The sequence below is a fragment of the Pseudomonas sp. B8(2017) genome, from assembly GCF_002113575.1.
Lineage (GTDB): Bacteria > Pseudomonadota > Gammaproteobacteria > Pseudomonadales > Pseudomonadaceae > Aquipseudomonas > Aquipseudomonas putida_Z.
This window is the reverse complement of record NZ_NEIO01000001.1, coordinates 226,066-281,840: the sequence shown is the minus strand read 5'-3', so window position 1 is coordinate 281,840 and position 55,775 is coordinate 226,066. Positions and strand designations below refer to the sequence as shown.

The window sequence follows — 55,775 nt, the reverse complement described above, 5'->3', positions numbered from 1 at the left end:
CGTGGGTGGCCGGTGGTTTCGCTCAGGGCTTGAGATTGCTGGGGCCGCTTTGCGGCCCATCGCCGGCAAGCCAGCTCCCACAGGTACAGTGCAAGCCCGCTTTTGTGGGAGCTGGCTTGCCGGCGATGGGCTGCAGAGCAGCCCCAAACTCCATCAGACCGGCTTGGCACCCATCAGCCCGGCGATGGACAGGAAGCAAACCCCACTGAACACCGCCAGTGCCAGGGTAAAGCGCAACCCCACCACCTCGGCCTTGCGCAGCCGGTTCAACCGCACCAGCAGCCACCACACGGCAAACGCGCCCAGCGTATAGATGACGCTGGACGCCAGCACCCAGGTCTGCCCCAGCGGCCAGCCCACCAGGTGCACCAGCCACCAGCCGGTGAACGGCATGCTCACCAGGCACAGGCCCATCACCAGCCAGACGAACACCAGCGGCCGACGCAGCAGCTTGGCGTAGGCCTCGGCATCGCCCTGGCGGCGGGCGCGCACGGTCCAGAGCGCCAGGCCCAGAGCACCCAGCAGCAGGAGCGCGGTGGCGAGGATGTGCAGGGTTTTGAGGGTGGTCAGGTGTTCCATGTCTCGGTTGTCCTTAAGCAGGCCATTTTGTGCAGGCTTCTTCGCGGGCTTGCCCGCTCCCACAGGGATATCACAGGCCCTGAAGCCTGCGCAGTACCTGTGGGAGCGGGCAAGCCCGCGAAAGGGCCATCAGCCCCAGCTTAGCCGCTCAGCCCAGGAACAGCTTGTAAGCCGGGTTGTCAGTCTCGTCCCAGTACGGGTAGCCGATCTTCGCCAGCGCCGCCGGCACCAGGTGGCGCTCGTCCTCCGGCACCTGCAACCCCGCCACCACGCGCCCGTCAGCGGCACCATGGTTGCGGTAATGGAACATCGAGATGTTCCAGCGCCCGCCCAGCTTGTTGAGGAAGTTGAACAGCGCCCCCGGCCGCTCGGGGAACTCGAAGCGCAGCACCATCTCGTCACTGGCACCGGCCGAATGGCCACCGACCATGTGGCGAATATGCAGCTTGGCCAGCTCGTTGTCGGTCAGGTCGGTAACCGGGAAGCCCTGCTCGGTCAGTTGCTGTACCAGCGCCGCACGCGGGTCGTTTTCCGGGTGGGTCTGCACGCCGACGAAGATATGCGCCTCGTCGGAGGTGTGCTTGCGGTAGTTGAACTCGGTGATCTGGCGCTTGCCGATAGCCTCGCAGAAGGCCTTGAAGCTGCCCGGGCGCTCAGGGATGGTCACGGCGATGATCGCTTCGCGCTTTTCACCCAGCTCGGCACGCTCGGCCACATGGCGCAGGCGGTCGAAGTTGACGTTGGCACCGGAGTCGATGGCCACCAGGGTCTGCCCGGTCACGCCGTACAGCTCGACGTACTTCTTGATGCCCGCCACGCCCAGGGCACCGGCAGGTTCGGTGATCGAGCGGGTATCATCGTAGATATCCTTGATAGCCGCGCAGATCTCGTCGGTACTGACGGTGACCACTTCATCCACATGATGGCGGCAGATATCGAAGGTGTGCTGGCCGATCTGCGCCACCGCCACACCGTCGGCGAACAGCCCGACCTGCGGCAGCACCACGCGCTCGCCGGCCGCCATGGCCGCCTGCAGGCAGTTGGAGTCGTCCGGCTCGACGCCAATCACCTTGATTTCCGGGCGCAGGTACTTCACGTAGGCAGCAATGCCGGCGATCAGGCCACCGCCACCCACCGGCACGAAGATCGCGTCCAGCTGGCCTGGGTGCTGGCGCAGGATCTCCATGGCCACGGTGCCCTGCCCGGCGATGGTGTGCGGGTCGTCGTAGGGGTGCACGTAGACGAAGCCCTTTTCATCGACCAGTTTCAGCGAATAGGCCAGCGCCTCGGGGAACGAGTCGCCATGCAGCACCACCTTGCCGCCCCGCGAACGCACGCCTTCGACCTTGATTTCCGGGGTGGTCTTGGGCATCACGATAGTGGCCTTGATGCCCATCTCGCGCGCAGCCAGGGCCAGGCCCTGGGCGTGGTTGCCGGCCGAGGCGGTGACCACGCCACGGGCCAGTTCTTCCGGGGTCAGTTGGGCCAGCTTGTTGTAGGCCCCGCGGATCTTGAACGAGAACACCGGCTGCAGGTCTTCGCGCTTGAGCAGAATCTGGTTGCCCAGGCGCTTGCTCAGCTGCCCGGCGCTCTGCAGCGGGGTTTCGACCGCAACGTCGTAGACGCGCGAGGTGAGGATCTTCTTGACGTACTGTTCGAGCATCGGGAATGCATCACTGGGCCGCGGGACAAGGGCTGGGAGTCTACCCCAGCGCTACGTCGGGCGACCACAGCAAAGCCGCCCGAGCCGTTATACTAGGCTCTTTTCAAAACCGCCCTGCCCCTCTCGGAGCCCGCATGACCCAGGACCAACTCAAACAGGCCGTCGCCCAGGCCGCTGTCGACTTCATTCTGCCCAAGCTGGATGAAAAGAGCGTCGTCGGCGTCGGCACCGGTTCGACCGCCAACTTCTTCATCGACGCCCTGGCTCAGCACAAGACCGCCTTCGACGGCGCGGTCGCCAGCTCCGAAGCCACTGCCCAGCGTCTGAAGGGCCATGGCATCCCGGTCTACGAGCTGAACAGCGTCAGCGAGCTGGAGTTCTACGTGGACGGCGCCGACGAGAGCGACGCGCACCTGAACCTGATCAAGGGCGGCGGCGCAGCCCTGACCCGCGAGAAGATCGTCGCCGCCGTGGCCAAGACCTTCATCTGCATCGCCGACGCCAGCAAGCTGGTACCGGTGCTGGGCGCCTTCCCGCTGCCGGTCGAAGTGATCCCGATGGCCCGCAGCCACGTGGCGCGCCAGCTGGTCAAGCTGGGTGGTGACCCGGTGTACCGTGAGGGCGTGGTTACCGACAACGGCAACGTGATCCTCGATGTGCACAATCTGCAGATCACCAACCCGGTGGAGCTGGAAGCACAGATCAACGCCATTGTTGGTGTGGTGACCAACGGCCTGTTCGCGGCGCGTCCGGCGGATTTGCTGCTGCTGGGTACCTCTGAGGGCGTGAAGAGCCTCAAGGCCGAGTAACCTTCTTCGCGGGCGCGCCCGCTCCCACAGGTATTGCACAGGGTCCGAAACCTGTGGCGTACCTGTGGGAGCGGGCATGCCCGCGAATAGGTCCTCACAGGCACTCACTCCGCTGGCTGTTTGAACACATAGAACAGGTTCGGCTCACTGACCAGATAGATGGTCCCTGCCTCATCCATCGCAATCCCCTCCGCCTGCGGCACCGTCGCCTGCAACCCCTGGAACCCCTTGCGCAACGACAAGGTACTCAGCGGCCGGCCCTCCACATCCAGCTCCAGCACCAGCCGCGACTCGTCCGACAGCGCCAGCAGGTGCCCGCTGCGCTCATCGAACTGCAAGCTCGACAGGTCCCGCACGAACAGCCGCGAATCGCGCTTGCGGTCCTGCACCACATGCACCGCATAGGGCTGCTCAGGATTGTCGTGCGGGAAGCCATGCACCTCGTAGATCAGCATCGGGTCACGCTCCTTGGCCACGAACAGGCGCTTGCCCGCCGAATCGTAAGCCAGCCCCTCGAAACCCTTGTTGCCGTTCAGGCCAATGCCCAGGGTCAGCTGCTCGGCATCGCCGGCATCGAGGAACATCGTGTCGTCCTCCAGGCGCACGCGAATCAGCCGCTGCTGACGCTCGTCGGTGATCACATAGCTGTTGGGCCCGACGTACTCCACGGCTTCCGGGTCGCCGAAGCCGGTCAGCGGCACCCGGCGCAGGATGCGGCCGTCCAGCGACAGCTCGATCAGCTCCGAGCGGGCATTGGTGACGGTAAACAGGGTCTTGCGGTCGGGGTCGTAGGTCAGCGCCGATATGTCGTCATCCAGCCCTTCGACCGGCTGCGCCTCCACCACCACCCGGTAGCGGTCCAGGCCGATGCTCTGCTCGGCGGGCTGCCACCAGGCCTTGAGGTTGAACCAGCCACGCTCGAACAGGCGGAACTCCTGCCCGGCCAAGCCGAGCAGGAGCAGGCCGATGGCGGCCAATACAAGGAACAGGCGAACAAAACGGCGCATGAGGGCAGACTCGACATAGGGGTGGCGAATCTAACCATGAACAACTGAAGTAAAGCTTAATGCCAGCATCCGAAAAGTCGGATGTTGGGCTCAGTTCTTTCTGAAGCGATAGAACAGGGCCGGCTCGCTGACCATGTACAGGTTGCCCTTGTCGTCCATGGCCACCCCTTCGGCACGCGGAATGGTGTCCTGCAGGCCGTTGAAACCGCCGAGCAAGGTCATGAAGCTGACCTGCTGACCCTGCTCGTCCAGTTCCAGCAGCATGTTGGAATCAGCCGACAGCGCCAGCAGGTGGCCAGTACGCGGGTCGACGCCCAGTGCCGAGAGGTTGCGCAGGTCCAGTTCATCGTTGGGCAACGGCTGCTTTTCGCCCGTGAGCGGGCTGCGGCCATCGGTGTTCCAGGTGTACAGCCTTGGCGGGCGCTCCTCGCCGATGACCAGGCGCTGGCGCAGCGGGTCCCAGGCCACCGCCTCGAAGCCCTTGTTGCTCTTCACCGACTGGCCCAGGTCGTGGCTCTGGAAATCATCATGGTTCAACGAGGTGGTCTGCGCATCCACCTTGACCACGGTCAGGTCGTGCAGGCGCTCATCGGTGATTGCCAGGAAGCCGTCTTCCAACACGGCGACGCCTTCCGGGTTGTTCCAGCCGTTGAGGGGGATCTTGCGCAGTACATCGCCATCCAGGCTCAGTTCGACCAGGATCGGGTTCTTGCCCATGACTGCGAACAGGGTGCGGGTACGCGGGTTGAAGGCCACATCCGAAGCTTCATCGTCGTCCATGCCCGGCAGCGGCTTGGCATCGATGTCGACCTGGTAGTCCGGCAGCCATACGCTTTCGCTGCGCTCGGCGGTGCTTTCGAAGCTTTCCTTGACCCACAGCGCGCCGCGGTCATCCCAGTGCATGGCCACAGCCACGCCATAGCCGATTACCGCCGCCGCGGCCAGGCCGAAGGGCCAGCGCAGGAAGAAACGACGCTTGGGGGTTGCCGGGGCGCTGGAGGGAGATGGCATGCGGGGGTCCTGGGGAAATGGGCGTAGGTTCGCGCATTATCCGGATCAGGTGTGAAAAATCGGTAAACAGGACCGGCCTCTTCGCGGGTGAACCCGCTCCCACAGGGTTCTCCACAGGTTTGAAGCTTGTGATACTCCTGTGGGAGCGGGTTTACCCGCGAAGTAGGCGACGCTGTTTCGAGTCAGAGCACCCGGCTTTCGAAGCGGCTCACACCCGGCAGCTCCAGCACCAGTTCGTCACCGACATTGAACGGCCCCACGCCCGCCGGGGTGCCGGTGAGGATCACATCCCCCGCCTGCAGCGAGAAATGTGCCGCCATGTACTGAATCATCGGCACGATCGGGTTGAGCATCATCGCGCTGTTACCGTCCTGGCGAACTTCGCCGTTGACGGTCAGGCGCACCGGGATGTCGGTCACATCCTCGAAGCTGGCGGCTGACACGAACGGCGGCAGTACGCAGGCGCCGTCGAAGCACTTGGCCAACTCCCATGGCAGGCCCTTCTCTTTCAGCTTGGCCTGCACATCGCGCAGGGTCAGGTCCAGCGCCGGAGCGTAACCGGAAATGGCGTCCAGCACCTCTTCCTCGCTCGGATGAGTCGACAGCGGCTTGCCCAGCAGCACGGCAATTTCCGCCTCATAGTGCACCGAGCCACGCTCGACCGGAATCTTGAAGCCGCCCTCGGCCGGCACCACGCAGCTGCCCGGCTTGATGAACAGCAGCGGTTCGGTGGGGATCGGGTTGTCCAGCTCCTTGGCATGCTCGGCATAGTTACGGCCGATGCACACCACCTTGCCCAGCGGGAAGTGAATGCGTGTGCCGTCTACGTACTGGTGCTGGTAACTCATGGCCGACTCCTCTGGATACTGCTTTCTATTCAGGTGCGAAGATCTTACCCGGATTCATGATGCCGTTAGGGTCGAACACGGCCTTTATTGCCTTCATGCAGGCGATTTCTTCGGGCGAGCGGCTGTAGCCCAGGTAGTCTCGCTTGGTCATGCCCACGCCGTGCTCGGCCGAGATCGAGCCGTTGTAGCGCTTGACGATATCGAACACCCACTTGTTGACCTTGGTGCACGAAGCGAAGAAGTCATCCTTGCTCATGTGCTCGGGCTTGAGGATGTTCAGGTGCAGGTTGCCGTCGCCGATGTGGCCGTACCACACCACTTCGTAATCCGGGTAATGTTCGGCCACGATGGCGTCGATATCGCGCAGGAACGCTGGCACTTTCGACACAGTGACGGAAATGTCGTTCTTGTATGGGGTCCAGTGCGAGATGGTTTCCGACAGGTACTCGCGCAGTTTCCACAGGTTTTTCAGCTGGGTCTCGCTCTGGCTCATCACCCCGTCCAGCACCCAGCCTTGCTCGACGCAGTGCTCGAAGGTGGCCAGGGCTTCGTTGGCCACCTCCTCGGTGCTGGCCTCGAATTCCAGCAGCGCATAGAACGGGCAGTCGGTCTCGAACGGCGCCGGCACATCGCCACGCGCCAGGATCTTGGCCAGGCCCTTGTCGGAAAAGAACTCGAAGGCGGTCAGGTCCAGCTTGCCCTGGAAGGCATGCAGCACCGGCATGATCGAGTCGAAATCCGGGGTCCCCAGCACCATCGCGGTGAGGTTGCGCGGCGCACGGTCCAGACGCATGGTGGCCTCGACCACGAAGCCCAGGGTACCTTCGGCACCGATGAACAGCTGGCGCAGGTCGTAGCCGGTGGCGTTCTTGATCAGGTCCTTGTTCAGCTCCAGCAGCTCACCCTTGCCGGTGACCACTTTCAAGCCGGCCACCCAGTTGCGGGTCATGCCGTAGCGAATCACCTTGATTCCGCCGGCATTGGTGCCGATATTGCCGCCAATCTGGCTGGAGCCGCTGGAGGCGAAGTCCACCGGGTAATACAGGCCCTGTTCTTCGGCGCAGGCCTGCAACTGGCGGGTAATCACCCCTGGCTGGCAGACCACGGTGCGGTCGAAGGCATTGAAGCCGAGAATCTGGTTCATGTAGTCGAAGGCGACCACCACTTCGCCATTGGCCGCCACGGCGCCTGCGGAAAGCCCGGTACGCCCGCCCGACGGCACCAGCGCCACCTTGTGCGTATTGGCCCAGCGCACGATCGCCTGCACCTGCTCCACCGTCTTGGGGAAGACGATCGCGCTGGGCGCCGGTGGGTAATGCTTGGTCCAGTCCTTGCCATAGGCCTCCAGGGAAGCTGCGTCGGTCAGGACCTTGCCAGGGTCGACAAGGGTCATCAGTTCATCAATAGCAGCGGGGTGGGTCATCGCTGGAACTCTCGACTTATTCATAGTCACCCTGAGCACTCTTCACCTGTCGGGATAAGCTCAGATTGTGTCGCGTATGCTAGCATAGCCCTCCCGCTGTTCATGCTAAGGCTGCCTTTGCGCCTGGCATCACCCTCGCCATTTTTTCTCCGGGATACAGGTTTACGCAGATGAGCAAGACTTCTCTCGACAAGAGCAAGATCCGGTTCCTTCTTCTTGAAGGTGTGCACCAGAACGCGGTCGATACCCTCAAGGCCGCCGGCTACACCAACATCGAATACCTCACTGGTTCGCTGCCGGAAGCCGAGCTGAAGGAAAAGATCGCCGATGCCCACTTCATCGGCATCCGTTCGCGCACCCAGCTGACCGAAGAGATCTTCGACTGCGCCAAGAAACTGGTCGCCGTTGGCTGCTTCTGCATCGGCACCAACCAGGTCGACCTGGAAGCTGCCCGCGAGCGCGGTATCGCCGTGTTCAACGCGCCATACTCCAACACCCGTTCGGTAGCCGAACTGGTACTGGCCGAAGCCATCCTGCTGCTGCGCGGCATCCCCGAGAAGAACGCTTCCTGCCACCGTGGCGGCTGGATCAAGAGCGCGGCCAACTCCTTCGAAATCCGCGGCAAGAAGCTGGGTATCGTCGGTTACGGCTCGATCGGCACCCAGCTGTCGGTCCTGGCCGAGAACATGGGCATGCAGGTGTATTTCTACGACCCGCTGACCAAGCTGCCACTGGGCAACGCCGTGCAGGTCACCAGCCTGCACGAGCTGCTGGGCCTGGCCGACATCGTTTCGCTGCACGTGCCTGAGCTGCCATCCACCCAGTGGATGATCGGCGAAAAGGAAATCCGCGCGATGAAGAAGGGCGCGATCCTGATCAACGCCGCACGCGGCACAGTGGTCGAGCTCGACCACCTGGCCGCCGCCATCAAGGACCAGCACCTGATCGGCGCCGCCATCGACGTGTTCCCGGTGGAGCCGCGCTCCAACGACGAGCAGTTCGAAAGCCCGCTGCGTGGCCTGGACAACGTGATCCTGACCCCGCACATCGGTGGTTCCACTGCCGAAGCCCAGGCCAACATCGGCCTGGAAGTGGCCGAGAAACTGGTCAAGTACAGCGACAACGGTACCTCGGTATCCTCGGTCAACTTCCCGGAAGTTGCCCTGCCGGCGCACCCAGGCAAGCACCGCCTGCTGCACATCCACGAAAACATCCCTGGCGTGCTCAGCGAGATCAACAAGGTCTTCGCCGAGAACGGCATCAACATCTCCGGTCAGTTCCTGCAGACCAACGAGAAAGTCGGTTACGTGGTGATCGACGTTGACGCCGAGTACTCCGACCTGGCGCAAGAGAAGCTGCAACAGGTCAAGGGCACCATCCGTTCCCGCGTCCTGTTCTAAGTTCGCTGGCGGCATGAAAAAGGGAGGCCCCGGTGGCCTCCCTTTTTTTTTGCCTGTGACATTGGTGTCGCTTGCTTCGCGGGCTTGCCCGCTCCCACAGGGTCCACACCAGCCTTGAAGCCAGTGGTGATCATGTGGGAGCGGGCGAGCCCGCGAAGAACCCGACACCTATTTCACGTCGACAGTAATCTTCTGCGACACGACGCTCGGCTTGAACGGCACGTGATACTGGTCACCCAGCACCAGCTGCAGGGTGTGCTTGCCCGGGGTCAGGGTAATGCTGGTTTCGGTCTGCGCCTTGCCGAAGTGCAGCACTTGCGGGCCATCCGGCAATGCGGTGCCGGCCTGTGGCATCAGGCTGGATGGCAGCGCCATGTCGGCCACCGGCTCTTTATCCACGTCCACCAGCAGGTGGTGGTGCCCGGTGTGCGGGGTGCTGTCGCCCGCAGGCTTGAGCGCCATGCCCTCGATGCCGAACTTGACGGTGAAGGTCTTGTCGACCGTCGCGCCATCGGCGGGGGAAACGATGAAGACCTTGGCATCCTTGGGCGGCTCCTGGCTCTTCAGGGCATCTGCAGCACTGGCGAACATTGACGCTCCCATCAACAGACCAGCAACGGCAGCACGCGAAAATAGGCTGTTCATTCACTTCTCCTGTGATTCACTTATTGACCGCCGCCAGTATTCCAGTGGCGGCGGTGGTTCACCTTAGTTGATATGTTTGCCCAGATGTTCACATCGTCAGGCAGAAATATTTCAATCCGGGTTAAACAATGCCGAGGCTTCAAGGTCATAGGCTGCGCTCGACCACGGCGAGGAAGAAAGCCGTGGCGAAGGTTATTCATCTGCCAAAGAGAAAGGGGCTTTAATGCGTTCGATCATCGGAGTAATGCTGGCGGTACTGATCACGCCATTGGCTCAGGCCGAGCTGATAGACGAAATTGCCGACCGGGGCGAACTGCGCATTGCCGTACAGGCCGACAACTCGCCGTACGCATTCAAGGAAAATGACCACCTGACCGGTTTCGAGATCGAGTTTGGCCAGGACCTGGCCAAGGAACTGGACCTGCGCGCCGAGTTCATCGAAGCCCCTGCGGCAGAGGTACTGCCCGGTGTCGAGAGTGGCAAGTACGACATCGCACTGACCCCGTCGAGCGAATCGCCCAAAGGTGACGGCCAGCTCGATGTGAGCCTGCCGTTTGGCGAGAAGCAGCTGGTGATCCCGTTCCAGAAGGACAACCCGGCGTTCGAGAGCGCGGTTAACAATGCACTGCAGCGGCTCAAGGAAAGCGGGCGGACTGCCGAGCTTGAGCAGAAGTGGTTCAAGGGTGTGCCTGAGACTGCGTCCGGGCAGTAAGCGCTTTATTGCCTGTACTGGCCTCTTCGCGGGCACGCCCGCTCCCACAGGTTAATCACAGGCCCGGGAGCAGGTGCTATCCCTGTGGGAGCGGGCGAGCCCGCGAAGAGGCCAGTACAGGTTCAAGCAGAAAACTCAATCAGAGCCTGCTGTGCCTCGGCCAGCTCCAGCTCGCTGAACACCAGCACCCCCGCCCGCCGCAGCAATGCCGTAGTCACTCCTTCCCCGGCCACCTTCACACCACTGAACGTGCCGTCATAGGTCAACCGGTTGCCACACGAAGGGCTTCCAGCCTTCAGCACGGCCACACGAATGCCATGCCGGTGCACCAGCTCCAGCGCCCGCTGCGCCCCGGCCAGGAACTCGGCGCTGACATCCTCGCCCGCCACCGTCAGCACCTGCGCGCCACCGTCGAGCACCTCCCCGCCCTGCCCGCCCGGTATCTCTGCAGGCGGCCGTGGGGTCGGCAAGCCACCCGCCACTTCCGGGCACAACGGCACCACGCGCCCTTCGGCCTGCCAGCGCTGCAACAGGTCGGGGTGGCCACTGGCGCGGCCGTCATAGCGCACCGGCTGCCCCAGCAGGCAGGCGCTGACCAGCACCTTGGGCAGGTCAGAAGGGGTCATTGCCACGGCGCCGGAACCAGCCGGTCAACGAAAGCCGCTCACGCCCTGCCGGCAGCACCTCATGGGGCACCTCGCCCGACAGGAACACCACCAGGCAGCCCGCCACCGGCTCGACATCATGCTCGACACCGTCCGCCAGGAACATGCGCAACTGGCCACCGTCCTGCGGCTGCCAGCCTTCATTCAGGTACAGGACTGCCGACACCATGCGCCGGTCATCATCGCGGAAGCGGTCCAGGTGCCGGCGATAAAACGCCCCTGGCGGGTACAAGGCAAAATGGCATTCGAAGTCTTCCAGGCCGAGGAACAGGCCCTGGTTGATGGCCTGGCGCAGCTGGTCCATGGCGCTCAGGTACTGGTCGCAGGCCTCGGCCTGGCCAGGGTCGATCCACTGGATCTGGTCGCCGCGAATGGCCTCGCGCACCTCCTGGGCAGCACCGCGCCCAACCCCTGCAGGGTTGAGTTCGCCTTCGGCATCACGGCGCCGGCACTCGGCCGCGAGCGCGCGCACCAGGTCGGCAGGCAGAAAAAGCGCCTGCTGGGACCAGCCATGGGTGACCAGATCGTCGACGACGGCCGCAAGCATCGGGTGTTCAGGGGAGATGTGCATGGCGCGCATCATATCCATTAGCCATGCCGGCGCACAGCGCCACTTGGCCGAGAAGCACGCGGATATCTCGACAAACCGGCGCCCGGCCACGGACAATAGCCACCTGCCGACAGGAGTCCTGAATGCGCCGTCTGTTTTCCCTGATTCTGCTGATGATCTGCACCGTGCCTGTCTGGGCAGACAACCTGGATCAACTGTACAAGGCCGCCGGCTGGCCCGACCAGCGCGCCCATTTCAATGATGCCCTGACCGCCGCCCAGGAACGCTACCGCAACAGTTTGCCACCCGCCGTGTACCAGGCGCTGGTAAACAACAGCAACCAGCGCTTCCAGGCCCAGGCGGTGGACCGTCGCGCCCAGGCGCAGCTGCGCGCAACCTTGGCCAACCCGGCACCGGCGCTGGCCTTCTTCCGGTCGCCGCTGGGGCGCAAGGTGGTGGCTGCGGAGCTCAAGGCCACCCGCAAGGACGAACTGGCCAGGAATGCCAAGGGCTTGCCGAAGATCCAGGCCAGCGATGACCGCCTGCTAATAATCGGCCACCTGGCCCAGGCCCTGCCGGCGCGCGAAGCCGGCGCCGAAGTGAGCCTGGCCATCGCCGGCGTGGCGGCCGACAGCCTCAGCTCGATGATCCCCGGCCTGTTCGGCGGCGGTCAGGCCCAGAACCTGCTCGACGGCCAGCGCCAGCGCCTGATGGGCCAGATCGGCGAAGACCTCAACAACACCCTGCTGTATGTCTATCGCGACCTGTCCGATGCCGAGCTGGAAGAGTTCGCCACCTTTGCCGAGTCGCCAGACGGCAAGGCTTACTACCAGGCCGCCCTGGCCGCAGTTCGCGCAGGCCTGGCGGTTGGCCAGAGCAGCAGCGACCTGAAGTGATCAGCCCAGGCGCTGATCGATGAAGTCGAAGTAGCGCTGGCGAATGCCCGGCAGCTCGTTGGCCAGGTGGTGACGGGCCTCGGGCAGCATCAGAATCTGCGGCTCGGCAAACTTGGCCTTGAGCACTTCGAGGTTGTAGGGCCAGTCCACTGTGCCATCCGCCTCTCCTTGCACGATCAACGGCCGCCGCGTGCTGCGCGGCGCGGCCTCGATGCGTTTGACCCAGGCAATCAAGGCACCCACCCAGGCCGTTGGCAGACGGCGCGGTTGCAGCGGGTCGGCTTCGAGGAACGGCAGGAAGGTCGGGTCATTGGTGTTCTCGCTGAAGCGCCGCTCGATGCCATTCACGAAGTGACGCAACACGCGATAGCTCAGCTTCGACCAGCGCCAGGCACAGGGCCGCACCAGCGGCGCCAACAGGATGACCTGGCCATCGATGGGGCTGCGCGCGCCCTGGTACAACAGGTGGTCCACAGCGATGGCGCCACCGGTGCTTTGCCCGCACAGGTGCCAGGGGCGCGGCAGTTGCAGCGTGCGCGCCTGTTCGAACAAAGCCTCCAGCACTTGCTGGTAAACCGCGAAATCACTGATGCTGGCCCGCTCGCCGCTGGACAGGCCATGGCCGGGCAGGTCGCAACTGATCACGGCGAAACCCTGTTTGAGCGCCCAATCGATCACATGCCGGTAGAGGCCCATATGGTCGTAATAGCCGTGCAGCAGGAACAGCGTCGCGCTCGGCTGCTCGGGTAGCCAGGCCTGCCCGACCAGCTCGAAGCCTGCGGCCTGGAAGCCGCCCAGCCAGCTGCGGGCCGACAGGTTCAGGCCATAGAAGCGCTGGTAGTCCTGCGCCTGCGCCGACAACGGCTGGCGAGCGGTCAACGGCGCCAGGCTGGTGCGCAGGAGGTCGGGGTGAAAGGCAGCGGGCATCGGGTACATCCACAGTGAAGCAAGTATTGATCTGGGATATTCAGCTCTGGCCCGCGCCATGGCAAGCTTGCTCACCATCGAACATCAACCACCGATCCCCTGTAGGAGCGGCCTTGTGTCGCGATAGGGCCGCACAGCGGCCCCGGCAATCTCAGCGTGGGGCACAAATCCTGGGGGCGCTTCGCACCCCATCGCGACGCAAGGCCGCTCCTACAGGGGGCCGCGGAAACTTCATGAAGACTCGGATCATCAAACCGCTGTGCACGGCAATCGCCCTTCTGGTCGGCGTGGCCATCCTCTGGCAGGCCTACACCACCTTCCAGGCCCGCTACCTGCGCCCGTTCGACAACCAGGCCACGCTGTTCGACGGCAGCCAGCTGCAGTTGCCCCCCGAGCTGGCCGGCCCCGGCCCGATCCGGGTAGTGCATTTCTGGGACCCTGCCTGCCCGTGCAACGTCGGCAACCAGCAGCATCTGGGCGACCTGGTCAACCAGTTCGCCAGCCAGGGCGTGACCTTCCACGTGCTGCAAAAGCCCGACAGCCACGGCCAGCTGCCCGCCAACCTCACCGCCCTCAAGCCACTCGCCAGCGTGCCCGGCAGCGAACACCTGCCCGCCTCCCCGGCCGTGGCCATCTGGGACCGGCAAGGCCACCTGGCCTACTTCGGCCCCTACAGCGAAGGCGCCGTGTGCAATGCCAGCAACAGCTTTGTGGAACCCATCATCGAGGCCTTGCTTGAAGACCGGCCGGTGCAGGCCAGCAATACCTTGGCCATAGGGTGTTACTGCCCCTGGTAGTTAGTGGCTACCCGATAGATATCTACAGCTTCAGCCTGAGGGAGTATTTTTATCGTAGCGACATACAGATCAATGGAGAAACTGTATGTCACAAGGTTCCACCGAGCTTCCCAACAGCTATGTAGACAGCACCCGTCTTCCCGTCGGCCCTCAACTTTGGGGCACCCATCCCGGTGCATCGTTTCAACTGGTATCCGTTTTCGAGCCTGGGCGCCTGGATATCGACCTGATCGTACAGACCGAAAACGGCAAGTTAGCCGTTCACAAGGCGCATGAGCAGCGCCTCGCCACGCTACAGCAAGACCTCGACCAGGCCTTACGTGATCAAGCGGGCTCGCTGAGTGGTCTTGGCGAAATCCAGGCGACAGAACGCACCATCGCTGCCATCAATGAGCTTCAGGCATTGTTCGCTACACGCCTGCAAGCAACGCGTGATCAGGCTTACAGCTTCTTCGGCGGTGACCCGGTAAATCGCAACCTTCATGAATTCCTGGCCGTAGCCCGAAAACCAAACGCTCCAGCAGACCCTCAGCAAGCGTGGCTCGACTCTTACCGAGCGGCGTTCGACGTGAAGTACCTGGAGCAGGTAAGCGGCGAGTTGGCCCAACGCCAACAACAGCTGCAGAGCACCTTGTCCACTCTCAGGATGAGGGAAAGTCATGATCAGGATATTGACCGGACGCTCCAACAGTACCATCAGGCCCTTGCTCAACTGGGCACAGCCAGCCAGGCGTTCCTGCAAGCCAGCAGCGCGTTGAAAGCGATGCTGACGGCCTTCGAGCGCCATCAGCAAGAAAGCGTTGCCCCGCAAGCAGCACTCGAACATAGCCGCGAGCTAGAACGGGAAACGTCCGACCTGCTCAAGGCGCGCGAGCAGCTTGCCTCGACCTACTCCAGCATGAACCTGAGTCAAGGCCACTTGGCGTCGCAAGCTACCTGGATCGATTCCGCGCTCCAGTACCACGCGCCAGAAGGTTCCGCAGACCGCAAAGCGGCATTGCTAAACGTGCAGGCACAGCTACAAGCCCAAATTGCCGCCCATACCCGGACATCGCCCGCTGAAAGTACGGAGGTGATGCGGTTACTGGCACAAACAGACAACACCGTCGCCACCGTTTTCGACGAGCAGACTTCGCTGGCCGTCTTGTCTGGCCGTACTCCTGGCAATACACCTGTAACGTTCAACGCCTGGGTAGCCAGTATCCACCACCCGCTGATCCTGGCGACCTCACGCGGTGGCATAGCCCATTTCGAACCGATCTGGCTCGACTTTGGCGAAGCACTCGGCAAAGCCGCCCAACGTCTGCTCACCGGTGGGCTCCTGGCGGTCGCCAGGTATGTTCCTCTGATGCTGTATTCAGCTCGTCTGGGCGATGGTGAGCGCATGGGGGTGACCGTCCCGCTCGCCCTGATGAGTCCCGGCGCGGACCTTACCCTCGAAGCAAACCGCAAAGCTGGTCAGACGCTTGAGCTGCCCTTGCGGATGGACGCTGTCCCTCAGGGCATGCAGACCGAAGTGTACTTGGCGGCCACGGATGGCAGCGCCCTTCTGCGCGACGTGCGCGTACGCCAGGCACAGTGGGACGCAGCCCAAGGCGCGTACAGATTTACCGCCGAAGGCCCAGGTGGCGCAACGCTGCTTTGGCACCCGGCGACGCCGCCCTCGACGCTGTCCGCCACCGGCGAGAACGGTACCGTCACCCCTGGTTCCCCTATCGTCGAGGATCTGCAGAAGCACCTTCCGGGCGCTATCATCGTCCCGCCGGAACCGGATATCCGTACGCTCCCTGAACTGCCCGAACTGCAGATCGACGACTACGTCATCATCTTCCCGGCAGACTCGGGGCTGGCGCCGATTTATGTGATGTTGCGCAACCCGCGGAACCTTCCGGGGGTTGCCAGTGGCAATGGCGTTGTTACACCTGACAGGGTTCTGGATGCAGCCACTACTGCGGCGGGCGCGCCGATTCCAGCAAAGATTGCGGAAAGGCTCAGGGGGCGGAGGTTTGCCAGATTCGATAGGCTAAAGGAGGCAATCTGGATGGAGATTGCGACAGATGAGGTATTCAGTCGCCACATCATGCCCGCAATCCTCGACGACATGCGTAGAGGGCTAGCGCCATTCGCCAAGCGCGACCAGCGAGTAGGAAAGCGAGTCAAGTTAGAGATTCACCACAAGCACGAAATTGCAAAGGGTGGCGCAGTGTACGACTTCGATAATCTCGTGTTCATGACTCCCCAAGTCCACATAAACCATCACAGAGGCAACAATCAATGATGTTGAAACAGAGTTTGACGGAGTACACAGAGCCTGAGTTTCTCGCATTGGTGTCGGATCTATATGCGGATCGGACGGGCCTCAAGGGTGCTGAGCTGGAAAAGCACCGGATTGATATTGTTCTTCTTTTCGAGAAGTTGACCGAGCACCCTGACGGGTCAGACGTGATCTATTACCCCCCAGATGGCGCAGATGTCAGCCCGCAAGGCGTCGTCAACCGCATTAAAGAATGGCGCGCCGCCAACGGCAAACCTGGCTTCAAACCTGCCTGACCCAACGCCCTGCGGCCAACACCGCAGGGCTTTTTCATATCAACCACGCACCCGCGCAGGGTTGCCCACCACCACCGCCCCAGCCGGCACATCCCGAGTCACCACACTACCGGCACCCACCACGGCGTTATCGCCAATGGTCACCCCCGGCAGGATGATCGCCGCGCCGCCAATCCACACGTTGTTGCCGATGCTCACCGGCCGGCCACTCTCCAGCCCAGTGCGACGCACCTCGGGGTCGAGCGGGTGGTCGGCGGTATAGATCTGCACGTTGGGGCCGATCTGGCAGTCATCACCGATACGCACCGGCAGCACATCGAGGATCACGCAGTTGAAATTCATGAAGGTATTGCGGCCGACGCTGATGTTGTAGCCATAGTCGCAATAGAACGGCGGGCGGATCACCGCGCCTTCGCCGGCCTGGCCAAAGTGCTCTACCAGGAGCCCATGACGTGCGTCGTTGAGCAATTCGACACTGCTGTTGTAGCGGTGCATCCAGTGCTTGTTGGCGATCTGCTCGGCCTGCAGCTCGGGGCAGCCAGCGTGATAGAGCTGGCCTGTAAGCATTTTCTGTTTTTCGCTGAGGGACATGGAAACTCCTTCCTGGGGCTATGCTCTGTTCGCGAATCCGCCGATCATCGGACCACATTTTTCGCTTGAACGCACAAGGAGCCTGCATGAAGCGCAGCCTGACCCTGTTGGCCGTGGTGGTTGCCGTGGCCGCCGGCGCCGGATACTGGTACGTGCAGGGCAAGCTGCCGCAACGCGAGGGCGAGGTGGCCATCGCCGGCCTGCAGGCGCCGGTCAGCGTGCGCTACGATGCCCGCGGCGTGCCGCACCTGCAGGCGCAGAGCGAGCCAGACCTGTACCGTGCCCTCGGTTACGTGCATGCCCAGGACCGGCTGTTCCAGATGGAGATCCTGCGCCGCCTGGCCCGGGGTGAGCTGGCCGAGGTGCTGGGCGACAAGCTGCTGCCCACCGACACCCTGTTCCGCAGCCTGCGCATTCGCGAACAGGCAGCACTGATGGCCAAGCGTCAGGACCGGCAATCGCCCGCCTGGCAAGCCCTGCAAGCCTACCTCGACGGGGTGAACAGCTGGCAGGCCAGCCACCCCAAGCCCATGGAATTCGACCTGCTCGGCATTACCCCACGCCCGTTCAGTGCCGAAGACACCCTGAGCATCGCTGGCTACCTCGCCTACAGCTTTGCCGCCGCGTTTCGCACCGAGCCCGCGCTGACCTACATCCGCGACCAGCTGGGCCCTGAGTACCTGAACATCTTCGATCTCGCCTGGCAGCCCGAGGGCGCCTTGGGTACACCGCTGGCCGCTGCCGACTGGCAAAGCCTGGACGCCCTCGCCCGCCTCAGCCATGACGCGCTGGGCGATGCGGGCATCCCGCAATTCGAGGGCAGCAACGCCTGGGCCGTGGCCGGCAGCCGCACCCGCAGCGGCAGGCCGCTGCTGGCCGGCGACCCGCACATCGGTTTTGCGGTGCCGGCGGTGTGGTACGAGGCCGAGCTGTCGGCGCCGGGCTTCAACCTGTATGGCTACTTCCAGGCGCTCAACCCGTTCGCCCTGCTCGGCCACAACCGCGACTTCGGCTGGAGCCTGACCATGTTCCAGAACGATGACGTCGACCTGATCGCCGAGCGCACCAACCCGGCCGACCCCAACCAGGTGATGGTCGATGGCAAATGGCAGGCGCTGGAAAAGACCGAGCAACAGATTGCCGTCAAAGGCGAAGCACCGGTTACCCTCAGCCTGCGCCGCTCGCCCCATGGCCCGATCGTCAACGACGTGCTGGGCGCTACTGCCGGGCCCACGCCAATCGCCATGTGGTGGGCGTTCCTGGAGACCGAAAACCCGATCCTCGACGGTTTCTACCAGCTCAACCGCGCTGACACCCTGGGCAAGATGCGCGAGGCCGCGGCCAAGGTGCATGCGCCGGGGCTGAACCTGGTGTGGGCCAATGCCCGTGGCGATATCGGCTGGTGGGCGGCGGCGCAGTTGCCGATCCGCCCCGACGGCGTCGACCCCGCGTTCATCCTTGACGGTGCCAGTGCGCAGGCCGACAAGCTCGGCTTCTATCCCTTCAGCGTCAACCCGCAGCAGGAGAACCCGGCGCGCGGCTACATTGTCTCGGCCAACTACCAGCCTCCGGCGGCGGTGCCGATACCCGGTTACTACAACCTGCCGGACCGAGGCCGCCAGCTCGACCGCCACCTGGCCAACCCCGAGGTGAAGTGGGATATCCAAAACAGCCAGGCGCTGCAGCTGGACACTGCCAGCGACCATGGCCCGCGCACCCTTGCACCACTGCTGGCAACGCTGCGCGCAGTGGCCGAAGGTGACGAAGAGAAGGAACTGGTCGAGCAACTGGCAGCCTGGAGCGGCGACTACCCGCTCGACTCGACCAGTGCCACGCTGTTCAACCAGTTCCTCTACGAGCTGGCATTCGCGGCCCTGCACGACGAGCTGGGCGACACCTGGTTCCCGGTACTTATCAGCACCCGCGCCATCGACGCAGCCCTGCCGCGCCTGGCGGCGGATGCCGATTCGCCGTGGTGGAACACCCGCGGAGCCAACCAGCGCACCGACCGTACCGCCGTGGTGCGCACGGCGTGGCAGAACAGCTTGAAGCACCTGCGGGAGACCCTGGGCAGTGACCCGGCCAGCTGGCAGTGGGGCAAGGCCCATACCCTGACCCACAACCACCCGCTGGGGGTTAAAAAGCCGCTGAACCTGCTGTTCAACGTCGGCCCGTTCGCCGCACCGGGCACCCATGAAGTGCCGAACAACCTCTCGGCGAAGATCGGCCCGGCGCCATGGCCGGTGACCTATGGGCCGTCGACACGGCGGCTGGTCGACTTTGCCGATGCCGGGCAGGCGCTGACCACCAACCCGGTCGGGCAGAGTGGCGTGCCGTTCGACAGGCATTTTGCGGATCAGGCCGAAGGGTATGTGCAGGGGCAGTACCAGAAGGCGCAGATGGGGGTGATTCCGGCGCAGAGTACCTTGCGTCTGGTGCCAGCACCGTAGGGGCTGCCTTGCAGCCCATCGCGACACAAGGCCGCTCCTACAGGCGGCCGCGCAACTCAAGGCGCATCCCTGTAGGAGCGGCCTTGTGTCGCGATGGGCCGCTAAGCGGCCCCCGACATTTTCGAATTCCCTACAACACTTCCAGCCGAGACCCACTGCATGCAAAGACACTTCATCGAAATCGACGGCGCCCGCATGAGCTACATCGACCAGGGCCAGGGTTTTCCGGTCCTGCTCGGCCACAGCTACCTGTGGTCCGCCGAGATGTGGCAGCCACAAATCGAAGCCTTGTCAGCACACTTCCGCGTCATCGTCCCCGAGCTGTGGGGCCACGGCGGCTCCGATGCTCCGCCTGCCACGACCATCGACATGAACAGCCTGGTCCGCCAGCACCTGACGTTGCTGGACAAACTGGAAATTACCAAGTGCCACCTGGTCGGGCTGTCGGTAGGCGGTATGTGGGGGGCACCGCTGGCTGCTACCCACCCTGAACGAATTGATCGCCTGGTGCTCATGGACACTTACCTGGGCGCCGAGCCGGAGGAGACTCGGCTCAAGTACTTCGCCTTGCTAGATGCCGCCAGCGAAGCCGGCGAATTCAGCGACCTGCTGCTCGACATCATCGTGCCTATTTTTTTCCACGCAGGCGGCCAGACCGTGCCTGAAATCCGTGAGCGGTTTCGTGCTCAGCTGAAGGCAAGCAGTGCACAAACCATTCGCGAGAGCCTCGATCCCATGGGGCGGATAATCTTTGGACGACACGACCTGCTGGAGCAACTCGAGCAGCTGCCGAGCGAGAGAACCATCCTGATGTGCGGCGACCAGGACATTCCGCGGCCGCCGGAAGAGTCCAATGAAATGGCGCGGATCATTGGCTGCCTGGCGGCGCAGATTCCGGTTGCGGGGCATATCTCCAGCCTGGAGAACCCGCGGGTGGTGAATGAATTCTTGCTGAACTGGCTACCGCGTAACCGTTGAAGTCATTGGGGCCACCTGACGGCCCTTCGCGGGCTCGCCCGCTCCCACAGGGCCCTGCATACGCCGATCAATGTGGGAGCGGGCAAGCCCGCGAAGGGCTGCAAAGCAGCCCCAATGGCACAGTCACCCCTGCCACTTGCCCCCTTCCACAATCACGCTTTCCGGCTTGGTGTCATCGCTCAGTTCCTTGCGCACATACTGGTCATACAGCTTCAGCAGAAACTTCTCCTCCCCCAGCTTGGCCAGCTCGGCATTCACCCAGTCACGCAGCTCGGTGTTGCCCTTTTTCACCGCCGGTGCAATCGGTGCCTCGTCACCCAGCAGCTCAGGCAGCACGCGGTACCCCGGGTTCTGCTTGGCCCAGCTGAACAGAATCAGGTTGTCCTGCGCATAGGCATCGCCACGCCCGGTGGCCAGCGCCTGCAGCGACTCGCTGTTCTTCTCGAACTTGAGCAGTTTCCAGTCCGGGTGGTTCTTGGTCAGCCAGATATCAGCGGTAGTGCCGGTGGTGACGATGATGGTCTTGTCGGCCAGGTCGTCGAGCTTCTGCACCGGGCTGCCATCCGCGACGATGGCCTGCACGGCAACGCGCAGGTTGGGGTTGGTGAAGTCCACCGCTTCCTTGCGCTCCGGGGTCACGGTCATGTTGGCGAGGATCAGGTCGACCTTGTCGCTCTGCAGGAACGGGATACGGCTGGCCGGCTCCACGGCAACGAACTCGACCTTGTTTTCATCACCCAGCAGGTCCTTGGCCAGGCGCCGGCCGATATCGGTATCAAAGCCCACGTAGCGGCCCTGCTCATCGACGAAACCGAACGGTGGCTTGTCGGTGAACACCCCGACAATCAGCTTGTCGCGGGCCTTGATGGTTTCCAGGTAGCTGGTGGCCGGCGAGGCCGCCGCGGGCTTGGGTGGTTCTTCAGCCTTGTTGCAGCCGGCCAGCAGGGCCAGGCCGAACAACGGCGCCAGCAGTTTGGTGAGGTTGGCAGTTTTCATGACAGTTCCTTGTGCAGTGTCTTCGGCAGGCTTTCTACGAAGGAGAATTTCTCCAGGAACTGCTGCGCGCGTGCGGTCCGCGGTCGTGTGAAGAAGCTCTCGGGGTCGCCCTGTTCAAGGATCCTGCCGGCCTCCATGAACACGATGCGGTCGGCCACCGCGCGAGCGAAGGCCATTTCGTGGGTAACGATGAGCAAGGTCATGCCGTCGCGGGCCAGGCCCTGGATCACCTGCAGCACCTCCTTGACCATTTCTGGATCGAGGGCCGCGGTAACCTCGTCGAACAGCATCACCTCGGGGTTCATGCACAGCGAACGCACGATGGCGATGCGCTGTTGCTGGCCCCCGGACAATTGCCGGGGAAAGGCGTCGCGCTTGTCCAGCAGGCCGACCCGCGCCAGCAGCGCCTCGGCCTGGGCCTGGGCTTCGGCGCGCTCGCGCCTTTGCACCTTGAGCGGGCCAAGCAGCAGGTTGTCGATCACGCTCATGTGACCGAACAGGTGATAGCTCTGGAACACCATGCCGACCCGCTGGCGGATCTCGCGCCAATCGGTGCGCGGGTCGAGCAGCTCCTGCCCGGCCAGGCGCAGTTGGCCGCCGTGGGCCTGCTCCAGGCCGTTGAGGCAGCGCAGCAGCGTGCTTTTGCCACAACCACTGGGACCGAGGATGACCACCACCTCGCCGGCCACCACCTGGAGGTCGACGTCCTTGAGCACCTGGTGCTCGCCAAAGAACTTGTTGAAACCCTGAAATTCGATCAATGCACTCATGAGTGGGCCCAGCGGCGTTCCAGCACGCGTGAAGCGGCGGACAGCGGATAGCAGACGATGAAGAAGAACAGGAACAAGGCGCCGTAGATCAGCACCGACTCGTAGGTGCGCTCGATGATCTGCTGGCCGGCCTTGATTACCTCGACCACGCCGATCAGCACCGCCAGCGAGCTGGTCTTGATGATCCGCGTGTAGATGTTGATGGTCGGTGGGGTCATGCGCTTGAGCGCCTGTGGCAACAGCACGTAGCCATACAGCTGCCAGCCGGCCAGGCCGATCGACAACCCCGCCTCGCGCTGGCCGCGCGGCAGCGAGCGCAGCGCGCCACGCACCACCTCGCCCACCTCGCTGGCGCCCCACAGGCCCAGCACCAGCACCGCGCACCAGAAGCTGGGGATGCTCAAGGCCAGGAAGATCGGCAGGCCGAAGAACACCAGGTACAGCCAGACCAGCACGGGGATGGCACGGAACAGCTCCAGGTACACCTGCAAGGCAATGTTCAGGGCCCGGTTGCCCAAGGTTGCCAGCACGCCATAAAGCACACCGCCCAGCGTCGCGAAGAGGATGCCCAGCGCAGAGATGGCCAGGGTCTGCGCCGCGCCGCCAGCCAGCTGCGGCAATGCCTGCAGCAGCAGTTCAGACGCCGAACTGGCCATGTTGCAGCCTCCTTTCGACATAGCGCAGCAGCAACGACAGCGGCAGGAACAGCAGCACACAGAGCAGGGTCAGCACGGTGAGCATTTCATAGGTCTTGTAGTACAGCGCGATGTAGTTCTTGGTGGTGTAGAGAATTTCCGGCACGGCCACCGCCGACACCACGGTGGTTTCCTTGAGCAGGAAGATGAAGTTGGCGAACAGTGCCGGCAGGCTGAGGATGCCGGCCTGGGGCAACACCACATGGCGCAGCAGCTGGCCTTCGGACAGGCCGATGGAGCGCCCGGACTCCAGCTGGGCACGGGGCACGGCCTCGATGCCGGCACGCAGCACCTCGGTGAGGTAGGCACCGCCCATGAAGGTCATGGTGATAATCGCTGCGGCAAAGCCGGAAATCTTCAGGCCCAGGCTGGGCAAGGCGAAGTAGACGAAAAACAGCTGGATCAGCAGCGGCGTGTTGCGGGCCAGCTCCACGTAGGCTTTTACCAGGCGCCACAGGTACGGGGTGCGTAATACCAGCAGTGTGGCGTTGACCAGGGCGACCAGCAGCGAGGTGGCGATGGCGATCAGGCCGACCTGCAGGGTCACGCCCACGGCCTTGAGGAAGGCGGGCAGCGTGCCGAGGATGAATGCGGTGTCGAGGGTCATGGTGAAGCAGGTCTGCAGGGTGCGCGTGGGCACGATAGCTAGACTCTAATGATCTAAAAACTTTTTGATAAATACCTTTATAGAATAAACATATCACCGAGACGTCGCGCAGGGACCCTGTGGGAGCGGGCGCGCCCGCGAACACCGGCGTAGCCGGTGCCATCCACCGCGTCGCCTGCTTCGCGGGCACGCCCGCTCCCACAGGGTCCTGCGCCACAAACAAAAACGCCGACACAAGGGTGTCGGCGTTGGGTCATGCAAGGTAATGCAAGCGCATCAGAACGCCGGCAGCACCGCACCCTGGTACTTCTTGGCGATGAATTCCTTCACTTCCGGGCTGGTCAGGGCCTTGGCCAGTTTCTGGATGGCTTCGCTGTCCTTGTTGTCCGGGCGGGCGACCAGGAAGTTCACGTATGGCGAGTCGCTGCCTTCGATCACCAGCGCGTCCTTGGCCGGGTTCAGGCCGGCTTCCAGGGCGTAGTTGGTGTTGATCATGTCCAGGTCGACCTGGTCCAGCACACGCGGCAGCATGGCCGACTCAAGCTCGCGGAACTTCAGCTTCTTCGGGTTCTCGGCAATGTCCTTGGGGGTGGCCAGGGCGTTCTTCGGGTCCTTCAGGGTGATCAGGCCAGCCTTCTGCAACAGCAGCAGGGCGCGGCCACTGTTGCTGCCCTCGTTAGGGATGGCAACGGTAGCGCCTTCTTTCAGTTCGCTCAGGCTCTTGACCTTCTTCGAGTAACCACCGAAGGGTTCGACGTGCACGCCGATCACGGTATCCAGGTGGGTGCCCTTGCCTTCGTTGAAGTTCTGCAGGTACGGCAGGGTCTGGAAGTAGTTGGCGTCCAGGCGCTTCTGGTCAACCTGCACGTTCGGCTGCACGTAATCGGTGAAGACCTTGATCTGCAGGTCCACACCTTCCTTGGCCAGGGTCGGCTTGATCAGCTCGAGGATTTCGGCGTGCGGTACCGGGGTGGCGGCAACCACCAGTTTCTCGGCGGCGGCAGCCAGGCCGGCAAACGACAGGGCAGCAGCCAGGGCAGTGGTCAGCAGGGTCTTCTTCATGGTGGTCCTTGTTCTGGTTCTGGGCCATCGACGATGGCGAATCGGGTGCCCAACCGGTTCACCAGCGGGCGTGAGGCGGACAATACCCAGATTTTTTATTCCGTAACAATATCTTTTATTTAGCTTCTTATTCCAAAAACAAACTGCCATCAGCCACTTTGCTTATGAGCGGTGTCTAGCGCGCGGAGTTTGGCAGGTCTAGGTCCTCAGCCAGGATCTCTCCGCCGTCATTCACCAGCAAGGCGAAGTGGATGACGTTCTCCAGTTCACGGGTGTTGCCGGGCCAGGGGTGTGCCTCCAGCACCTGCTGCGCCGCCTCGCTCACCAGCGGCACAGGCCGTTGCAGGCGCACGCTGTAGATGCCCACGAAGTACTCGGCCAACGGCAGGATATCGCCCGGCCGCTCGCGCAGTGGCGGCAGCTCCAGCGCCCCCTCGCGCAGGTATTGGTACAGGCGCTCGTTGAAGCGCCCCGCGCGCACCACCCGCGCCAGGTCGATACTGGTAGCGGCCACCAGGCGCACATCCACCGGCTGCGGCTGCTGCGCGCCCACCCGGGTAACCTCGCGGTTTTCCAGGGCGGCCAGCAGCTTGCCCTGGATGGCCAGCGGCAAGTCGGCGATCTCGTCCAGGTACAACGTGCCGCCGTTGGCCGAGCCGAACCAGCCGGCACGGCTGCTGGCTGTGCCGCCCTGGCTGCCGGCACTGTAGCCGAACAGCTCGGCATCGGCGTAGGTGGGGCTGATGGCCGCGCAGTTGACCGACACGAACAACCCGCTGCGGTCACTGGCACGGTGGATCTGCCGGGCCAGCAGCTCCTTGCCGGTACCGGTTTCGCCACGGATCAGCACTGGCAAGGATTGTGGCGCCAGGTGCTCGAGCTCCTCGCGCAGCTGCTGCGAACGTGGGTCGATGAACACCAGCGCCTTGGCGCGGATGCTCAGCGGGCTCTTGTCCAGCTCAGGGAAGGTCAGCAACGGCTGGCCAAAAGGGTTTTGAAAAGTCATGACAAACTCTCGCCCCAGGCCTGCAATGGCCGGGCGTCAGGCAAACGGTAAACAGTAAGGGCGATCAGGCGCGGCGCAGTGCGCGCTGCTCGACCCGGCTCTGCAAGCGATACAGGTAGGCGAAACCTTGCTCCCAGCGCTCATGGCCGGACTTGACGTTGATGTGCCCGGCGTTGGTCAGCAGCCCTGCTTCGGCGCCCCAGACCTGGGCCAGGTACAACGCCCTTGGCACGCTCACGGCCGGGTCGTTGTCCGAGCTGACCACCTGGCTGGGGAATGGCAGTGCTTCGGTCGGGATCGGCGCGAAGTTGCGCAGAGCCGGCGCACAGGTTGGCCGCTCCACGTCAGCGGGCGCCACCAGCAGCGCGCCACGTACCCGCCGCAGCAGGGCCGGGCTGGCTTGCGCGGCCCAATGAGCGACGGTTATGCAGCCCAGGCTATGGGCAATCAGAATCACCGGCGAGCGCTCGGCGGCAATCGCCTGCTCCAGTGCCTGCACCCAGTCCTGACGTTGCGGGGTCAGCCAGTCGTGCTGCTCGACCCGGGCACTGTTGGGCAGGGTGCGCTGCCAGTGACTTTGCCAATGGTTGTCTGGCGATCCTTGCCAGCCCGGCACAATCAGGTAACGAATCGACTCATTGCGCATGGGGACGCCTCCAGTGAGTTTGCGTGCTTGGAGACAAGTATAGGGAGGGAGTTATATCAGTAAAGGAATAAGAAGCTATTTATTAATAACCAAAAGTCTCAGTATCTTGTGCGACCCCTGTGGGAGCGGGCATGCCCGCGAAGCAAGCACCGCGGTGGATGGCACGGGCTTCGCCCGTGTTCGCGGGCACGCCCGCTCCCACAGGGATCACGCAAAAAAAGGGGCCATCCCCTGCCAAGAGATATGGCCCCTAAGCACTTGCCTGAAGAAAGTTGACGGGTTCAGCGCGCGGTAATCACCGCCAGCTTGCTGATCCCCGCACGTTCGATAGCCGCCATGGCCCGCGCCACTTCGCCGTAGTTCACGCCGTCATCAGCCTGCAGCTGTACGCGCACGTCCACGTCCTTGTCCTTGGCGGCCTTGAGGCTGGCTTCCAGCAGGTCGGGCTGGATCTCGTCCTTGTTGATGAACAACTTGCCGTCACCATCGATGCTGACCACCAGCGGGTCCTTCTGCTCCACCGGGGCCACGGCCTCGGTCTTGGGCAGGTTGATGGGGATGGCATTGGTCAGCAGCGGCGCGGTGACGATGAACACCACCAGCAGCACCAGCATGACGTCCACCAACGGCGTGACGTTGATTTCACTGAGGACTTCGTCGCTGTCCTGGGTCGAAAAGGCCATGTCAGGACGCCTCCTTCACCGGTTGGGTGAAACCGGCCTGGGGCCTGTGCACGGCCGGGTGCACCAGCACGCGGAAGGCACTCTTCTGCGCCAGGCTGTAGAAGTCGTGGGCGAAGTCATCGAGGTCGGCCGCGGTGAGCTTGAGGCGGCGCAGGAAGTAGTTGTAGACCAGCACCGCCGGCACCGCGACGGCGATACCCACGCCGGTGGCCACCAGTGCCGCGCCGATCGGCCCGGCCACGGTTTCCAGGCTGGCGGAACCGGCCGCGCTGATGCCCTTGAGTGCTTCCATGATGCCCCAGACGGTGCCGAACAGGCCGATGAAGGGCGAGGTACTGCCAATACTGGCGACCACCGCCAGGCCGGTTTCCAGCGAACGGCGCTCACGCACGATCTGCTGGCGCAGGGCGCGCTCCAGGCGGTCCTGGTGGTTGATGGCGTGGCTCAGGTCATTGGCCTGGCTGTCACCGACGGCGATGGCGGCATAACCGGCCTGGGCAACACGGGCGGCAGGGCCAGGCAGGTCGTGGCTGGGCTCGGCAGCCGAGTCCAGGCTCGAGGCGGCCCAGAATTGCTGGTGGAAGCGTTTGTCCTGGTTCTTCAGCCGCACGAACTGCACGACCTTGACCAGGGCCAGGGCCCAGGTGGCGACAGAAAAACCGACCAGCAGCCAGATGACTGCGCTTTCAACGGATTCGAGGGGGGATGCCAGCAGGCTCATGATGATGTCTTCCTGTGTTCTGCGAAAAAGTTAGCGAAGCTTGAAATCGATCGGCACGCTGACCCAGCCGGTCTGGGCCACGTCGCCCTGCTTGGCAGGCACGAAGCTCCAGCGCTTGACCGCTGCCAGTGCGGCAGCGTCGAGGGCATCACGGCCGCTGCTCTTCTGGATCTGGATCTGCCCGGGCTTGCCGCTGGGCAGCACCTCGACGCGCAGCAGCACGGTGCCTTCCCAACCGCGGCGCTGGGCCATCTGCGGGTACTCCGGCGCCGGGTTCTTCAGGTACGCCGCGTTGGCCGATGCCGGGGTGACCGGGGCCGGTGCAGGTGGCGCTGGCGGTGCCGGGGCAGCCACAGGGGCTGGCGGCGGCGCTTCGACCGGCTTGGGCTGCGGTTTGGGCTGTTGCTTGACCACCGGCTTGGGCACGGGCTTTGGTTTGGGCTTGGGCTTGGCGGCCAGCTCGTCGACCACCGGCGGCGGTGGCGGCTGGACCACCGGCGGTGCCGGGGCTGGTGGCGGTGGCTCGACTACAGGCGGTGCTGGCGCGGCGAACTCGATGGTCATCGGCGGTACTTGCGGTGGCACCACCGGCAGCTCGGGCGTTGGTGCCTGGCTGACCCAGTACGCTGCAGCGCCATGCAGGGCCAGCACCAGCAGGCCCAACACCAGCTTGTCGCGGCGCTTGAGCCCGCTGACAGGCGTGCGTTGCAGGCGCAGCTGGCCAAGCGGGAGGCGAAGCGTGCGTCCAAGGTCGACCAGGTCGCCCGGTGCCGGGCGCCATGGCTGGTCGTAGGCCCTGACGGCCGACTGGACATTACCCATTGATCAAACTCCTGGGGTCTCGATTCAGGTGTGTGGCTGAATCATCGCGGCCAGGGGCTTATCTCTTAAAGTAATGTTTAAAATTATGGTTAGAACTATACTGAATATAGTTTTTCAGGGATTGTGGCAAAGCCGCGGAATTCGTGGGCTGTGGCCGGGCGGGTTTTCAATCATGCATTGCCGGCATGCGAAATATTCGCGTAAGGCATGAGATTGCCGCGAGGGCTGCGCCCTCGATCGCCGGCAAGCCAGCTCCCACAGATGTGGGAGCTGGCTTGCCGGCGATGGGCTGCAAAGCAGCCCCGGCAATCTCTCAGGCATAAAAAAGCCCGGGACCAACCCCGGGCTTTTCATCACCAAAGGCGACTCAGATATCCGCCACCTTCTGCCAAACCTTCGGCCGGAAGAACAATGTCTCCCCCCGCGCCAACCCGGTCAGGCTGTCATGGTCCTTGACCACCTCTGCCTCGATCAGCTCGCTCTGCCCTTCCACCTTCAAGGTCACCCGCGTGGTCGCGCCCAGCGGCCGGATATCCCGCACCTCGGCCGCATGGTGCCCTTCGGTCTCGTGTCGCGACAGCGACACTTCGTGCGGGCGGAACAGCACATGATGCCCTTCGCTCAGGGCCAGGCGGTTGGAATCACCGAGGAAGTGGTAGACGAAATCGTTGGCCGGGTGCTCGTACACCTCGCCCGGCGAGCCGATCTGCTCGATCACGCCTTTGTTCATCACTACGATGCGGTCAGCCACCTCCATGGCTTCTTCCTGGTCGTGGGTGACGAACACCGACGTCAGGTTGATGTCCTCGTGCAGGCGCGCCAGCCAGCGGCGCAGCTCCTTGCGCACCTTGGCATCCAGCGCACCGAACGGCTCGTCCAGCAACAGCACCTTGGGCTCCACCGCCAGCGCACGGGCCAGGGCGATACGCTGGCGCTGGCCACCGGACAACTGCTCGGGGTAGCGGTCGGACAGCCAGTCCAGCTGCACCATGTTCAGCAGTTCATGCACCTTCTCGGCAATCTTGCTCTCGCTCGGGCGCTCGCCCTTGGGCTTCATGCGCAGGCCGAAGGCAACGTTGTCGAACACGCTCATGTGGCGGAACAACGCGTAGTGCTGGAACACGAAACCGACGTTGCGGTCGCGCACGTCATGGCCGGACACGTCCTCGCCATGGAACACGATATTGCCCTGGTCGGGGGTTTCCAGGCCGGCGATGATGCGCAGCAACGTGGTCTTGCCGCAGCCGGACGGGCCGAGCAGGGCCACCAGCTCGCCGCTGTTGATGTCCAGGTTGATGTTGTCCAGGGCCTGGAAGCTGTTGAAGCGCTTGCTGACGTTACGAACTTCGATCGACATGAATCATTCCTCCGCGGCGCTGTGGCGCAGGCGGTTAATACGGTTCTCGCTCCACTGCTTGAGCAGCAGGATGAAGAGCGCCAGGATCAGCAACAGGCTGGCCACGCTGAAGGCCGCGACGTGGTTGTACTCGTTGTAGAGGATCTCCACGTGCAGCGGCAAGGTGTTGGTCACGCCGCGAATGTGGCCGGACACCACCGACACCGCGCCAAACTCGCCCATCGCCCGCGCGGTGCACAGCACCACGCCGTAGATCAGGCCCCATTTGATGTTCGGCAGGGTCACGTGCCAGAACATCTGCCAGCCATTGGCGCCGAGCAGGCGCGCGGCCTCCTCTTCCTGCGTGCCCTGCTCCTGCATCAGCGGGATCAGCTCACGGGCCACGAACGGTACGGTGACGAAGATGGTGGCCAGGACGATGCCCGGCAGGGCGAACACGATCTGGATATCGTGGTCCTGCAGCCACGGCCCGAACAGGCCTTGCGCACCGAACATCAGCACGTAGACCAGGCCGGCGATCACCGGCGATACCGAGAACGGCAGGTCGATCAGGGTGACCAGGATACTCTTGCCACGGAAGGTGTACTTGCTCACGCACCAGGCGGCGCTGACGCCGAACACCAGGTTCAGCGGTACCGAAATGACCACGGCGAGCAGGGTCAGCTTCAGCGCCGACAACGCGTCAGGCTCGAAGATCGCCTCGAAGAAGGTGCCAAAGCCGTTCTTCAGTGCCTGCGATACCACGATCACCAGTGGCAGCAGCAGGAACAGCGCGAACACCAGCCAGCCAAGGCCGATCAGAATACGCCGCGAAGTGGCGCTGCCCCGGCGGGCGGCGTTGGCGGCGGCGGTTGCATTCAGGGATGAACTGGACATGCCGGCCTCCTTCAAGGGGTTTCGATGCGGCGCTGCAGCAGGTTGATCAGCAGCAGCAGGATGAAGGAAACCACCAGCATCAGCACGCCGATGGCGGTCGCGCCGGTGTAGTCGTACTGGTCGAGCTTGACCATGATCAGCAGCGGCAGGATTTCGGTCTTCATCGGCATGTTGCCGGCAATGAAGATCACCGAACCATACTCGCCCACGCCGCGGGCGAAGGCCAGGGCAAAGCCTGTCAGCCAGGCAGGCAGCAGCGCTGGCGCCAGCACATGGCGGAACACCTGCAGCGGCTTGGCGCCCAGGCAGGCGGCGGCCTCCTCCACTTCACGCGGAATATCGGCCAGTACCGGCTGCACCGTACGCACCACGAACGGCAGGGTGACGAAGGTCAGCGCCAGGGTGATGCCCAGCGGGGTGTAGGCGATCTTGAAACCCAGGTCGGTGGCGAACTGACCGACCCAGCCCGAAGGCGCGTACAGGGCGGTCAGGGCGATACCGGCTACGGCCGTGGGCAGGGCGAACGGCAGGTCGATCATCGCATCGATGATCTTGCGCCCGGGGAAGGTGTAGCGCACCAGCACCCAGGCCAGCAGGGTGCCGATCACTCCGTTGATGATGGCGGCGAACAGGGCGGTGCCGAAACTCAGCTTGAGCGCGGCGATCACCCGCGGCGCACTGATGACGTTCCAGAACTGCTCCCAGGTAAGCTGCGCGGCATGCACGAACATGGCGGCCAGCGGTATCAGCACGATCAGGCTGAGGTACACCAAGGTGTAGCCCAGCGTCAGCCCGAAGCCGGGTATGACGGGGGAAATGCGGCGTGACATAAATATCCCTGGTTGAACGCACTTGGCCCGGGAACGATCCCGGGCTGGTGCTAGCTTCTGAAATCCTGGGGCTGCTTTGCAGCCCATCGCGACGCAAGGCCGCTCCTACAGGGGTGCGCGTACCTCTGTAGGAGCGGCCTTGTGTCGCGATGGGCCGCATGGCGGCCCCGCTTTTCCTTGGCCCTTACTGTGCCTGATAGATCTGGTCGAACACACCGCCATCATTGAAGAATTTCGGTTGTGCAGTCTTCCAGCCACCAAAGTCCTTGTCGATGGTCACCAGGTCCAGTTTCGGGAACTGCTTGCCGAACTCGGCAGCGACCTTCTCGTCACGCGGGCGGTAGAAGTTCTCGGCGGCGATCTTCTGCCCGGCCGGGCTGTACAGGTGCTTGAGGTATTCGCTGGCAATCTCGGTATTGCCCTTCTTCTCGGCGTTCTTGTCCACCACCGCCACCGGCGGCTCGGCGAGGATCGACAACGACGGCACGACGATGTCGAACTTGTCGGCGCCACCGTCTTCCTTCAGTGCCAGGAAGGCTTCGTTTTCCCAAGCCAGCAACACATCGCCCTGGCCGTTATTGACGAAGGTGATGGTCGAGCCACGGGCGCCGGTATCCAGCACCGGTACGTGCTTGAACAGCTCCTGCACGTACTCCTTGGCCTTTGCTTCGCTACCGCCGGCCTTCAGGCCATAGGCCCAGGCAGCCAGGAAGTTCCAACGGGCGCCGCCGGAGGTTTTCGGGTTGGGGGTGATGACCGACACGTCCTTCTTGATCAGGTCGCCCCAGTCCTTGATGCCTTTCGGGTTGCCCTTGCGCACCAGGAACACGATGGTCGAGGTGTACGGGGTGCTGGCATCCGGCAGGCGGGTCTGCCAGTTGTCTGGCAGGGTCTTGCCGAGCTTGGCGACTTCATCGATGTCGCCGGCCAGGGCCAGGGTCACCACGTCGGCACGCAGGCCATCGATCACCGCACGGGCCTGCTTGCCCGAACCGCCGTGGGATTGCTGGATCTTCACCTTGTCGCCCGGGTGGGCCTGCTGCCAGTGCTTGATGAACTCGGCGTTGTACTGCTGGTACAGCTCGCGGGTCGGGTCGTAGGACACGTTCAGCAGTTCGTAGTCCTTGGCGATGGCGGAACCGGCAAAAACAGCACTGGCCAGGGCGGCGAGCGCATAACGGCGGATGGACATGGTGAAGCTCCCGATTGGCATTTTTCTAGTTTTGAATGTGTGGTGCGATCAGCCGGTCTTGTTGCCGGGCTGCTGCAGGCGGAACTTCTCCTTGCGCTCGATCTGCACGACCTGAGCGTTGTGCACGGTAATCTCCACCGCACCGAATCGCAGGTCGCGCAGAGCGCTCTGGATTTCACGCAGAATGGTGGCTTCGTCCTGACCGTCGATGCTACGCAGAGATGCACTCATGCTCGTTCTCCTTGGAGTGAGGGTGCCGGGCTGAGGTTTGAAGGGGATTTGCGCCTGGCTTGAGGGCAATAGTAGTGAGGTGGGGTTATTCTTAAAAATACTGTTTAAGAATGTTTATATAACTGAATTATCGTTATGATGTGAGGGCCCTATCGCCGGCAAGCCAGCTCCCACAGGGGCCTCACAATACTCAAGAGCAGTGAGTTTCCTGTGGGAGCTGGCTTGCCGGCGATAGGGCCGTGAAGGTTTCAGGAATTTTTCTGTGGCTCGCGGATCTTGTACCAGGCCACATATAAGGCCGGCAGGAACAGCAGCGTCAGCAGGGTCGCCACGATGATCCCGCCAATCATGGCGTAGGCCATCGGCCCCCAGAACACTTCGCGGGCAATCGGGATCATGCCCAGGCTCGCCGCCGCCGCGGTCAGCAGAATCGGCCGGCGCCGGTGGTTGGTGGCCTCTACCACCGCATCCCACGGCGACAAGCCCTGGGCCTCGAACTCGTCGATCTGGGTCACCAGGATCACCGAGTTACGAATGATGATGCCCGCCAGCGCGAGAATGCCGAGAATCGCCACGAAGCCCATGGGCGTACCTGTGGGCACCAGCGCAATGATCACGCCAATCAGCCCCAGCGGCGCCACGCTGACCACCAGGAACAGCTTCTGCACGCTGTGCAGCTGGATCATCAGGAACGTCGCCATCAGGAACAGCATCAGCGGGATGACCTTGCGGATCGGCCCCTGCGCCTTGGCGCTCTCCTCCACCGTACCGCCGGTGGCCACTTCGAAGCCGACCGGCAACTTGCTGGCGAACTCGTCGATCTTCGGCTTCAGCTGGGCCACCAGGTCGGTGGGCTGGATGTCGCCGTTGACCGAGGCCTTGATGGTGATGGTCGGCTTGCGGTCACGGCGCCACACCAGCGGCTGCTCCAGCTCGTAGCGCACGGTGGCGAACGCAAGCAGCGGGATCGAGGTGCCGTTGGGCGTCAGTATCTGCAGGTTCTGCAGGGTATCGGGCGAGCCACGCTCGCTGTCCTCGGCACGGGCGACCACGTCGACCAGGTAGATGTTGTCGTTGACCTGGGTGATCTGCACACCGCTGACGATGCTGTTCATCACATTGGCCACGTCCTCCGACGACAGGCCCAGCTGGCGCGCCTTGTCCTGGGCGATTTCCACGCGCAGCACCTTACCCGGCTCGTTCCAGTCGTAGATCATCTCGCCGATGTGCTCGTTCTGGTCGAGCAAGGTGGCCAGCTCGATGGCGTGCTTGCGTACCTGGTCGATATTGGCGCCGCTGACCCGATACTGGATCGGCCGGCCCACTGGCGGGCCCATTTCCAGCGATTGCACGTTGGTGCCGACGCCAACGAACTCTTCATGCAGGATCTTCTGCAGGCGGTCCATCATGGCCTGGCGTTCCTCGAAGCCCTTGCTGACGATCACCAACTGCGCGTAGTACGGGTTCTGCAACTGCTGGTCGAGGGGCAGGTAGAAGCGGATCGCCCCTTGGCCGATGTAGGTACTCCAGTGCACCAGGTCCGGGTCGTCCTTGATCCGCGCCTCGAAGCGGTCGACCACCTTGCGCGTCTCTTCGATCGAGGCGTTTTGCGGCAGGTTGAGGTCGACGAGAATTTCCGGGCGGTCCGAGGACGGGAAGAACTGGTTCTGCACGAAGCGCTCGCAGAAGATCGCCAGGGCGAACAGCACCACGGTGCCGATGATGGTCAGCCAGCGGTTGCGCATGCACCACAACAAACCATGCTCGAAGACCCGGCCGACACGGCCAGGCTCGGCTTCGTGGGGCTTGAGCTTGGCGCTGCTGAGAATGTGCACGCCGAGCACCGGGGCGAAGAACACCGCTACCACCCACGACACCATCAGCGCCACGGCAATTACCGCAAACAGCGTGTAGGTGTACTCGCCCGCCGAACTGGCGTTGAGGCCGATCGGCACGAAGCCGGCCACCGTCACCAGGGTGCCGGTAAGCATGGGGAAGGCGGTGGAGGTATAGGCAAAAGTCGCCGCCTGCTCCTTGCTTTCGCCCATCTCCAGCCGTGTGACCATCACCTCCACGGTGATCATCGCATCGTCCACCAGCAGGCCCAGGGCGATGATCAGCGCCCCCAGCGAAATCCGCTGCATGGTGATGCCGCTGTATTCCATGAACACGAACACCATGGCCAGCACCAGCGGGATCGAGCAGGCCACCACCAGCCCGGCACGCACGCCGAGGCTGACGAAGCTCACCGCCAGCACGATCACCACCGCCTCGAACAGCGCACTGGTGAAGCCGCCCACCGCTTGCTTGACCACCACCGCCTGGTCGGAAACAGTGTGCACCCCGACGCCCACCGGCAGGTCTTCGATCACCTTGTCCATGCGCTTTTTCAGCGCCGCTCCGAACACCTGGATATTGCCGCCGGCCTTCATGCCGATGGCCAGGCCCAACGCCGTCTGGCCGTTGTAGCGGAACATCGGCGAAGGGGGGTCGACGTAGCCGCGCTCGATATCGGCGATGTCGGCCAGGCGGAAGAAGCGGTCGTTGATCTTCAGGTTGACGGTTTGCAGGTCCTTTTCCGAGGTGAACTGCCCGGAGGTACGCACCGAGATACGTTCCGGCCCGGCCTCGATCACACCGGCAGGGGTCACGGCGTTTTGCGATTGCAGGGCCTGCATGACCTGGCGCTGATCGATGCCCAGGGCTGCCAGCTTGCGGGTGGAGAAGTTCAGGTAAAGCACTTCGTCCTGGGTGCCGATCAGCTCGATCTTGCCGATGTTGGGCACATCGCGCACTTCGGCCCGCGCCTGTTCCACATAGTCGCGCAACTGGCGCAGGGTCAGGCCGTCGGCGGTGAAGGCATAGATCGAACCGAACACATCGCCGAATTCATCGTTGAACCCGGGCCCCTGGATGCCCGCAGGGAATTCACCGCGAATGTCCTGGATCTTCTTGCGCACCTGGTACCAGATTTCCGGGATGTCCTTGGCCTTGGTGGTATCGCGCAGGTACACGTAGACCGTGGATTCGCCGGGGCGGGTGTAGCTTTTGGTGTAGTCGAGGGAGTCGAGTTCCTCGAGCTTCTTCTCGATACGGTCGGTGACCTGGTACAGGGTTTCGTCCTGGGTCGCGCCGGGCCAGCGGGTCTGGATGACCATGGTCTTGATGGTGAACGACGGGTCTTCCTCACGGCCCAGGTTGAAGTAGGAGAAGATCCCCATCAGCAGGCCAACGAACATCAGGTACCAGACGAACGATTGATGCTTGAGTGCCCAGTCGGACAGGTTGAAGCTTCCTTTCATTGCGCATCCTCGTCGAAGGTGACCTTCTGGCCGGGCTTGAGGCTGTTCACGCCCGCAGTCACCACCCGCTCGCCGGGCTGTACGCCCGAACTCAGGACGACGCTGTCGGCGGTGCGGCCGATCAGGGCCACGTCACGAGTGGCCACGGTCTTCTGCTGCGTATCGATCACCCATACCTGGGTCTTGCCGTCGCGCTCGAGCAAGGCACTCAAGGGCAGTTCGCTGCGCGGCGACACCTCCGAACTCAGGGTCACGCTGATGGCGGTGCCCAGGTGGAAGGCCGCCGGGGTGCTGGCCAGGGTCAGGCGCGCGCGGCGGGTGCGGGTGGTGGCGTCGGCCTGGGGTTCCAGTTCCCGCAGGCTGGCGGTGGTGTTGATGGTCGGGTCCAGCTGCGAAGCAACGGTGAAGGTCAAGCCTTTGCTCAACTGCTCGGCCAGGCCGATCGGCAGGTCGATCACCGCTTCCTTCACATCCGGCCTGGCCAGGGTTACCACGGCCTGGCCGGCGGTGACGGTTTGCCCGGCTTCGGCCTGCCAGGCAGTGATTACCGCGGCGTGGTCGGTGCGCAGGGTGCTGTAGTCGAGCTGGTCACGCGCCTGGCTGAGCGCAGAGCGCGCCTGCTCCAGCGCCGCGCTGGTGGTTTTCAGGTTGGTCTGGGCGATATCCAGCTGGGCCTGGGCGCCTACGCCACGGTCGTACAGCTGTTGCTGGCGGCGGGCATCGGCCTGGGCGTTGATCCACTGCGCCTGCACCTTGGCCAGGTCGCCTTCGGCGGCGCGCAACTGGTTCTGCTGGTCGGTCGGGTCGAGGGTGGCCAGGGTGTCGCCCGGTTTCACCTGGGCGCCCACATCCAGCCAGCGCCGGGCAATACGCCCGGAAACCCGGAAGCCCAAGGTGCTTTCGAAACGTGCCTGGATACTGCCGGCGAAACGGCCAAGCTGCGACTGCACCTGGGGTTCGACCTTGACCGACAGCACTGGCCGAATCGGCTCCGGCACTTCATCCTCGCTACTGCAGCCAGCCAACAGCACGCCGGCCGACAGCATCAGCAGCAGGCGCTTCATAGCTCACCCCCGTTGCCCTTGGCATCGATCTTCAGCACCTGCATGCCGGGGTGCAGCAACTGCCCGCCATTGACCACCACGGTCTCGCCGCCTTTCAGGCCACTGGCGACCACGATCCTGCCGGTGAGGTAACGGCTGACCTCGACCTTGCGCAGCTCTACCTTGTCACCCTCGCCCACTACCCAGACGGCGGGCTCATGCAGGGCCTTGGTCAGTGCCGACCATGGCAGCTCGATACTAGGCCGGCCCTGGGCATTGGTGGTGGCCGTCACCGGTGCACCCAGTTGCATCCCTGGCGGCACATCCCTCAGCCCGACCTTGACCTGTACCGTGCCGCTTTGCGCAGACACCGTGGGGGTGATTTCGCGCACGAAGCCACGGGCCTGGACCTTGGGGTCGTCCAGCAGACTGACGATCACGCCGGCATCGCTGGGCGGGGCCACCAGCAGCGATTCGTAGACATTGAACACGGCATCACGATCACCATCGGTGGCCAGGCTGAAGATTGGCATGGTCGCTTGAACCACCTGGCCGACCTCGGCCTGGCGCTCGGTGATGACCCCATCGGCCTCAGAGACCAGCGCGGTATAGCTCAGTTGTTCGTTGGCATTGGCCAATTGCGCCTGTGCGGCCTTGAGCGCGCTCTGGTTGCTGCGCAGCGCGGCTTCGGCGGAATCGTATTCGCTCTGGCTGGTGTAGCCCTTGGGCAACAGCTTTTGCTGGCGCACGAACGCGGCACTGGTCTGGGTGACCCGCGCCTGCGCGGCGAACACCTCGGCCTTGGCCGAGTCGACATTGTTCTGCAGGTCTTTCGGGTCAAGCCGCGCCAACACCTGGTTGGCCTTTACGTGGTCGCCGACATCGACACTGCGCGAAATGATCTTGCCGCCCACACGGAACGACAGGTCGGTCTGCACCCGCGCCTGCACATCGCCAGTCAGGGTGACCCTGGCAGCGAAATCGGTGGGTGATACCTGTTGCACGCCTACGCGTGGCAGTGTCTCGGTGGTTTCTTCCTTACTACAGCCCGACAGCAGGGACACAAGCCCCAGGCAGACGACCAACAGCGGACGTATCAACGTCATGCAGGCTCCTTGCTTGCGCGCAAATGATTCGTGGGATGCGACTGTCAGCGTAGTTCAGGGTTCGATAAACGGCACTGACCGCGATCAAGCTGGCATTTTCGGCGCCTGCGCGGGCCCCTTCGCGGGCACGCCCGTTCCCACAGGATGGTCGCCAGCCTCAAGCCTGCGCTGTACCTGTGGGAGCGGGCGCGCCCGCGAAGAGGCCGGTACAGGTCAGACCTGAACTGAGGCCCTGTTCAACCCCAGCTCTATGTCATCAATCAATGCTTTGGCAAAGCCACTGAGAATTCTCGCGGCACTACCGGCCAGCCGGTCATTTTCCATCTCGGCTTCGGTCGTCAGATGATTGATGCACCCGAGCATTACGGAGAGTTCGGAGAAGGCATGGTTGAAGGGGATGTTGGCCTGGACGCGGAACAGGTCCATGCAGGTTTCGCGGCCGACGGTGCTGCTGTTTTTTGGGTGATTTGGAACGTGCGTTGTCATGGTCAGAATCCAATGTCGTTTATGGAACCGCCAGCTCATCTTTCTCACGGATAAGGGGTGGCAGCCGTACGCGGGGTGAGAAAACCGAGGACATTGAACCCGGCCAGGCCGAGGCCTGCCCACGCAAGGCCGCCATGACAGGAAGCCTGTTCAACATCGAGCGGGTTTCTCACACCCGGTCACCTTGATTGGCGACTCGACGACGTTATCCCTGGGGCATTTCCCCAGCAACAGAGCAGCTTCCACACGGCTCGTAGGATAATTCCCAAGCCGATTCAACTGAAGCCTTTGGTTTGAGTTGATGAAAAGTCGTACGCCTTGCGGGCCTCTTCGCGGGTGAACCCGCTCCCACAGGGTTATGTGCAGCCTTCAGGACCTGTGCAATACCTGTGGGAGCGGGTTTACCCGCGAAAGGGCCGGTACTGCCATCCGCAAGCCTCTGCCATATCCAGAAACCATGATCTACACAGCACCTGTATCTCAGCCACTACCTTTGAAAAGTCACCTGCTTTTCAAGGAAGAAGCCAATGTCGCGAGCCCAGTCTCACCTGCTTCGCCGTGGTCGCTATTCAGAACTTGGCCGGCTCTATCTGCTGACCACCGTCACCCACCAGCGCAAGCCGCTGTTCCATGATTTCCTCCATGCCCGGCTGGTCATTCACCAACTGCGACAATCAGACCAGGAACATGCCTGCCGGTCACTGGCCTGGGTGCTGATGCCGGACCATCTGCATTGGCTGATCGAGTTGAAAGGTACGACGTTGGGCACCTTGATGCGCAGGTTCAAGTCCAGGTCCAGTCTGGTTTTGCATCAGGCGGGGGTTGAGCAGGATCCGGTAGGCAGCCTGGGTATCAGGACCGGGCACTGCGGCGGGAGGAGAGCATGGTGCATGTTGCCAGATACATTGTCGCCAACCCCTTGCGGGCTGGCCTCGTCAGAAGTGTCAGGGACTATCCACATTGGGATGCAGTCTGGCTTTAAATTAGAGTTGAGACATTCGCGGGTAAACCCGCTCCCACAGGGATTAACACAGGCCCGAGGCAGTGATATTACTGTGGGAGCGGGTTCACCCGCGAATAGGCCAGATCAGGCCGACGCCGCAACCTGCGCCGGGCGCTTGACCTGTGGCTGCGAAGCATTCGCTGCAGCGCCCTCTTCGATCGCCTGCTGTATCGCCTTGCGACGGCGCTCTTCGGCCTGGCGGCTGAAGTACCAGACGAAGAAGGTCACCAGCGACACCGACAGCAGGATCAGGCTTGCCACGGCGTTGATCTCCGGCTTCACGCCCAGGCGCACCGCCGAGAACACTTCCATCGGCAAGGTGGTCGAACCAGGGCCGGAGACGAAGCTGGCCAGTACCAGGTCATCCAGCGACAGGGCAAACGACATCATGCCGCCCGCCGCCAGCGACGGCGCGATCATCGGGATGGTGATCAGGAAGAACACCTTCCACGGCTTGGCACCCAGGTCCATCGCCGCTTCCTCGATCGAAAGGTCCAGCTCACGCAGGCGTGCCGACACCACCACCGCCACATACGCGGCACAGAACGTGGTATGGGCGATCCAGATGGTGACGATGCCGCGCTCCTGCGGCCAGCCGATCATCTGCGCCATGGCCACGAACAGCAGCAACAGCGACAGGCCGGTGATCACCTCGGGCATTACCAGCGGCGCGGTGACCAGGCCACCGAACAGCGTGCGGCCCTTGAAGCGGGTAACCCGGGTCAGCACGAACGCCGCCAAGGTACCCAGCGCCACCGCCGCCACCGCCGTATAGCAGGCGATTTCCAGCGAACGCATCACCGACCCCATCAACTGGGTGTTGTCGAGCAGGCCGACGTACCACTTCACCGACCAGCCACCCCATACCGTCACCAGCTTGGAGGCGTTGAACGAGTAGATCACCAGGATCAGCATCGGCAGGTAGATGAACAGCAAGCCGAGCACCAGCATCAGCTTGGAGAAACTGAAGCGCTTCATGCCCTGCCCTCCATTTCTTTGGCCTGGCTGCGGTTGAACAGCAGGATCGGCACGATCAGGATCGCCAGCATGACTACCGCCAGCGCAGAGGCCACCGGCCAGTCACGGTTGTTGAAGAACTCTTGCCACAGCACCTTGCCGATCATCAGGGTTTCCGGGCCGCCAAGCAGTTCAGGGATCACGAACTCGCCCACCACCGGGATGAACACCAGCATGCAGCCGGCGATGATGCCGTTCTTCGACAGTGGCACGGTGATCTTCCAGAAGCTGTTGAAGGTGCTCGAACCCAGGTCCGAAGCGGCCTCGAGCAGGCTCGGGTCGTGCTTCACCAGGTTGGCGAACAGCGGCAGGATCATGAACGGCAGATACGAATAGACCACGCCGATGTACACCGCCAGGTTGGTGTTGAGGATCTGCAGCGGCTGGTCGATCAACCCGGTCCACAGCAGGAAGCCGTTGAGCAGGCCGTTGTTGCTGAGAATGCCCATCCAGGCATAGACGCGGATCAGGATCGCGGTCCAGGTCGGCATCATGATCAGCAACAGCAGGACCGTCTGGGTTTCCTTCTTGGCGTTGGCAATGGCATAGGCCATCGGGTAGCCGATCAGCAGGCACAGCAGGGTGCTGAAGAAGGCCATCTTCAGCGAGCCCAGGTAGGCCGAGATATACAGCTCATCCTCGGTCAACAGGCCATAGTTGGCCAGGTTGAGCACCAGCTGCAGCTTGTCTTCGACGTAGCTGTAGATCTCGGTATACGGCGGGATCGCCACGTCGGCTTCGGCGAAGCTGATCTTCAGCACGATGAAGAACGGCAGCATGAAGAACAGGAACAGCCAGATGAACGGCACGCCGATCACCAGGTGCCGCCCCTCCGGGGTAATACGCTGGAAGGCTCGCTTGAGCTTGCGCAGTTTCATGACCGCAGTACCACGCCGCTGTCGTCTTCCCACCACACGTACACTTCATCGCCCCAGGTCGGGCGCGTGCCCTGGCGCTCGGCGTTGGCGACGAACGACTGGACGACCTTGCCGCTCGGCAACTCGACGTAGAACACCGAGTGGCCACCCAGGTAGGCAATGTCGTGAACCTTGCCGCGCGACCAGTTGTGCTCGCAGGTCGGTTGCTGGGTGGTGACCAGCATCTTTTCCGGGCGCAGGGCGTAGGTGATGTGCTTGTCTTCCACCGACGTGGTGATGCCGTGGCCGACATAGATCTTGCGCTCCAGCTCCGGGCTGGCAATGATCGCGTGGCCTTCGGCGTCGTCGACCACTTCACCTTCGAACAGGTTGACGTTGCCGATGAACTCGCACACCAGGCGGCTGGTAGGCGTCTCGTAGATGTCCACCGGCGAGCCGATCTGGGCGATCCAGCCCAGGTGCATGATGGCGATGCGCTCGGCCATGGTCATGGCCTCTTCCTGGTCGTGGGTCACCATCACGCAGGTCACGCCCACGCGCTCGATGATCTCCACCAGTTCCAGCTGCATCTGCGAACGCAGTTTCTTGTCCAGTGCGCCCATCGGCTCGTCGAGCAGCAGCAACTTGGGGCGCTTGGCCAGCGAGCGGGCCAGGGCCACGCGCTGGCGCTGGCCGCCGGACAGCTGGTGCGGCTTGCGCTTGGCGTACTGGGTCATGTGCACCAGCTTGAGCATCTCGGCCACGCGGGCGTCGATCTCGGCCTTGGGCATCTTGTCCTGCTGCAGGCCGAAGGCGATGTTCTGCGCCACGGTCATGTGCGGGAACAGCGCGTAGGACTGGAACATCATGTTGATCGGCCGCTCGTAGGGCGGCATGTCGGTGATGTCGACGCCATCGAGGAGGATCCGCCCTTCGGTCGGGCGCTCGAAGCCGGCCAGCATGCGCAGCAAGGTGGACTTGCCGGAACCGGAGCCACCCAGCAGGGCGAAGATCTCGCCCTTGCGGATTTCCAGGGACACATCGTCCACGGCTACCGTTTCGTCGAACTTTTTCGTGACCCGGTCGATCTTGACCAGCACCTGCTTGGGTTGCTGGCCACCCTCGAGGGCTTTTTTATAGGCACCGGAGGCAACTGCCATGAGTGAAACTCCCAACAAGATTTTTGTGCCCGCGAGCCCTGTTCTACAGGTGCCGCCACGGGCCTGGATTTTTACTTGCCCGACTTGACCTTGGTCCAGCTACGGGTCATCAGCCGTTGCACCTTGGGTGGCAACTCTGAGTTCACGAACATCTTGTCCAGCACTTCCTGCGGTGGGTAAACCGCGGCGTCAGTCCTCACGGCCTGGTCCATCAGGTCGCCAGCCTTGGGGTTCGGGTTGGCGTAACCGACGTAATCACTGACCTGGGCGATAACCTCAGGCTTCAGCAAATAGTTGATGAAGGCATGCGCCTCTTTGACGTTTTTGGCGTCCTTGGGGATCGCCAGCACGTCGAACCAGAGGTTGCCGCCTTCCTTGGGAATGGCGTAGGCCAGGTTCACGCCCTTCTTCGCTTCTTCGGCGCGGGCCTTGGCCTGGAACACATCACCCGAGAAACCTGCCGCGACGCAGATGTCGCCGTTGGCCAGGTCGGTGATGTACTTGGACGAGTGGAAGTAGGTCACGTACGGGCGTACCGCCAGCAGTTTCTTCTCGGCGGCCTGGTAGTCCTTGGCATTGGTGCTGTTGGGGTCCAGCCCCATGTAGTTGAGCACCGCCGGCAGCATTTCGTCCGCCGAGTCGAGGAAGGCCACGCCGCACTTGGCGAGCTTCTTCATGTTCTCGGGCTCGAACAGCACTGCCCAGGAGTCGATGGTGTCCACGCCCAGCGCGGCCTTCACCTTGTCGACGTTGTAACCGATGCCGTTGGTGCCCCACAGGTAAGGCACGGCGTACTGGTTGCCCGGGTCGTTCCTTTCCAGGCGCTTCATCAGCGCCGGGTCCAGGTTGGAATAATTGGGCAGCAGGTTCTTGTCGAGCTTCTGGAACGCGCCCGCCTTGATCTGCTTGCCGAGGAAATGGTTGGATGGCACTACCACGTCATAGCCGGTGTTGCCGGCCAGCAGCTTGCCTTCCAGGGTTTCGTTGGAGTCGAACACGTCTTGCACGGGCTTGATGCCCGTGGCTTTCTCGAAGTCCGCGAGTGTGGTCGGGCCGACGTAGTCGGACCAGTTGTAGAAGTGCACCGTAGGCGCCGCTTGGACGCTGCATGCCAGCGTCAGGCCCGCTCCAGCCATCAAGGCCTTGCGGAATACAGAAATGGACAAGTGGGTGGTCCTCACAATCAGTGCCTGGGTAGCGACAATGCTGCCGCACACGCAAAACCGGCGCGCAACTTACCTTCGCAGCTTCGATGCCGCAATCATCAATTGCCTTTCACTGGCTCTGGGCCGGGATTCCCCGGCCCAGAGGTACCGCATCGGGCTTATTTGCCCGACTTGATCTTGGTCCAGCTGCGGGTGATCACACGCTGGGCAGACGCTTCAGGCGCAGCGATCGCGTACAGCTGCTTCTTCACTTCAGCTGGCGGATAGATGCTCGGATCGCTGGTGATTTCCTTGTCCACGAACTGGGTGGCGGCAGCGTTGCCGTTCGGGAAGCGCACGGCGTTGGTGATCTCGGCCATGATTTCCGGCTGCATCAGGAAGTTCATGAACTGGTAGGCAGCGTCTTTATGCTCGGCATCCTTGGGGATGGCGACCATGTCGTAGAAGGTACCGGCACCTTCCTTCGGAATGACGTAGTCCACCTTGACCTTGTCGCCGGCTTCGTGAGCACGAGCCTTGGACTGCTCCAGGTCACCCGAGTAACCGACGGCTACGCAGATGTTGCCGTTGGCCATGTCGCCGATGTACTTGGACGAGTGGAAGTAGGTGATCGAAGGACGGATCTTGAGGAACAGGTCCTCGGCGGCCTTCAGGTCTTCCTTCTTGGTGCTGTTGCTCGGCAGGCCCAGGTAGTGCAGCGCAGCCGGCAGCATTTCGGTCGGGGCATCGAGGAAGCTCACGCCGCAGCTCTTGAGCTTGGCGATGTTCTCAGGCTTGAACACCACGTCCCACGAGTCGATCTTGTCCACGCCCAGCGCGGCCTTGACCTTCTCCGGGTTGTAGCCGATGCCGATCGAGCCCCACATGTACGGGAAGGCGTGCTTGTTGTCCTTGTCGCTGGCATCGCCAACGGCCTTGAGCAGGTCAGGGTCGAGGTTCTTCCAGTTCGGCAGCTTGGAGCGGTCCAGTTCCTCGTACACGCCAGCCTTGATCTGCTTGGCCAGGAAGTTGTTCGAAGGCACCACGATGTCATAGCCCGACTTGCCTGCCAGCAGCTTGGCTTCGAGGGTTTCGTTGCTGTCGAAGACGTCGTACTTGACCTTGATGCCCGACTGCTTCTCGAACTTGGCGATGGTGTCCGGAGCGATGTAGTCCGACCAGTTGTAGACGTTCAACACCTTGTCTTCAGCCTGAACAGCGGTCGCCATGGCACCCATCAGGGCGGTGGCCAGCAACGTCTTGCCCAATTTATTCATGCGTAATGCTCCAGAATTTTTTATTTAGCCAACTGTTCAGCAGCCAGGACCTACGGTGCAGAGCGCGCGGCGACTGAAACAGTCGCTAGTCTGGCAAGTTACAAGGCCCTGTATCAAGGAAAGCAGGGCCTTGTAACGACTTAATGTCACATCGCTAGCCTAGCAAACTGTCAACGAATCGCTTCGAGCGTCAGGTCCAGGCATTTGCGTGCCTTTTCCACCAGTTCGTCGATCTCTGCATGGCTGATCACCAGCGGCGGCGCAATGATCATGGTGTCACCCACCGCACGCATGATCAGGCCGTTTTCGAAGCAGAAGGTGCGGCAGATCATGCCCACGCCCTTGCCTTCGTAACGGCTGCGGGTGGCCTTGTCCTTGACCAGCTCGATCGCGCCGAGCAGACCCAGGCCGCGTACCTCGCCCACCAGAGGGTGGTCCTGCAGTTCACGCAAACGCTTTTGCAAATACGGTGCCGCTTCGCTGCGCGCCTTCTCGACGATTTTCTCGTCACGCAGGATGCGCAGGTTTTCCAGGCCCACGGCGGCCGCTACCGGGTGGCCGGAGTAGGTGAAGCCGTGGTTGAAGTCGCCGCCTTCGCTGAGTACCTGGGCCACGGTGTCACGCACGATCACACCGCCCATGGGGATGTAACCGGAAGTCAGGCCCTTGGCGATGGTCATCAGGTCGGGCTTGAGGTCGTAGTAGTCGGAGCCGAACCACTCGCCGGTACGGCCGAAACCGCAGATCACTTCGTCGGCGACGAACAGGATGTCGTACCTGGCGAGGATCTCCTTCACCTTCGGCCAGTAGGTTTCCGGCGGGATGATCACGCCGCCGGCGCCCTGGATCGGCTCGGCGATGAAGGCGGCGACATTGTCTTCGCCGACTTCGAGGATTTTCTTCTCCAGCTGCTCGGCCGCCCACACCCCGAACTCATCCGGGGTCATGTCGCCGCCTTCGCCGAACCAGTAAGGCTGCGGGATATGCACGATGCCCGGGATCGGCAGGCCGCCCTGCTCGTGCATGCCGCTCATGCCGCCCAGGCTGGCACCAGCCACGGTGGAGCCGTGGTAGCCGTTGATGCGGCCGATGATGGTCTGCTTCTGTGGCTTGCCTTTCAGCGCCCAGTAATGGCGGACCATGCGCAGCACGGTGTCGTTGCCTTCGGAGCCGGAGCCGGTGAAGAACACATGGGTCATGCCTTGCGGCGCCACGTCGGAGATTGCCTTGGCCAGTTCCAGCGCAGGCGGGTGGGCAGTCTGGAAGAACAGGTTGTAGTACGGCAGCTCGCGCATCTGCTTTTCTGCCGCCTGCACCAGTTCTTCACGGCCATAACCCACTGCCACGCACCACAGGCCAGCCATGCCGTCGAGGATCTTGTGCCCCTCGCTATCCCACAAATGCACACCCTGGGCCTTGGTGATGATGCGCGGCCCCTTCTCCTTCAGCTGCTTGTAGTCGCTGAAGGGCGCGAGGTGATGCTCCCCGCTCAGGGTTTGCCATTCACGGGTTTGCGGGTTGTTGACGCTCATGTGCTTCTCCGTTGTTCGACAGCCGCGTCCTGCGGCACCAAGTTGATCAGACAGCAAACAGCAGGAACTCACGCTCCCAGGAACTGATGACTCGCTTGAAGTTCTCGTGCTCGGCGCGCTTGGTAGCGACGTAACCGGTGATGAACTTCTTGCCCAGGTACTGCACCAGTGCACGGCTGTTTTCCATGCGTTCCAGGGCATCTTCGATGGTCAGTGGCAGGCGCAGGTTGCGGCGTTCGTAGCCACGGCCCTGCACAGGCGCGCTGGCGTCGATGCCTTCGACCATGCCGATGTAGCCACACAGCAGGCTGGCGGCGATGGCCAGGTAAGGGTTGGCGTCGGCGCCTGGCAGGCGGTTCTCGACCCGGCGGCTTTGCGGGCCGGCGTCCGGCACGCGCAGGCCGACGGTACGGTTTTCCTCGCCCCATTCCACGTTCACCGGCGCCGAGGTGTCGGGCAGGAAGCGGCGGAACGAGTTGACGTTGGGGGCAAACAGCGGCAATGCCTCGGGGATGAACTTCTGCAGGCCACCGATGTGGTGCAGGAACAGTTCGCTCATGCTGCCGTCGTCGTTGCTGAAGATGTTCTTGCCGGTAGCCACGTCGACCACGCTCTGGTGCAGGTGCATGGCACTGCCTGGCTCGCCGGTCATGGGCTTGGCCATGAAGGTGGCGGCCACATTGTGCTTGAGCGCGGCCTCGCGCATGGTGCGCTTGAACACCAGGATCTGGTCAGCCAGGTGCAGGGCGTTGCCATGACGGAAGTTGATCTCCATCTGCGCCGTGCCGTCTTCATGGATCAGCGTGTCGAGGTCCAGCTGCTGCAGTTCGCACCAGTCGTAGACGTCTTCGAACAGCGGGTCGAATTCGTTGGCGGCTTCGATCGAGAACGACTGGCGGCCGGTTTCCGGGCGGCCCGAACGGCCTACCGGGGGCTGCAGCGGGAAGTCCGGGTCTTCGCTGCGCTTGGTCAGGTAGAACTCCATCTCTGGCGCGACGATCGGCTGCCAGCCCTTGTCGGCATATAGCTTGAGGACTTTCTTCAGCACGTTGCGCGGCGACAGTTCGACCGGGTTGCCCTTCTTGTCGTAGGTGTCGTGGATCACCTGGGCGGTCGGCTCGATGGCCCATGGCACCAGGAACACGGCGTTCTCGTCGGGGCGGCAGATCATGTCGATGTCCGCCGGGTCCAGCAGTTCGTAATAGATGTCGTCGTCGACGTAGTCGCCGGTCACGGTCTGCAGCAGCACGCTCTCGGGCAGGCGCATGCCTTTTTCGGCGATGAATTTGTTGGTAGGCGAAATCTTGCCGCGCGTGATGCCGGTCAGGTCACTGATCATGCATTCGACTTCGGTGATCTTGTGCTCTTTCAACCAATCGGTGAGCTGGTCGAGGTTGTTACTCATAAATACCTCAGGAGGTAAGGTGGTCCGCGCACTGATTCTGGATGGAGTACATTGCTAAAGCAAAAACCCCCGCGCAGAGCCACAGTGGATACACTGAAAACAGGTGCGTCCGTAATGAGTTCGAAGGGCAGGAAGACGAAACGAAGGGCGGCAAGCCGCTACGAGGGCAGGTCCGGGAGCGCCAAACGTCAATTATTGCGGCCAGGGCGGCCACGCCATTGACGAAGCTTGCAAAAAAGACGGATGTACCCGATGGCACTGCGCAGGCAGTGCTTTCAGGTCTCGGCAAGCGGACCATGTGACCCTCGTATTATTGTGTTCTGGGTTGAGACCGAGCTTAGCCTTGTTCATTTTTTTACACAACACCTCCGTAAAAAATAAAACACGGTTGGTCGGAGATAGCCCTTTGCGCGGGAAATAGCGGATAATGGTTTGCCCCGAGATGCAGCAAATCTGCCGTCGATGTGCCATTTCAGGGCATCATGGGGTTGGCTTGACATCAGTTTGTCTTTTCGATTGACTGGTCTTGCAAGCCCCCCTTGATTGATATTTTTAACAACAAAGGTGTTGCATCATGTCGGTACCCCCGCGTGCCGTTCAGCTTAACGAAGCGAACGCGTTCCTTAAGGAACATCCTGAGGTTCTCTACGTTGACCTTCTGATTGCAGATATGAATGGTGTGGTGCGTGGCAAGCGCATAGAGCGCACCAGCCTCCACAAGGTTTACGAGAAAGGCATCAACCTGCCTGCCTCCCTCTTCGCCCTGGACATCAACGGTTCCACCGTTGAAAGCACCGGGCTGGGCCTGGACATCGGCGATGCTGACCGCATCTGCTACCCGATCCCCGGCACCCTCTCCAACGAACCCTGGCAGAAGCGCCCGACCGCCCAGCTGCTGATGACCATGCACGAGCTCGAAGGTGAGCCGTTTTTTGCCGACCCGCGTGAAGTGCTGCGCCAGGTGGTCGACAAGTTCACCGAGATGGGCCTGACCATCTGCGCCGCGTTCGAGCTGGAGTTCTACCTGATCGACCAGGAGAACGTGAACGGCCGCCCGCAGCCGCCACGCTCGCCAATTTCGGGCAAGCGCCCGCAGTCGACCCAGGTGTACCTGATCGACGACCTCGACGAATATGCCGACTGCCTGCAGGACATCCTGGAAGGCGCGAAGGAGCAAGGCATCCCGGCCGACGCCATCGTCAAGGAAAGCGCCCCGGCGCAGTTCGAAGTCAACCTGCACCACGTGGCCGACCCGCTCAAGGCCTGCGACTACGCGGTACTGCTCAAGCGGTTGATCAAGAACATCGCCTACGACCATGAAATGGACACCACCTTCATGGCCAAGCCCTACCCGGGCCAGGCAGGCAACGGCCTGCATGTACACATTTCCGTGCTGGACAAAGATGGCAACAACATCTTCACCAGCGAGGATCCCGAGCAGAACGCCGCGCTACGTCACGCTGTCGGCGGTGTGCTCGAGACCCTGCCCGCGTCCATGGCGTTCCTTTGCCCGAACGTCAACTCGTACCGCCGCTTCGGCGCGCAGTTCTATGTGCCGAACGCGCCAAGCTGGGGCCTGGACAATCGCACCGTGGCCCTGCGCGTGCCGACCGGCTCGCCGGACGCCGTGCGCATCGAGCACCGCGTGGCCGGTGCCGACGCCAACCCGTACCTGATGATGGCCGCCGTACTGGCCGGCGTGCACCATGGCCTGACCAACAAGGTCGAGCCGGGTGAGCCGATCGAAGGCAACTCGTACGAGCAGCTGGAGCAGAGCCTGCCGAACAACCTGCGCGATGCCCTGCGCGAGCTGGACGACAGCGAGATCCTGAACAAGTACATCGATCCGAAGTACATCGACATCTTCGTCGCGTGCAAGGAGAGCGAGCTGGAGGAGTTCGAGCACTCGATCTCCGACCTCGAGTACAACTGGTACCTGCATACCGTGTAAACAAAAACGCCGCCCACAAGGGCGGCGTTTTCGTTCAAGATCGGTGTCGCCTGCTTCGCGGGTAAACCCGCTCCCACAGGGACCGTGCCGGCCTCAGGTCCGGTGAAGATCCTGTGGGAGCGGGTTCACCCGCGAAGAGGCCAGTACAGGTTTACAAGGGCTTCTCGAAAATCTTCGAATTGCGCTGGTAGTTGTACAACGAAGCCCGCGCCGCCGGCAGCCGCTCCACACCACTCGGCGCAAACCCTCGTTCGCGGAACCAGTGAGCGGTACGCGTAGTCAGCACGAACAGGGTATTCAGCCCCAACTGCCGCGCCCGGCTTTCGATGCGCTCCAGCAGCTCGTCGCCACGCCCGCCATGGCGGTACTCCGGGTTCACCGCCAGGCATGCCAGTTCGCCGGCGTCGGAGTCGGCAATCGGGTACAACGCCGCACAGGCGATGATCATGCCCTCGCGCTCGACCACGCTGAACTGCTCGATCTCCCGCTCCAGCACCTCACGCGAACGGCGAACCAGGATGCCCTGCTCTTCCAGCGGGCTGATCAGCTCCAGCAAACCGCCCACGTCCTCGATGGTCGCCTCGCGCACCACTTCGAACTGCTCCTGCGACACCAGCGTGCCGCCACCGCCACGGGTGAAAAGCTCGGTCAGCAAGGCGCCGTCCTCGGCATAGCTGACGATATGGCTGCGCGCCACGCCGCCTTTGCAGGCTTCGGCCGCGGCATCCAGCAATTCGCCTTGGTAATCGCTGCCCAGGCGCTGCAGATGCGGGGCAACCTGCTGCGGGCGCAGCTCACGCACCAGCTTGCCATCGGCATCCAGCAGGCCCGGCTCGGCACCGAACAGCAGCAACTTGTCGGCCCCCAGTTCGATGGCGGCGCGGGTGGCCACGTCTTCGCAAGCCAGGTTGAAGATTTCCCCCGTGGGCGAGTAGCCCAGCGGCGACAACAGCACGATGGAGCGCTCGTCGAGCAGGCGGCTGATGCCCTTGCGGTCGACCCGGCGCACTTCGCCAGTGTGGTGGTAGTCCACGCCTTCGAGCACGCCGATCGGCCGTGCCGTGACCAGGTTGCCGGACGCCACGCGCAGGCGCGAGCCCTGCATCGGCGAAGCGGCGATGTCCATCGACAGGCGTGCCTCGATGGCCAGGCGCAAGGCGCCGACGGCATCGATCACGCAATCCAGGGTGGCGGCATCGGTGATGCGCAGGCCACGGTGGTAGTGCGGGGTCAGGCCGCGATCAGCCAGGCGGCTTTCGATCTGCGGGCGCGAGCCATGCACCAGCACCAGGCGCACGCCCAGGCTGTGCAGCAGCACCAGGTCGTGGACGATGTTGCCGAAATTAGGGTGTTCCACCCCATCGCCCGGGAGCATGACCACGAAGGTGCAGTCGCGATGGGCATTGATATACGGGGAGGCATGACGCAGCCAGTTGACGTAGTCGGGCATGACAGGGCCTGTGGATAAGTGGACGGAGAACGGCGATACAGGGGGCGTTCAGGATCATCGTCGGAACAGGCTTGCGGTCACGCGCGGTCTCCTCTAGGCAGGAACGAAACAGTTCGGTTGACGTTTAGTCCAGGCAATAGTGCCCGATCAGGTCACGCAATAGACGCACGGTAGGCTCGATTCGTGACATTTCCAGGTATTCGCCGGGCTGGTGGGCACAGGCGATGTCGCCGGGGCCCAGCACGATGGTCTGGCAACCCAGTTGCTGAAGATAAGGCGCTTCGGTGCCGAACGCCACCGCTTCGGCGCGATGGCCGGTCAGGCGCTCCGCCACCTGCACCAGCTCGGCGTCGGCTGCCTGCTCGAATGGCGGCACCTCCGGGAACAGCGGCGCATAGTCGATGCGCACCTCAAAACGCTCTGCCACCGGCACCAGCTTGCCGCGGATGGCTGCGCGCAGTTGCTCCACGTCCATGCCTGGCAGCGGGCGCAGGTCGAACTCCAGGGCGCACTGGCCGCAGATACGGTTGGGGTTGTCACCGCCGTGGATGCAGCCAAAGTTCATGGTCGGGGTCGGTACGGTGAATTGCGGGTTGCGGTAGGTTTGCTGCCATTGCTGGCGCAGGCCCATCAGCTCGCCCATCACTGCGTGCATGGCCTCCATGGCGCTGCGGCCCAGGCTTGGGTCCGAGGAGTGGCCGCTGCGCCCGAGGATGTCGATGCGGTCCATGAGGATGCCCTTGTGCATGCGGATCGGCCGCAGCCCGGTGGGCTCGCCGATCACCGCCGCACGGCCGAACGGCTGGCCGGCCTCGGCCAGGGCGCGGGCGCCGGACATGGAGCTTTCTTCGTCACAGGTGGCAAGGATCAGCAGCGGTTGCTTGAAATCGTGCTCCAGCAGCGGGATGACCGCCTCGATGACCAGGGCGAAGAAGCCCTTCATGTCGCAGCTGCCCAGGCCGACCCAGCGGCCATCGGTTTCGGTCAGCTTCAGCGGGTCGCTGGCCCACAGCTGTTCGTCATAGGGTACGGTGTCACTGTGCCCCGCCAGCACCAGGCCACCCGGGCCGGTGCCACGGCTGGCCAGCAGGTTGAACTTGCCGGGGCTGACCTGCTGGATGTCGCACTTGAAACCCAGGTCGCCCAGCCAGTCGGCCAGCAGGTCGATGACCTGGCGGTTGGACTGGTCCAGCGCAGGCTGGGTGCAACTGACCGAGGGCGCGGCGATCAGGGCGGCGAACTGGTCTTTCAGCGTCGGCAACGGCATGCGCGTACTCCTCGGAAGCGTTGCCCATCATAGCAATGCCACCCGTTCGCAGGGCAACCGTGTGGGCTTCTTCACGGGCTTCCCCGCTCCCACAGGAATTGCACCGCCCTTGAAAGCGGTGCTGTACCTGTGGGAGCGGGCATGCCCGCGAAGAAGGCCACCACGACCCAACAGACGAGAGCCGACTCCTGTAGACTGCTGGGCAACCACGCCCCCTCCTTCGAGCCTGTGATGCACAAAGAAACCGAACTCAAGCTCCGCGCCAGCCGCGAGACCCTTGCCGCCCTGCGCGAGCACCCTCTGCTGAAAAAGCGCAACAAGTCTGGCTGGCAGACCCGCGAACTGCTCAACCAGTACTTCGACACCCCCGAGCGCGAGCTCTCCGCCGCCCGTGTCGCCCTGCGCCTGCGCCGCGATGGCGAGGCCATCATCCAGACCCTCAAGTGCCGCGGCACCAGCGTGGCCGGCCTGTCCGAGCGCAACGAGCACGAATGGCAGCTGGACAAGGTCAAGCTCGACCTGAAGAAGCTCGACGACAGCTGCTGGCCCGCGCAACTGGCCAACCTGGACAAAAAGACCATCAAGCCGCTGTTCACCACCGACTTCAGCCGTGAATACGCCGAAATCGCCTGGGGCCGTGGCAAGAGCAAGGTGGTAATCGAGGCCGCGCTGGACCAGGGGTTCGTGATCGCCGGCAAGCGCAAGGAAGAAATCTGCGAGCTGGAACTGGAACTGCGTGAAGGCGAGCCGCAGGCACTGCTGGAACTGGCCGCCGAGCTGGCCGCCAGCCTGCCGTTGATGCCATGCGACATCAGCAAGGCCGAGCGTGGTTACCGCCTGCTGGAGCCGGACAGCTACGAGCTGGGCCTGCCGCACACCGAGCTGGAAGCCGAAATGGCCGTGGACGACGCCTACGCCGCACTGGCCTGGCAACTGCTGGGCAGCAGCCAGCGCCTGGCCGAGCAATACCGCCACAACGGCCACTGGCGCCTGCTGCAGGACTGGGTCGAGTGCCTGAGCGAGCTGCGTGCCATTACCGCCAGCCTGGGCCAGGCCGCGCCGCGCGCCACCACCCGCGACCTGCGCAGCAGCCTCGACGCCCTGCTCGAAGACTGGCGCCCGCTGGTGCAGGCCGGCAACGAAGACGAAGATATCCGCCGCGCCGCCCCCGAGCAGTTCGCCGAAGAGCTGGAGGACGTGCGCTGGGGCCAGTTCTCGCTGGAAACCTCGCGCTGGCTGCTGGCCCGTGCCTGGACCGTGGAGCGCAAAGGCCGTGGCGAGCGCCAGGGCAAGGCGCAGCTGGCAAGCTGGCTGGCGCACCTGCTGGGCGAAGAAGGCCGAGCGTTGAAGCTGCCGCTGTACACCCAGCGTCCGGAAGACCTGGCCGAGCAACTGCCGCGTATCGAACAGCTGCTGGCCTGGCTGCACCATGCCCGTCAGGTGCTGGAAGCGCCGCAGATGGACCGCCTGTATGGCGACCTGAAGAAGCTGCATGAGCTGGCTGAACAGCCGATCAGCGATGAAGTGCTGGAAGCGCGTATCGAACAGGCTCGGGCGGTGGATCAGAGCCGCGGCTGGAAGCACTTGCTCAAGGCGTGAACCCTTCTGAAGGCTGACACAGCCTTTGTAGGAGCGGCCTTGTGTCGCGAAAGGGCCGCACAGCGGCCCCGGCAATATCTGCTTGGTGCACAAAGCCTGAGGGCGCTTCGCGCCCCTTTCGCGACACAAGGCCGCTCCTACAGGGACCGCGTCAGCGGGTCTGAAACGGTCTTACCGCGAAAGTGGCAGGCTGGTGGTGGACTTGATCTCCGACAGCGCCACGATCGAGTTCACCTCCTGTATCCCCGGCACGTTCGACAGCTTTTCGAAGAAGAACCGTTCATAAGCCTCGATATCCGGGGTGACGATGCGCAACAGAAAGTCCACCGACCCCATCAGCACATAACACTCCAGCACCTCCGGAAACCCGCGGATTGCGTCGGTGAACTCGGTGAAGTTGGAGCGCCCGTGGGCGTTCAGTTTCACCTCGGCAAATATCTGCGTGTTCAGGCCGACCTTCTTGCGGTCCAGCAAGGTCACCTGCCCGCGAATCACCCCCTCCTCCTTCAACCGCTGGATACGCCGCCAGCACGGCGATTGCGACAGCCCCACGCGTTCGGCGATCTGCGCGCTGGACAGAGAAGCGTCCTCCTGCAGCAGTTCGAGGATACGGCGGTCGTAGGCGTCCAGCTCGCTGTGCATCAATAATTCTCCCGAACAGCACTTGATGAATAGAACAATTCGCCAATACAGCGAAATGATCAAATCATAGCGAAAAAATACCGCCGCCAACGTGCAAGAATTTCTCCCACATTTGCGGAGACCAGCATGAACGCACAGCCCCGTACCGACGCCTGGGCCGCCAGCAGCGCCCACAGCACCGTGCACTATCGCCTGCAGGCCGAGGCCGAGCCTGACAGCCTGTGCCGGGTGCTCAACCTGTTTGCCCTGCAGTTCCTGACCCCGCACAGCGTGCAGGTCAGCCAGCAGGATGACTGGCTGGATATCGAGGTCGGCATCGGCGGCCTGAGCTGGCACCGGGCCGAGGTGATTGCGCAAAAACTGCGCAACCTGGTGTGTGTGGGTGAGGTGAGCCTGAGCAACCTGCAGCGGGTGGAGCTGGCGGTTGTGTAAGCATTTACCGGCCCTATCGCCGGCAAGCCGGCTCCCACAGGTACAGCGCAATCTTCGAGCCTGTGGTGATCCTGTGGGAGCTGGCTTGCCGGCGATAGGGCCAGTA

54 protein-coding genes and 1 pseudogene (1 of these 55 running past the window's edge) are annotated in these 55,775 nt (G+C 63.0%); 15 read left to right on the top strand and 40 right to left on the bottom strand.

Annotated features, from left to right (window positions below):
• Nucleotides 1–33 carry the final stretch of an HAD family phosphatase gene (locus tag CAG22_RS01355; protein WP_085592451.1) on the top strand. It extends 624 nt beyond the left edge of the window, so the window shows 33 of its 657 coding nt (coding positions 625–657); its start codon lies beyond the left edge, outside the window; its stop codon occupies nt 31–33.
• A 120-nt stretch (nt 34–153) separates the two neighbouring features.
• Here the strand turns inward: CAG22_RS01355 and CAG22_RS01350 are convergent, their stop codons facing one another.
• Together CAG22_RS01350 and ilvA are read right to left on the bottom strand one after the other, a co-directional pair.
• Nucleotides 154–579 (bottom strand): DUF2269 domain-containing protein, encoded by a 426-nt coding sequence (locus tag CAG22_RS01350; RefSeq protein ID WP_085592449.1) that lies wholly within the window; start codon nt 577–579, stop codon nt 154–156.
• 148 nt (nt 580–727) lie between these two features.
• Nucleotides 728–2,242 (bottom strand): threonine ammonia-lyase, biosynthetic, encoded by a 1,515-nt coding sequence (gene ilvA, locus CAG22_RS01345; RefSeq protein ID WP_013974671.1) that lies wholly within the window; start codon nt 2,240–2,242, stop codon nt 728–730.
• Between the two features lie 134 nt (nt 2,243–2,376).
• Here ilvA and rpiA point away from each other — a divergent pair, with 134 nt between their 5' ends.
• Nucleotides 2,377–3,051 (top strand): ribose-5-phosphate isomerase RpiA, encoded by a 675-nt coding sequence (gene rpiA / locus CAG22_RS01340; RefSeq protein ID WP_013974672.1) that lies wholly within the window; start codon nt 2,377–2,379, stop codon nt 3,049–3,051.
• Between the two features lie 104 nt (nt 3,052–3,155).
• On the opposite strand, the gene CAG22_RS01335 is transcribed toward rpiA, so the two are convergent.
• The 4 genes from CAG22_RS01335 to CAG22_RS01320 form a co-directional block, all read right to left on the bottom strand.
• Entirely contained in the window at nt 3,156–4,058 is a 903-nt protein-coding gene (locus tag CAG22_RS01335; protein ID WP_085664327.1) for an SdiA-regulated domain-containing protein, read from the bottom strand.
• Nucleotides 4,059–4,148: 90 nt separating this feature from the next.
• Nucleotides 4,149–5,069, bottom strand: a complete 921-nt coding sequence (locus tag CAG22_RS01330; RefSeq protein ID WP_085614576.1) for an SdiA-regulated domain-containing protein — start codon at nt 5,067–5,069, stop codon at nt 4,149–4,151.
• A 182-nt stretch (nt 5,070–5,251) separates the two neighbouring features.
• Entirely contained in the window at nt 5,252–5,917 is a 666-nt protein-coding gene (locus CAG22_RS01325; RefSeq protein ID WP_019472496.1) for a fumarylacetoacetate hydrolase family protein, read from the bottom strand.
• Between the two features lie 25 nt (nt 5,918–5,942).
• Nucleotides 5,943–7,340, bottom strand: coding sequence for an FAD-binding oxidoreductase (locus tag CAG22_RS01320; protein WP_085704102.1), 1,398 nt, complete (start codon nt 7,338–7,340; stop codon nt 5,943–5,945).
• A 170-nt stretch (nt 7,341–7,510) separates the two neighbouring features.
• Here CAG22_RS01320 and serA point away from each other — a divergent pair, with 170 nt between their 5' ends.
• Nucleotides 7,511–8,740, top strand: coding sequence for a phosphoglycerate dehydrogenase (gene serA, locus CAG22_RS01315; RefSeq protein ID WP_003258542.1), 1,230 nt, complete (start codon nt 7,511–7,513; stop codon nt 8,738–8,740).
• 168 nt (nt 8,741–8,908) lie between these two features.
• Here serA and CAG22_RS01310 read toward each other — a convergent pair whose 3' ends face one another.
• Nucleotides 8,909–9,385, bottom strand: a complete 477-nt coding sequence (locus tag CAG22_RS01310; RefSeq protein WP_025341008.1) for a DUF4399 domain-containing protein — start codon at nt 9,383–9,385, stop codon at nt 8,909–8,911.
• A 223-nt stretch (nt 9,386–9,608) separates the two neighbouring features.
• On the opposite strand from CAG22_RS01310, the gene CAG22_RS01305 reads away from it, so the two are divergent.
• Nucleotides 9,609–10,097: an ABC transporter substrate-binding protein gene (locus CAG22_RS01305; RefSeq protein ID WP_085704099.1), complete on the top strand. Its 489-nt coding sequence runs from the start codon at nt 9,609–9,611 to the stop codon at nt 10,095–10,097.
• Between the two features lie 122 nt (nt 10,098–10,219).
• Here the strand turns inward: CAG22_RS01305 and CAG22_RS01300 are convergent, their stop codons facing one another.
• Both CAG22_RS01300 and CAG22_RS01295 read right to left on the bottom strand, forming a co-directional pair.
• A complete protein-coding gene (locus tag CAG22_RS01300; RefSeq protein WP_085704096.1) occupies nt 10,220–10,723 on the bottom strand; it encodes a DUF523 domain-containing protein in 504 nt (167 codons plus the stop codon).
• Nucleotides 10,710–11,342, bottom strand: coding sequence for a 2OG-Fe(II) oxygenase (locus CAG22_RS01295; protein ID WP_084785356.1), 633 nt, complete (start codon nt 11,340–11,342; stop codon nt 10,710–10,712). Before CAG22_RS01295 ends, CAG22_RS01300 begins: the two co-directional genes overlap by 14 nt.
• Before the next feature lie 113 nt (nt 11,343–11,455).
• Here CAG22_RS01295 and CAG22_RS01290 point away from each other — a divergent pair, with 113 nt between their 5' ends.
• On the top strand, nt 11,456–12,208 hold the full coding sequence (locus CAG22_RS01290; RefSeq protein ID WP_003258544.1) for a DUF2059 domain-containing protein: 753 nt from the start codon (nt 11,456–11,458) through the stop codon (nt 12,206–12,208).
• On the opposite strand, the gene CAG22_RS01285 is transcribed toward CAG22_RS01290, so the two are convergent.
• Nucleotides 12,209–13,135: an alpha/beta hydrolase gene (locus CAG22_RS01285; RefSeq protein ID WP_084785297.1), complete on the bottom strand. Its 927-nt coding sequence runs from the start codon at nt 13,133–13,135 to the stop codon at nt 12,209–12,211. It lies immediately after the preceding gene.
• 233 nt (nt 13,136–13,368) lie between these two features.
• On the opposite strand from CAG22_RS01285, the gene CAG22_RS01280 reads away from it, so the two are divergent.
• The 3 genes from CAG22_RS01280 (at nt 13,369) to CAG22_RS01270 (ending at nt 16,482) form a co-directional block, all read left to right on the top strand.
• Nucleotides 13,369–13,932: a DUF6436 domain-containing protein gene (locus CAG22_RS01280; RefSeq protein ID WP_085704093.1), complete on the top strand. Its 564-nt coding sequence runs from the start codon at nt 13,369–13,371 to the stop codon at nt 13,930–13,932.
• A gap of 85 nt (nt 13,933–14,017) precedes the next feature.
• Complete coding sequence (locus tag CAG22_RS01275; protein WP_085704090.1) at nt 14,018–16,210, top strand: S-type pyocin domain-containing protein; 2,193 nt, start codon at nt 14,018–14,020, stop codon at nt 16,208–16,210.
• A complete protein-coding gene (locus CAG22_RS01270) occupies nt 16,207–16,482 on the top strand; it encodes a bacteriocin immunity protein (protein ID WP_085704087.1) in 276 nt (91 codons plus the stop codon). Before CAG22_RS01275 ends, CAG22_RS01270 begins: the two co-directional genes overlap by 4 nt.
• A gap of 39 nt (nt 16,483–16,521) precedes the next feature.
• Here the strand turns inward: CAG22_RS01270 and CAG22_RS01265 are convergent, their stop codons facing one another.
• A complete protein-coding gene (locus CAG22_RS01265) occupies nt 16,522–17,073 on the bottom strand; it encodes a sugar O-acetyltransferase (protein WP_085704084.1) in 552 nt (183 codons plus the stop codon).
• An 86-nt stretch (nt 17,074–17,159) separates the two neighbouring features.
• Between CAG22_RS01265 and CAG22_RS01260 the strand changes: the two genes are divergently transcribed.
• Both CAG22_RS01260 and CAG22_RS01255 read left to right on the top strand, forming a co-directional pair.
• Nucleotides 17,160–19,523: a penicillin acylase family protein gene (locus tag CAG22_RS01260; protein ID WP_085704081.1), complete on the top strand. Its 2,364-nt coding sequence runs from the start codon at nt 17,160–17,162 to the stop codon at nt 19,521–19,523.
• Nucleotides 19,524–19,682: 159 nt separating this feature from the next.
• Nucleotides 19,683–20,501 carry an alpha/beta fold hydrolase gene (locus tag CAG22_RS01255; RefSeq protein WP_085704078.1) on the top strand — a complete coding sequence of 273 codons (819 nt, stop codon included), beginning with the start codon at nt 19,683–19,685 and terminating at the stop codon, nt 20,499–20,501.
• A gap of 123 nt (nt 20,502–20,624) precedes the next feature.
• Here the strand turns inward: CAG22_RS01255 and CAG22_RS01250 are convergent, their stop codons facing one another.
• The 19 genes from CAG22_RS01250 to CAG22_RS01155 all read right to left on the bottom strand — a co-directional run bounded on the left by CAG22_RS01250 (nt 20,625) and on the right by CAG22_RS01155 (nt 38,932).
• On the bottom strand, nt 20,625–21,497 hold the full coding sequence (locus CAG22_RS01250; RefSeq protein WP_015272203.1) for a transporter substrate-binding domain-containing protein: 873 nt from the start codon (nt 21,495–21,497) through the stop codon (nt 20,625–20,627).
• The gene (locus tag CAG22_RS01245) at nt 21,494–22,267 is read right to left on the bottom strand and encodes an amino acid ABC transporter ATP-binding protein (RefSeq protein ID WP_085704075.1); all 774 of its coding nucleotides are present in this window, start codon (nt 22,265–22,267) and stop codon (nt 21,494–21,496) included. Before CAG22_RS01245 ends, CAG22_RS01250 begins: the two co-directional genes overlap by 4 nt.
• Entirely contained in the window at nt 22,264–22,923 is a 660-nt protein-coding gene (locus CAG22_RS01240; protein WP_025341019.1) for an amino acid ABC transporter permease, read from the bottom strand. The genes CAG22_RS01245 and CAG22_RS01240 overlap by 4 nt, the downstream gene beginning before the upstream one ends.
• Entirely contained in the window at nt 22,904–23,569 is a 666-nt protein-coding gene (locus CAG22_RS01235; protein ID WP_085616074.1) for an amino acid ABC transporter permease, read from the bottom strand. The genes CAG22_RS01240 and CAG22_RS01235 overlap by 20 nt, the downstream gene beginning before the upstream one ends.
• Before the next feature lie 276 nt (nt 23,570–23,845).
• Nucleotides 23,846–24,631 carry a MetQ/NlpA family ABC transporter substrate-binding protein gene (locus CAG22_RS01230; protein WP_025341021.1) on the bottom strand — a complete coding sequence of 262 codons (786 nt, stop codon included), beginning with the start codon at nt 24,629–24,631 and terminating at the stop codon, nt 23,846–23,848.
• Between the two features lie 175 nt (nt 24,632–24,806).
• Nucleotides 24,807–25,637 (bottom strand): sigma 54-interacting transcriptional regulator, encoded by an 831-nt coding sequence (locus CAG22_RS01225; RefSeq protein WP_085691462.1) that lies wholly within the window; start codon nt 25,635–25,637, stop codon nt 24,807–24,809.
• 64 nt (nt 25,638–25,701) lie between these two features.
• Entirely contained in the window at nt 25,702–26,283 is a 582-nt protein-coding gene (locus CAG22_RS01220; protein ID WP_013974692.1) for an alpha/beta hydrolase, read from the bottom strand.
• Between the two features lie 281 nt (nt 26,284–26,564).
• Nucleotides 26,565–26,966, bottom strand: coding sequence for a biopolymer transporter ExbD (locus tag CAG22_RS01210; RefSeq protein ID WP_085704072.1), 402 nt, complete (start codon nt 26,964–26,966; stop codon nt 26,565–26,567).
• A gap of 1 nt (nt 26,967) precedes the next feature.
• Nucleotides 26,968–27,687 (bottom strand): MotA/TolQ/ExbB proton channel family protein, encoded by a 720-nt coding sequence (locus CAG22_RS01205; protein WP_085615853.1) that lies wholly within the window; start codon nt 27,685–27,687, stop codon nt 26,968–26,970.
• A 30-nt stretch (nt 27,688–27,717) separates the two neighbouring features.
• Complete coding sequence (locus CAG22_RS01200; protein WP_025341026.1) at nt 27,718–28,509, bottom strand: energy transducer TonB; 792 nt, start codon at nt 28,507–28,509, stop codon at nt 27,718–27,720.
• Nucleotides 28,510–28,876: 367 nt separating this feature from the next.
• A complete protein-coding gene (locus CAG22_RS01195; protein WP_013974693.1) occupies nt 28,877–29,866 on the bottom strand; it encodes a sulfate/molybdate ABC transporter ATP-binding protein in 990 nt (329 codons plus the stop codon).
• Between the two features lie 3 nt (nt 29,867–29,869).
• Nucleotides 29,870–30,742 (bottom strand): sulfate ABC transporter permease subunit CysW, encoded by an 873-nt coding sequence (gene cysW / locus CAG22_RS01190; protein WP_025341027.1) that lies wholly within the window; start codon nt 30,740–30,742, stop codon nt 29,870–29,872.
• An 11-nt stretch (nt 30,743–30,753) separates the two neighbouring features.
• Nucleotides 30,754–31,572, bottom strand: a complete 819-nt coding sequence (gene cysT / locus CAG22_RS01185; RefSeq protein WP_046613605.1) for a sulfate ABC transporter permease subunit CysT — start codon at nt 31,570–31,572, stop codon at nt 30,754–30,756.
• A 184-nt stretch (nt 31,573–31,756) separates the two neighbouring features.
• Nucleotides 31,757–32,764, bottom strand: coding sequence for a sulfate ABC transporter substrate-binding protein (locus CAG22_RS01180; RefSeq protein WP_085592416.1), 1,008 nt, complete (start codon nt 32,762–32,764; stop codon nt 31,757–31,759).
• Between the two features lie 48 nt (nt 32,765–32,812).
• Complete coding sequence (oscA, locus tag CAG22_RS01175) at nt 32,813–32,995, bottom strand: sulfur starvation response protein OscA (RefSeq protein ID WP_003258557.1); 183 nt, start codon at nt 32,993–32,995, stop codon at nt 32,813–32,815.
• Between the two features lie 248 nt (nt 32,996–33,243).
• Entirely contained in the window at nt 33,244–36,297 is a 3,054-nt protein-coding gene (locus CAG22_RS01170) for an efflux RND transporter permease subunit (protein WP_085592414.1), read from the bottom strand.
• Nucleotides 36,294–37,361 carry an efflux RND transporter periplasmic adaptor subunit gene (locus CAG22_RS01165; protein ID WP_025341031.1) on the bottom strand — a complete coding sequence of 356 codons (1,068 nt, stop codon included), beginning with the start codon at nt 37,359–37,361 and terminating at the stop codon, nt 36,294–36,296. The genes CAG22_RS01170 and CAG22_RS01165 overlap by 4 nt, the downstream gene beginning before the upstream one ends.
• On the bottom strand, nt 37,358–38,446 hold the full coding sequence (locus CAG22_RS01160) for an efflux RND transporter periplasmic adaptor subunit (RefSeq protein WP_075046698.1): 1,089 nt from the start codon (nt 38,444–38,446) through the stop codon (nt 37,358–37,360). The genes CAG22_RS01165 and CAG22_RS01160 overlap by 4 nt, the downstream gene beginning before the upstream one ends.
• A 213-nt stretch (nt 38,447–38,659) precedes the next feature.
• Nucleotides 38,660–38,932 (bottom strand): DUF3077 domain-containing protein, encoded by a 273-nt coding sequence (locus tag CAG22_RS01155; protein WP_085704070.1) that lies wholly within the window; start codon nt 38,930–38,932, stop codon nt 38,660–38,662.
• A 623-nt stretch (nt 38,933–39,555) separates the two neighbouring features.
• Here CAG22_RS01155 and CAG22_RS01150 point away from each other — a divergent pair.
• Nucleotides 39,556–39,914 (top strand): annotated as a pseudogene (locus CAG22_RS01150) (transposase).
• Between the two features lie 105 nt (nt 39,915–40,019).
• Here CAG22_RS01150 and CAG22_RS01145 read toward each other — a convergent pair.
• The 7 genes from CAG22_RS01145 to CAG22_RS01115 form a co-directional block, all read right to left on the bottom strand.
• On the bottom strand, nt 40,020–40,913 hold the full coding sequence (locus tag CAG22_RS01145) for an ABC transporter permease subunit (RefSeq protein WP_003258560.1): 894 nt from the start codon (nt 40,911–40,913) through the stop codon (nt 40,020–40,022).
• Complete coding sequence (locus CAG22_RS01140; RefSeq protein WP_013974703.1) at nt 40,910–41,830, bottom strand: ABC transporter permease subunit; 921 nt, start codon at nt 41,828–41,830, stop codon at nt 40,910–40,912. The genes CAG22_RS01145 and CAG22_RS01140 overlap by 4 nt, the downstream gene beginning before the upstream one ends.
• Nucleotides 41,827–42,969 (bottom strand): polyamine ABC transporter ATP-binding protein, encoded by a 1,143-nt coding sequence (gene potA / locus CAG22_RS01135; RefSeq protein WP_085592408.1) that lies wholly within the window; start codon nt 42,967–42,969, stop codon nt 41,827–41,829. The genes CAG22_RS01140 and potA overlap by 4 nt, the downstream gene beginning before the upstream one ends.
• Before the next feature lie 71 nt (nt 42,970–43,040).
• The gene (locus CAG22_RS01130) at nt 43,041–44,135 is read right to left on the bottom strand and encodes a polyamine ABC transporter substrate-binding protein (RefSeq protein ID WP_084785299.1); all 1,095 of its coding nucleotides are present in this window, start codon (nt 44,133–44,135) and stop codon (nt 43,041–43,043) included.
• A 158-nt stretch (nt 44,136–44,293) separates the two neighbouring features.
• A complete protein-coding gene (locus CAG22_RS01125) occupies nt 44,294–45,391 on the bottom strand; it encodes a polyamine ABC transporter substrate-binding protein (RefSeq protein WP_023660780.1) in 1,098 nt (365 codons plus the stop codon).
• 170 nt (nt 45,392–45,561) lie between these two features.
• Nucleotides 45,562–46,923, bottom strand: a complete 1,362-nt coding sequence (locus CAG22_RS01120; protein WP_085704067.1) for an aspartate aminotransferase family protein — start codon at nt 46,921–46,923, stop codon at nt 45,562–45,564.
• Nucleotides 46,924–46,969: 46 nt separating this feature from the next.
• Nucleotides 46,970–48,328, bottom strand: coding sequence for a glutamine synthetase family protein (locus tag CAG22_RS01115; RefSeq protein WP_013974708.1), 1,359 nt, complete (start codon nt 48,326–48,328; stop codon nt 46,970–46,972).
• 41 nt (nt 48,329–48,369) lie between these two features.
• Between CAG22_RS01115 and CAG22_RS01110 the strand changes: the two genes are divergently transcribed.
• Together CAG22_RS01110 and CAG22_RS01105 are read left to right on the top strand one after the other, a co-directional pair.
• Nucleotides 48,370–48,630, top strand: coding sequence for a hypothetical protein (locus tag CAG22_RS01110; protein ID WP_085592404.1), 261 nt, complete (start codon nt 48,370–48,372; stop codon nt 48,628–48,630).
• A gap of 272 nt (nt 48,631–48,902) precedes the next feature.
• Nucleotides 48,903–50,279, top strand: a complete 1,377-nt coding sequence (locus tag CAG22_RS01105) for a glutamine synthetase family protein (RefSeq protein ID WP_015272222.1) — start codon at nt 48,903–48,905, stop codon at nt 50,277–50,279.
• A gap of 151 nt (nt 50,280–50,430) precedes the next feature.
• Here CAG22_RS01105 and argA read toward each other — a convergent pair whose 3' ends face one another.
• Together argA and argE are read right to left on the bottom strand one after the other, a co-directional pair.
• Nucleotides 50,431–51,729, bottom strand: a complete 1,299-nt coding sequence (gene argA, locus CAG22_RS01100) for an amino-acid N-acetyltransferase (RefSeq protein WP_013974710.1) — start codon at nt 51,727–51,729, stop codon at nt 50,431–50,433.
• Between the two features lie 124 nt (nt 51,730–51,853).
• Nucleotides 51,854–52,996 carry an acetylornithine deacetylase gene (gene argE / locus CAG22_RS01095; protein WP_085704064.1) on the bottom strand — a complete coding sequence of 381 codons (1,143 nt, stop codon included), beginning with the start codon at nt 52,994–52,996 and terminating at the stop codon, nt 51,854–51,856.
• A 231-nt stretch (nt 52,997–53,227) separates the two neighbouring features.
• On the opposite strand from argE, the gene CAG22_RS01085 reads away from it, so the two are divergent.
• Nucleotides 53,228–54,595: a CYTH domain-containing protein gene (locus CAG22_RS01085; RefSeq protein ID WP_003259352.1), complete on the top strand. Its 1,368-nt coding sequence runs from the start codon at nt 53,228–53,230 to the stop codon at nt 54,593–54,595.
• Between the two features lie 171 nt (nt 54,596–54,766).
• On the opposite strand, the gene CAG22_RS01080 is transcribed toward CAG22_RS01085, so the two are convergent.
• Entirely contained in the window at nt 54,767–55,237 is a 471-nt protein-coding gene (locus tag CAG22_RS01080) for an Lrp/AsnC family transcriptional regulator (protein ID WP_015272225.1), read from the bottom strand.
• A 126-nt stretch (nt 55,238–55,363) separates the two neighbouring features.
• On the opposite strand from CAG22_RS01080, the gene CAG22_RS01075 reads away from it, so the two are divergent.
• Nucleotides 55,364–55,669, top strand: a complete 306-nt coding sequence (locus tag CAG22_RS01075) for a hypothetical protein (protein ID WP_003259353.1) — start codon at nt 55,364–55,366, stop codon at nt 55,667–55,669.
• The last annotated feature ends 106 nt before the right edge of the window (nt 55,670–55,775 follow it).

Coding starts and splice junctions, on each gene's coding strand:
- CAG22_RS01235 (WP_085616074.1), bottom strand. CDS start 23,569: ATGACCCTCGACACCGCATTCATCCTCGGCACGCTGCCCGCCTTCCTC.
- CAG22_RS01330 (WP_085614576.1), bottom strand. CDS start 5,069: ATGCCATCTCCCTCCAGCGCCCCGGCAACCCCCAAGCGTCGTTTCTTC.
- CAG22_RS01200 (WP_025341026.1), bottom strand. CDS start 28,509: ATGGGTAATGTCCAGTCGGCCGTCAGGGCCTACGACCAGCCATGGCGC.
- argE (WP_085704064.1), bottom strand. CDS start 52,996: ATGCCGTTGCCGACGCTGAAAGACCAGTTCGCCGCCCTGATCGCCGCG.
- CAG22_RS01145 (WP_003258560.1), bottom strand. CDS start 40,913: ATGAAGCGCTTCAGTTTCTCCAAGCTGATGCTGGTGCTCGGCTTGCTG.
- CAG22_RS01295 (WP_084785356.1), bottom strand. CDS start 11,342: ATGCGCGCCATGCACATCTCCCCTGAACACCCGATGCTTGCGGCCGTC.
- ilvA (WP_013974671.1), bottom strand. CDS start 2,242: ATGCTCGAACAGTACGTCAAGAAGATCCTCACCTCGCGCGTCTACGAC.
- serA (WP_003258542.1), top strand. CDS start 7,511: ATGAGCAAGACTTCTCTCGACAAGAGCAAGATCCGGTTCCTTCTTCTT.
- CAG22_RS01245 (WP_085704075.1), bottom strand. CDS start 22,267: ATGAGTGCATTGATCGAATTTCAGGGTTTCAACAAGTTCTTTGGCGAG.
- CAG22_RS01110 (WP_085592404.1), top strand. CDS start 48,370: ATGGAGTACATTGCTAAAGCAAAAACCCCCGCGCAGAGCCACAGTGGA.
- potA (WP_085592408.1), bottom strand. CDS start 42,969: ATGGCAGTTGCCTCCGGTGCCTATAAAAAAGCCCTCGAGGGTGGCCAG.
- CAG22_RS01105 (WP_015272222.1), top strand. CDS start 48,903: ATGTCGGTACCCCCGCGTGCCGTTCAGCTTAACGAAGCGAACGCGTTC.
- CAG22_RS01075 (WP_003259353.1), top strand. CDS start 55,364: ATGAACGCACAGCCCCGTACCGACGCCTGGGCCGCCAGCAGCGCCCAC.
- CAG22_RS01085 (WP_003259352.1), top strand. CDS start 53,228: ATGCACAAAGAAACCGAACTCAAGCTCCGCGCCAGCCGCGAGACCCTT.
- CAG22_RS01335 (WP_085664327.1), bottom strand. CDS start 4,058: ATGCGCCGTTTTGTTCGCCTGTTCCTTGTATTGGCCGCCATCGGCCTG.
- CAG22_RS01225 (WP_085691462.1), bottom strand. CDS start 25,637: ATGACTTTTCAAAACCCTTTTGGCCAGCCGTTGCTGACCTTCCCTGAG.
- CAG22_RS01120 (WP_085704067.1), bottom strand. CDS start 46,923: ATGAGCGTCAACAACCCGCAAACCCGTGAATGGCAAACCCTGAGCGGG.
- CAG22_RS01165 (WP_025341031.1), bottom strand. CDS start 37,361: ATGAAGCGCCTGCTGCTGATGCTGTCGGCCGGCGTGCTGTTGGCTGGC.
- CAG22_RS01240 (WP_025341019.1), bottom strand. CDS start 22,923: ATGGCCAGTTCGGCGTCTGAACTGCTGCTGCAGGCATTGCCGCAGCTG.
- CAG22_RS01250 (WP_015272203.1), bottom strand. CDS start 21,497: ATGAAAACTGCCAACCTCACCAAACTGCTGGCGCCGTTGTTCGGCCTG.
- CAG22_RS01180 (WP_085592416.1), bottom strand. CDS start 32,764: ATGTCCATCCGCCGTTATGCGCTCGCCGCCCTGGCCAGTGCTGTTTTT.
- CAG22_RS01265 (WP_085704084.1), bottom strand. CDS start 17,073: ATGTCCCTCAGCGAAAAACAGAAAATGCTTACAGGCCAGCTCTATCAC.
- CAG22_RS01270 (WP_085704087.1), top strand. CDS start 16,207: ATGATGTTGAAACAGAGTTTGACGGAGTACACAGAGCCTGAGTTTCTC.
- CAG22_RS01255 (WP_085704078.1), top strand. CDS start 19,683: ATGCAAAGACACTTCATCGAAATCGACGGCGCCCGCATGAGCTACATC.
- CAG22_RS01230 (WP_025341021.1), bottom strand. CDS start 24,631: ATGAAGAAGACCCTGCTGACCACTGCCCTGGCTGCTGCCCTGTCGTTT.
- CAG22_RS01305 (WP_085704099.1), top strand. CDS start 9,609: ATGCGTTCGATCATCGGAGTAATGCTGGCGGTACTGATCACGCCATTG.
- CAG22_RS01195 (WP_013974693.1), bottom strand. CDS start 29,866: ATGTCGATCGAAGTTCGTAACGTCAGCAAGCGCTTCAACAGCTTCCAG.
- CAG22_RS01080 (WP_015272225.1), bottom strand. CDS start 55,237: ATGCACAGCGAGCTGGACGCCTACGACCGCCGTATCCTCGAACTGCTG.
- cysW (WP_025341027.1), bottom strand. CDS start 30,742: ATGTCCAGTTCATCCCTGAATGCAACCGCCGCCGCCAACGCCGCCCGC.
- rpiA (WP_013974672.1), top strand. CDS start 2,377: ATGACCCAGGACCAACTCAAACAGGCCGTCGCCCAGGCCGCTGTCGAC.
- CAG22_RS01320 (WP_085704102.1), bottom strand. CDS start 7,340: ATGACCCACCCCGCTGCTATTGATGAACTGATGACCCTTGTCGACCCT.
- CAG22_RS01285 (WP_084785297.1), bottom strand. CDS start 13,135: ATGCCCGCTGCCTTTCACCCCGACCTCCTGCGCACCAGCCTGGCGCCG.
- CAG22_RS01310 (WP_025341008.1), bottom strand. CDS start 9,385: ATGAACAGCCTATTTTCGCGTGCTGCCGTTGCTGGTCTGTTGATGGGA.
- CAG22_RS01140 (WP_013974703.1), bottom strand. CDS start 41,830: ATGAAACTGCGCAAGCTCAAGCGAGCCTTCCAGCGTATTACCCCGGAG.
- cysT (WP_046613605.1), bottom strand. CDS start 31,572: ATGTCACGCCGCATTTCCCCCGTCATACCCGGCTTCGGGCTGACGCTG.
- CAG22_RS01290 (WP_003258544.1), top strand. CDS start 11,456: ATGCGCCGTCTGTTTTCCCTGATTCTGCTGATGATCTGCACCGTGCCT.
- CAG22_RS01210 (WP_085704072.1), bottom strand. CDS start 26,966: ATGGCCTTTTCGACCCAGGACAGCGACGAAGTCCTCAGTGAAATCAAC.
- CAG22_RS01300 (WP_085704096.1), bottom strand. CDS start 10,723: ATGACCCCTTCTGACCTGCCCAAGGTGCTGGTCAGCGCCTGCCTGCTG.
- CAG22_RS01350 (WP_085592449.1), bottom strand. CDS start 579: ATGGAACACCTGACCACCCTCAAAACCCTGCACATCCTCGCCACCGCG.
- argA (WP_013974710.1), bottom strand. CDS start 51,729: ATGCCCGACTACGTCAACTGGCTGCGTCATGCCTCCCCGTATATCAAT.
- CAG22_RS01115 (WP_013974708.1), bottom strand. CDS start 48,328: ATGAGTAACAACCTCGACCAGCTCACCGATTGGTTGAAAGAGCACAAG.
- CAG22_RS01205 (WP_085615853.1), bottom strand. CDS start 27,687: ATGAGCCTGCTGGCATCCCCCCTCGAATCCGTTGAAAGCGCAGTCATC.
- CAG22_RS01170 (WP_085592414.1), bottom strand. CDS start 36,297: ATGAAAGGAAGCTTCAACCTGTCCGACTGGGCACTCAAGCATCAATCG.
- CAG22_RS01220 (WP_013974692.1), bottom strand. CDS start 26,283: ATGCGCAATGAGTCGATTCGTTACCTGATTGTGCCGGGCTGGCAAGGA.
- oscA (WP_003258557.1), bottom strand. CDS start 32,995: ATGAGTGCATCTCTGCGTAGCATCGACGGTCAGGACGAAGCCACCATT.
- CAG22_RS01155 (WP_085704070.1), bottom strand. CDS start 38,932: ATGACAACGCACGTTCCAAATCACCCAAAAAACAGCAGCACCGTCGGC.
- CAG22_RS01160 (WP_075046698.1), bottom strand. CDS start 38,446: ATGACGTTGATACGTCCGCTGTTGGTCGTCTGCCTGGGGCTTGTGTCC.
- CAG22_RS01325 (WP_019472496.1), bottom strand. CDS start 5,917: ATGAGTTACCAGCACCAGTACGTAGACGGCACACGCATTCACTTCCCG.
- CAG22_RS01275 (WP_085704090.1), top strand. CDS start 14,018: ATGTCACAAGGTTCCACCGAGCTTCCCAACAGCTATGTAGACAGCACC.
- CAG22_RS01280 (WP_085704093.1), top strand. CDS start 13,369: ATGAAGACTCGGATCATCAAACCGCTGTGCACGGCAATCGCCCTTCTG.
- CAG22_RS01260 (WP_085704081.1), top strand. CDS start 17,160: ATGAAGCGCAGCCTGACCCTGTTGGCCGTGGTGGTTGCCGTGGCCGCC.
- CAG22_RS01125 (WP_023660780.1), bottom strand. CDS start 45,391: ATGAATAAATTGGGCAAGACGTTGCTGGCCACCGCCCTGATGGGTGCC.